The sequence below is a fragment of the Mesorhizobium sp. L2C084A000 genome, from assembly GCF_000502875.1.
Lineage (GTDB): Bacteria > Pseudomonadota > Alphaproteobacteria > Rhizobiales > Rhizobiaceae > Mesorhizobium.
The window spans coordinates 506,492-563,098 of sequence record NZ_AYWX01000009.1; the positions used below are offsets into that span (position 1 = coordinate 506,492).

Annotated in this window: 51 protein-coding genes, 1 tRNA gene, 5 pseudogenes and 2 riboswitches (2 of these 59 only partly in view); of the genes and pseudogenes, 17 read left to right on the top strand and 40 right to left on the bottom strand. The window is 63.2% G+C overall.

The features are described 5' to 3' along the window. On the top strand, positions 1 to 81 hold the end of the coding sequence (locus X735_RS145800) for an FAD-dependent oxidoreductase (protein WP_023812348.1). Its footprint begins 2,370 nt before the window's first position; the window shows 81 of its 2,451 coding nt (coding positions 2,371–2,451); its start codon lies beyond the left edge, outside the window; the stop codon is at positions 79 to 81. 101 nt (positions 82 to 182) lie between these two features. Here X735_RS145800 and X735_RS145795 read toward each other — a convergent pair whose 3' ends face one another. The 7 genes from X735_RS145795 to X735_RS145765 all read right to left on the bottom strand — a co-directional run bounded on the left by X735_RS145795 (position 183) and on the right by X735_RS145765 (position 6,945). Further along, entirely contained in the window at positions 183 to 770 is a 588-nt protein-coding gene (locus X735_RS145795; protein ID WP_023812349.1) for an NAD(P)H-dependent oxidoreductase, read from the bottom strand. Next, a complete protein-coding gene (locus X735_RS145790) occupies positions 770 to 1,351 on the bottom strand; it encodes an NAD(P)H-dependent oxidoreductase (protein ID WP_023812350.1) in 582 nt (193 codons plus the stop codon). Before X735_RS145790 ends, X735_RS145795 begins: the two co-directional genes overlap by 1 nt. 205 nt (positions 1,352 to 1,556) lie before the next feature. Further along, on the bottom strand, positions 1,557 to 2,960 hold the full coding sequence (locus tag X735_RS145785; RefSeq protein ID WP_031213523.1) for an FAD-binding oxidoreductase: 1,404 nt from the start codon (positions 2,958 to 2,960) through the stop codon (positions 1,557 to 1,559). Beyond that, positions 2,960 to 4,258, bottom strand: a complete 1,299-nt coding sequence (locus X735_RS145780) for a cytosine deaminase (RefSeq protein ID WP_023812352.1) — start codon at positions 4,256 to 4,258, stop codon at positions 2,960 to 2,962. The genes X735_RS145785 and X735_RS145780 overlap by 1 nt, the downstream gene beginning before the upstream one ends. A gap of 4 nt (positions 4,259 to 4,262) precedes the next feature. Further along, positions 4,263 to 5,114, bottom strand: coding sequence for an ABC transporter permease (locus tag X735_RS145775; RefSeq protein WP_023812353.1), 852 nt, complete (start codon positions 5,112 to 5,114; stop codon positions 4,263 to 4,265). Further along, entirely contained in the window at positions 5,101 to 5,928 is an 828-nt protein-coding gene (locus tag X735_RS145770) for an ABC transporter ATP-binding protein (RefSeq protein WP_023812354.1), read from the bottom strand. The genes X735_RS145775 and X735_RS145770 overlap by 14 nt, the downstream gene beginning before the upstream one ends. Positions 5,929 to 5,940: 12 nt before the next feature. After that, the gene (locus X735_RS145765) at positions 5,941 to 6,945 is read right to left on the bottom strand and encodes an ABC transporter substrate-binding protein (protein ID WP_023812355.1); all 1,005 of its coding nucleotides are present in this window, start codon (positions 6,943 to 6,945) and stop codon (positions 5,941 to 5,943) included. Positions 6,946 to 7,210: 265 nt separating this feature from the next. Here X735_RS145765 and X735_RS145760 point away from each other — a divergent pair, with 265 nt between their 5' ends. The 4 genes and pseudogenes from X735_RS145760 to X735_RS1000000167770 form a co-directional block, all read left to right on the top strand. After that, on the top strand, positions 7,211 to 7,594 hold the full coding sequence (locus tag X735_RS145760) for a RidA family protein (RefSeq protein ID WP_023812356.1): 384 nt from the start codon (positions 7,211 to 7,213) through the stop codon (positions 7,592 to 7,594). Between the two features lie 54 nt (positions 7,595 to 7,648). Then, positions 7,649 to 8,452 (top strand): creatininase family protein, encoded by an 804-nt coding sequence (locus X735_RS145755; protein ID WP_023812357.1) that lies wholly within the window; start codon positions 7,649 to 7,651, stop codon positions 8,450 to 8,452. Positions 8,453 to 8,620: 168 nt separating this feature from the next. Further along, the gene (locus tag X735_RS145750) at positions 8,621 to 8,875 is read left to right on the top strand and encodes a type II toxin-antitoxin system ParD family antitoxin (protein ID WP_023812358.1); all 255 of its coding nucleotides are present in this window, start codon (positions 8,621 to 8,623) and stop codon (positions 8,873 to 8,875) included. Next, positions 8,875 to 9,159: pseudogene (locus X735_RS1000000167770) on the top strand (type II toxin-antitoxin system RelE/ParE family toxin); the annotation flags it as partial. The gene X735_RS145750 and the pseudogene X735_RS1000000167770, both read left to right, overlap by 1 nt. Positions 9,160 to 9,193: 34 nt before the next feature. On the opposite strand, the gene X735_RS145740 reads toward X735_RS1000000167770, so the two are convergent. Both X735_RS145740 and cobD read right to left on the bottom strand, forming a co-directional pair. After that, on the bottom strand, positions 9,194 to 9,703 hold the full coding sequence (locus X735_RS145740) for a tyrosine phosphatase family protein (protein WP_023812360.1): 510 nt from the start codon (positions 9,701 to 9,703) through the stop codon (positions 9,194 to 9,196). Next, positions 9,700 to 10,749, bottom strand: a complete 1,050-nt coding sequence (gene cobD / locus X735_RS145735; protein ID WP_023812361.1) for a threonine-phosphate decarboxylase CobD — start codon at positions 10,747 to 10,749, stop codon at positions 9,700 to 9,702. The genes X735_RS145740 and cobD overlap by 4 nt, the downstream gene beginning before the upstream one ends. Here cobD and cbiB point away from each other — a divergent pair. Then, positions 10,748 to 11,716: an adenosylcobinamide-phosphate synthase CbiB gene (gene cbiB, locus X735_RS145730; RefSeq protein WP_023812362.1), complete on the top strand. Its 969-nt coding sequence runs from the start codon at positions 10,748 to 10,750 to the stop codon at positions 11,714 to 11,716. The two genes, cobD and cbiB, sit on opposite strands and share 2 nt — an antisense overlap. 271 nt (positions 11,717 to 11,987) lie before the next feature. Here cbiB and cobO read toward each other — a convergent pair whose 3' ends face one another. From cobO to X735_RS01000000166050, 5 genes and pseudogenes are all read right to left on the bottom strand, one after another. Continuing rightward, positions 11,988 to 12,602, bottom strand: coding sequence for a cob(I)yrinic acid a,c-diamide adenosyltransferase (gene cobO, locus X735_RS145725; RefSeq protein ID WP_023812363.1), 615 nt, complete (start codon positions 12,600 to 12,602; stop codon positions 11,988 to 11,990). A 1-nt stretch (position 12,603) separates the two neighbouring features. Next, positions 12,604 to 13,119 (bottom strand): bifunctional adenosylcobinamide kinase/adenosylcobinamide-phosphate guanylyltransferase, encoded by a 516-nt coding sequence (gene cobU / locus X735_RS145720; protein ID WP_023812364.1) that lies wholly within the window; start codon positions 13,117 to 13,119, stop codon positions 12,604 to 12,606. Next, positions 13,112 to 13,906, bottom strand: coding sequence for a CbtA family protein (locus X735_RS145715; RefSeq protein WP_023812365.1), 795 nt, complete (start codon positions 13,904 to 13,906; stop codon positions 13,112 to 13,114). The genes cobU and X735_RS145715 overlap by 8 nt, the downstream gene beginning before the upstream one ends. Positions 13,907 to 13,921: 15 nt before the next feature. Then, positions 13,922 to 14,101: a CbtB domain-containing protein gene (locus X735_RS145710; RefSeq protein WP_013531117.1), complete on the bottom strand. Its 180-nt coding sequence runs from the start codon at positions 14,099 to 14,101 to the stop codon at positions 13,922 to 13,924. A gap of 35 nt (positions 14,102 to 14,136) precedes the next feature. Continuing rightward, positions 14,137 to 14,334, bottom strand: a riboswitch (cobalamin riboswitch). Positions 14,335 to 14,399: 65 nt separating this feature from the next. Beyond that, positions 14,400 to 15,597 (bottom strand): annotated as a pseudogene (locus X735_RS01000000166050) (MFS transporter). A 223-nt stretch (positions 15,598 to 15,820) separates the two neighbouring features. On the opposite strand from X735_RS01000000166050, the gene X735_RS145705 reads away from it, so the two are divergent. After that, positions 15,821 to 16,819: a DUF1624 domain-containing protein gene (locus X735_RS145705; RefSeq protein WP_023812366.1), complete on the top strand. Its 999-nt coding sequence runs from the start codon at positions 15,821 to 15,823 to the stop codon at positions 16,817 to 16,819. Next, positions 16,816 to 17,292: an isoprenylcysteine carboxylmethyltransferase family protein gene (locus X735_RS145700; protein WP_023812367.1), complete on the top strand. Its 477-nt coding sequence runs from the start codon at positions 16,816 to 16,818 to the stop codon at positions 17,290 to 17,292. The genes X735_RS145705 and X735_RS145700 overlap by 4 nt, the downstream gene beginning before the upstream one ends. Positions 17,293 to 17,556: 264 nt before the next feature. Here the strand turns inward: X735_RS145700 and X735_RS145695 are convergent. The 3 genes and pseudogenes from X735_RS145695 to X735_RS145685 form a co-directional block, all read right to left on the bottom strand. Then, positions 17,557 to 17,835 (bottom strand): annotated as a pseudogene (locus X735_RS145695) (MerR family DNA-binding transcriptional regulator); the annotation flags it as partial. 157 nt (positions 17,836 to 17,992) lie between these two features. Further along, positions 17,993 to 19,411 (bottom strand): magnesium transporter, encoded by a 1,419-nt coding sequence (mgtE, locus tag X735_RS145690; protein ID WP_023812369.1) that lies wholly within the window; start codon positions 19,409 to 19,411, stop codon positions 17,993 to 17,995. Positions 19,412 to 19,602: 191 nt separating this feature from the next. Next, positions 19,603 to 19,687: transfer RNA gene (locus tag X735_RS145685), tRNA-Leu, on the bottom strand. Between the two features lie 235 nt (positions 19,688 to 19,922). On the opposite strand from X735_RS145685, the gene lipB reads away from it, so the two are divergent. Next, on the top strand, positions 19,923 to 20,666 hold the full coding sequence (gene lipB, locus X735_RS145680; RefSeq protein WP_023812370.1) for a lipoyl(octanoyl) transferase LipB: 744 nt from the start codon (positions 19,923 to 19,925) through the stop codon (positions 20,664 to 20,666). A gap of 21 nt (positions 20,667 to 20,687) precedes the next feature. On the opposite strand, the gene X735_RS145675 is transcribed toward lipB, so the two are convergent. The 23 genes and pseudogenes from X735_RS145675 to X735_RS145575 all read right to left on the bottom strand — a co-directional run bounded on the left by X735_RS145675 (position 20,688) and on the right by X735_RS145575 (position 45,980). After that, a complete protein-coding gene (locus X735_RS145675; protein ID WP_023812371.1) occupies positions 20,688 to 21,938 on the bottom strand; it encodes a site-2 protease family protein in 1,251 nt (416 codons plus the stop codon). Positions 21,939 to 22,538: 600 nt separating this feature from the next. Continuing rightward, a complete protein-coding gene (locus X735_RS145670; RefSeq protein ID WP_196815336.1) occupies positions 22,539 to 23,267 on the bottom strand; it encodes an ABC transporter ATP-binding protein in 729 nt (242 codons plus the stop codon). Then, complete coding sequence (locus tag X735_RS145665) at positions 23,219 to 24,505, bottom strand: lipoprotein-releasing ABC transporter permease subunit (RefSeq protein ID WP_023812373.1); 1,287 nt, start codon at positions 24,503 to 24,505, stop codon at positions 23,219 to 23,221. The genes X735_RS145670 and X735_RS145665 overlap by 49 nt, the downstream gene beginning before the upstream one ends. Then, a complete protein-coding gene (proS, locus tag X735_RS145660) occupies positions 24,502 to 25,830 on the bottom strand; it encodes a proline--tRNA ligase (protein WP_023812374.1) in 1,329 nt (442 codons plus the stop codon). Before proS ends, X735_RS145665 begins: the two co-directional genes overlap by 4 nt. Positions 25,831 to 26,483: 653 nt before the next feature. Next, positions 26,484 to 26,768, bottom strand: a complete 285-nt coding sequence (locus X735_RS145655; RefSeq protein WP_023812375.1) for a DUF1467 family protein — start codon at positions 26,766 to 26,768, stop codon at positions 26,484 to 26,486. Next, positions 26,765 to 27,169 (bottom strand): methylmalonyl-CoA epimerase, encoded by a 405-nt coding sequence (gene mce / locus X735_RS145650; RefSeq protein WP_023812376.1) that lies wholly within the window; start codon positions 27,167 to 27,169, stop codon positions 26,765 to 26,767. Before mce ends, X735_RS145655 begins: the two co-directional genes overlap by 4 nt. A gap of 109 nt (positions 27,170 to 27,278) precedes the next feature. Continuing rightward, on the bottom strand, positions 27,279 to 28,949 hold the full coding sequence (locus X735_RS145645) for a ribonuclease J (protein WP_023812377.1): 1,671 nt from the start codon (positions 28,947 to 28,949) through the stop codon (positions 27,279 to 27,281). Positions 28,950 to 29,067: 118 nt separating this feature from the next. Further along, positions 29,068 to 29,889 (bottom strand): biotin--[acetyl-CoA-carboxylase] ligase, encoded by an 822-nt coding sequence (locus tag X735_RS145640; protein WP_023812378.1) that lies wholly within the window; start codon positions 29,887 to 29,889, stop codon positions 29,068 to 29,070. A gap of 5 nt (positions 29,890 to 29,894) precedes the next feature. Then, positions 29,895 to 31,407, bottom strand: a pseudogene (gene nuoN / locus X735_RS01000000166055) (NADH-quinone oxidoreductase subunit NuoN). Positions 31,408 to 31,425: 18 nt separating this feature from the next. After that, positions 31,426 to 32,931, bottom strand: a complete 1,506-nt coding sequence (locus X735_RS145635; protein WP_023812379.1) for an NADH-quinone oxidoreductase subunit M — start codon at positions 32,929 to 32,931, stop codon at positions 31,426 to 31,428. Then, positions 32,931 to 34,904, bottom strand: a complete 1,974-nt coding sequence (gene nuoL / locus X735_RS145630; protein WP_023812380.1) for an NADH-quinone oxidoreductase subunit L — start codon at positions 34,902 to 34,904, stop codon at positions 32,931 to 32,933. Before nuoL ends, X735_RS145635 begins: the two co-directional genes overlap by 1 nt. Positions 34,905 to 34,914: 10 nt before the next feature. Beyond that, the gene (gene nuoK, locus X735_RS145625; RefSeq protein ID WP_010910101.1) at positions 34,915 to 35,223 is read right to left on the bottom strand and encodes an NADH-quinone oxidoreductase subunit NuoK; all 309 of its coding nucleotides are present in this window, start codon (positions 35,221 to 35,223) and stop codon (positions 34,915 to 34,917) included. A gap of 1 nt (position 35,224) precedes the next feature. Then, the gene (locus tag X735_RS145620; RefSeq protein WP_023812381.1) at positions 35,225 to 35,845 is read right to left on the bottom strand and encodes an NADH-quinone oxidoreductase subunit J; all 621 of its coding nucleotides are present in this window, start codon (positions 35,843 to 35,845) and stop codon (positions 35,225 to 35,227) included. A 240-nt stretch (positions 35,846 to 36,085) separates the two neighbouring features. After that, positions 36,086 to 36,577, bottom strand: coding sequence for an NADH-quinone oxidoreductase subunit NuoI (gene nuoI, locus X735_RS145615; RefSeq protein WP_023812382.1), 492 nt, complete (start codon positions 36,575 to 36,577; stop codon positions 36,086 to 36,088). After that, a complete protein-coding gene (gene nuoH / locus X735_RS145610) occupies positions 36,577 to 37,620 on the bottom strand; it encodes an NADH-quinone oxidoreductase subunit NuoH (RefSeq protein WP_023812383.1) in 1,044 nt (347 codons plus the stop codon). The genes nuoI and nuoH overlap by 1 nt, the downstream gene beginning before the upstream one ends. A gap of 2 nt (positions 37,621 to 37,622) precedes the next feature. Further along, positions 37,623 to 39,814: pseudogene (nuoG, locus tag X735_RS0134535) on the bottom strand (NADH-quinone oxidoreductase subunit NuoG). Positions 39,815 to 39,887: 73 nt separating this feature from the next. Beyond that, complete coding sequence (locus X735_RS145605) at positions 39,888 to 40,577, bottom strand: NADH-ubiquinone dehydrogenase subunit (protein ID WP_023812384.1); 690 nt, start codon at positions 40,575 to 40,577, stop codon at positions 39,888 to 39,890. A gap of 71 nt (positions 40,578 to 40,648) precedes the next feature. Then, positions 40,649 to 41,953: an NADH-quinone oxidoreductase subunit NuoF gene (nuoF, locus tag X735_RS145600; protein ID WP_023812385.1), complete on the bottom strand. Its 1,305-nt coding sequence runs from the start codon at positions 41,951 to 41,953 to the stop codon at positions 40,649 to 40,651. Between the two features lie 10 nt (positions 41,954 to 41,963). Beyond that, on the bottom strand, positions 41,964 to 43,244 hold the full coding sequence (locus X735_RS145595; protein WP_023812386.1) for an NADH-quinone oxidoreductase subunit E: 1,281 nt from the start codon (positions 43,242 to 43,244) through the stop codon (positions 41,964 to 41,966). Further along, positions 43,245 to 44,435: an NADH-quinone oxidoreductase subunit D gene (locus tag X735_RS145590; protein WP_023812387.1), complete on the bottom strand. Its 1,191-nt coding sequence runs from the start codon at positions 44,433 to 44,435 to the stop codon at positions 43,245 to 43,247. It abuts the gene before it with no gap. Next, on the bottom strand, positions 44,436 to 45,038 hold the full coding sequence (locus tag X735_RS145585) for an NADH-quinone oxidoreductase subunit C (RefSeq protein ID WP_023812388.1): 603 nt from the start codon (positions 45,036 to 45,038) through the stop codon (positions 44,436 to 44,438). A gap of 4 nt (positions 45,039 to 45,042) precedes the next feature. Next, complete coding sequence (locus X735_RS145580) at positions 45,043 to 45,624, bottom strand: NADH-quinone oxidoreductase subunit B (RefSeq protein WP_013531090.1); 582 nt, start codon at positions 45,622 to 45,624, stop codon at positions 45,043 to 45,045. Beyond that, positions 45,615 to 45,980 carry an NADH-quinone oxidoreductase subunit A gene (locus X735_RS145575; protein ID WP_010910112.1) on the bottom strand — a complete coding sequence of 122 codons (366 nt, stop codon included), beginning with the start codon at positions 45,978 to 45,980 and terminating at the stop codon, positions 45,615 to 45,617. Before X735_RS145575 ends, X735_RS145580 begins: the two co-directional genes overlap by 10 nt. A gap of 331 nt (positions 45,981 to 46,311) precedes the next feature. On the opposite strand from X735_RS145575, the gene X735_RS145570 reads away from it, so the two are divergent. The 8 genes from X735_RS145570 to X735_RS145535 form a co-directional block, all read left to right on the top strand. Next, a complete protein-coding gene (locus X735_RS145570) occupies positions 46,312 to 47,520 on the top strand; it encodes a winged helix-turn-helix domain-containing protein (protein ID WP_023812389.1) in 1,209 nt (402 codons plus the stop codon). Positions 47,521 to 47,571: 51 nt separating this feature from the next. Further along, complete coding sequence (locus tag X735_RS145565) at positions 47,572 to 48,249, top strand: DUF6348 family protein (RefSeq protein ID WP_023812390.1); 678 nt, start codon at positions 47,572 to 47,574, stop codon at positions 48,247 to 48,249. Between the two features lie 370 nt (positions 48,250 to 48,619). After that, positions 48,620 to 48,825: riboswitch (cobalamin riboswitch) on the top strand. Between the two features lie 37 nt (positions 48,826 to 48,862). Then, the gene (locus tag X735_RS145560; protein ID WP_023812392.1) at positions 48,863 to 49,291 is read left to right on the top strand and encodes a DUF1636 family protein; all 429 of its coding nucleotides are present in this window, start codon (positions 48,863 to 48,865) and stop codon (positions 49,289 to 49,291) included. 2 nt (positions 49,292 to 49,293) lie between these two features. Further along, positions 49,294 to 50,331: a cobalamin biosynthesis protein CobW gene (gene cobW, locus X735_RS145555; protein ID WP_023812393.1), complete on the top strand. Its 1,038-nt coding sequence runs from the start codon at positions 49,294 to 49,296 to the stop codon at positions 50,329 to 50,331. 18 nt (positions 50,332 to 50,349) lie between these two features. Continuing rightward, positions 50,350 to 54,072: a cobaltochelatase subunit CobN gene (locus X735_RS145550; RefSeq protein ID WP_023812394.1), complete on the top strand. Its 3,723-nt coding sequence runs from the start codon at positions 50,350 to 50,352 to the stop codon at positions 54,070 to 54,072. Further along, the gene (gene cobG / locus X735_RS145545; RefSeq protein ID WP_023812395.1) at positions 54,069 to 55,583 is read left to right on the top strand and encodes a precorrin-3B synthase; all 1,515 of its coding nucleotides are present in this window, start codon (positions 54,069 to 54,071) and stop codon (positions 55,581 to 55,583) included. The genes X735_RS145550 and cobG overlap by 4 nt, the downstream gene beginning before the upstream one ends. Before the next feature lie 2 nt (positions 55,584 to 55,585). Then, positions 55,586 to 56,218 carry a precorrin-8X methylmutase gene (locus tag X735_RS145540; RefSeq protein WP_023812396.1) on the top strand — a complete coding sequence of 211 codons (633 nt, stop codon included), beginning with the start codon at positions 55,586 to 55,588 and terminating at the stop codon, positions 56,216 to 56,218. Further along, positions 56,215 to 56,607, top strand: the 5' portion of a protein-coding gene (locus X735_RS145535) for a precorrin-2 C(20)-methyltransferase (RefSeq protein WP_023812397.1). 366 nt of this gene lie beyond the right edge of the window; only the first 393 of its 759 coding nucleotides appear in the window; it begins with the start codon at positions 56,215 to 56,217; its stop codon lies beyond the right edge, outside the window. The genes X735_RS145540 and X735_RS145535 overlap by 4 nt, the downstream gene beginning before the upstream one ends.

Sequence of the window (56,607 nt, forward strand, 5' to 3'; positions counted from 1 at the left end):
GAGATCGCCGGCGAGCGCTTTGCGGCGGAAGCCTCGCTGAAGCCGATGTATGATCCGAAGGCCGAGCGGGTGAAGATGTAGCGCCTCTTACCCTCCCCCTTGTGGGGAGGGTCGGCTCGCGGTCGGAGCAGAGCGGAGATTGCGGGACGGGGTGGGGATAGCGCCCTACGAGACCCCGCTTCTCAAAACCGCTCCAGCTTTGCCCGCACCTTCGCCAGAAACGCCGCCCTTGTTGCCGGCGTCGAGGCATCCATCAAATAGTGCGCCAGGAAAAACGTCCGGCAGCGCGTCGCGCACAGCGCCCGCATGCCGCGCAGCAGGGTCTTGCGTCCCGGCTGGCCGACGACGACGCTCCACCAGGTCGGGGCGCCGCAGGTGGTGATGACACCGACCTTGGTCACATGCGTCATCAGCGACTTGATCCGCCCCTTGCCGGCCGGCAGCTTGAAGGCGACGTCCGTCGCCCACACCCGGTCGAGCCAGCCCTTCAGCATCGCCGGCAGTCCGTACCACCAGGTCGGATATACAAACAGGATCGCTTCGGCCCAGTTGAGCAGCTCGAAATGCGGCTTCAGCGCCGGGTCCTGCGGCGCCTGGTCATTGTAGGAGCGTCGCTCGTCGCAACCCATCACCGGGTCGAATTTATCGGCGTAGAGGTCGAGCAGCCGCACCTCCCAGCCTCGTCGCATCAGCACCTCGACGGCGCTGTCGCGAATGGCCGCACAGAAGCTGTCGGGCACCGGATGGCAGTAGACCACCAGCGCACGCATCAGAAGGCATCCATGCTGGCCGCGACCTTGGCAATGAATTTCCGCCGTGTGTCATCGGTCGAGAGATTCATCGCGTAGTGCGCGAGGTAGGTCACCGGCGCGCCCGGTTTGACGGTGGCGCGCAGCATGCGCTTGATCAGTTTGCGCGGCGGATCGCCCATCAGCATGGCGCGGAACCGGCTGCCGCCATAAGTGGTCACCGCCGCAACCTTGCGTATGTTGTGCAGCGACGGCTGCGCCATGCCGTCGACCAGCTTGAACGACACGCCGGGAAGGAAGACGCGATCGAAAAAGCCTTTCAGTATCGCTGGAAAGCCATAGTTCCAGACTGGATAGGAAAGCACCAGCGCATCGGCTCGCAGCAGGCGTTCGACATAAGGTGCGGCAGCGTCAGCGGCGCCGCGCGGATTGTGGTAGTCCAGCCTTTCCTGCCGCGTCATCCGCGGATCGAAATCCTCCGCGTAGAGGTCGCAGTCATCGACCGTATGGCCCGCCGCCGTCAACCGCTCTACGATCATGCGGTGCAGGCCGGCATTGAAGCTGGTCTCGACCGGATGGGCGTAAAGGACGAGGATGTTCACAGGGGAATATCCCCTAGGTCAGTGCGAGGCACCCCCCTCTGCCCTGCCGGGCATCTCCCCCGCAAGGGGGGAGATCGGACTGCCGTATCGCTTTCGCTAACTGTCGACGCCGCAGAATGGTCGCGACTCAAAGGCTGCCAATCTCCCCCCTTGCGGGGGAGATGTCCGGCAGGACAGAGGGGGGTACTCAAGCGCAAACCTCTCCTCATCCCACTCTCTGCAGCCCCTTGAACAAAAAAGTCCGACCCGAACGGTAGTCGTAGTCCGGGTTCTCCCAGGCGATCATCTTGCCGGGGTTGAGCAGGCCTTGCGGATCGGTCTCGCGCTTGAAGGCGAGCTGCACCGCGTCGGTCTGCTTCATGCCGCCCTCTTCCAGCGTGTAGCGATGCGGGTTGAAGATCGGGCAGCCATTCTCCTCATGCAGGCGCACGATCTCGTCGAGCCGAGCCTCGCTGGTGAACTTGACCAGCGGCAGGCCGAAGCAGGTGATGTTGCCGTCCAGCCGCACGAATTCCAGATGCGAGAAAACCTCGCCCGGAAACATCTTGTCCATCTTTTCGACCAACGCGAGCTGGTTGGGAAAGGGATAGAGCGACTGCAGATAGGTAATCGAAGGATCGACGCGCAGCGCCCTCAGCGTCGTGTGGTTCCAGGCCAGCTCATAGGCCGGCGGCAGCCCCTTCTTTTCGTCCAGCGTTGCGGTTGCGGCATTGTAGATCACCTCGCCACCGGCCCGGCCGGTGAAGGCCAGTAAAGCGTCCAGCCCATGCCGCGCCACCATGACGACGCAGATGCTCTGCCCCTGCTGCAGGAATTTCTGGTGCCGCTTGAAATAAAGCTGTGGCACGGGTGCCGCTATCGGCGTGATCAGCTTGGTCAGGATACCGTCCTGGCACGCCAGTGCATTTCCATAGCGGGCCGCATCCATGAAAGCGTCGAAGCCGACGATGACGTCGATCCATTCATAAGCCGCGGTCAGCGGCATCTCGACCTCCGATATGATGCCGTTGGTGCCGTAGGCATGGGTCACCTTGTGCAGATCCTCGCCGGTGAGTTCGAGCGCTTTCGGCTCGGCCTCCATGGTCACCACGCGCAGCCGGAGCACATTGCCGAAATCACGCAGGCCACCGAAATTGATCGAGCCGACGCCGCCCGAACCGCCGGCGATGAAGCCGCCGATCGAAGCGGTGTTGTAGGTAGAGGGCGATAGCCGGAGTTCCTGCCCGGAATGCGCTCGCGTTGCCTTGTCGATATCGGCCAGAATGGCCCCCGGTCCGGTCACGACGCGACCCGGGGCGATCGACTTGATCTCGTTCATCTCGGCAAGGTTGAGCACGACGCCGCCGGAGAGCGGCATCGCCTGGCCGTAATTGCCGGTGCCGCTGCCGCGCGGTGTCACCGGCACGCCATGGCGATGACAGGCGGCAAGCACGCGGATCAGTTCGGCCTCGTTCTTCGGCGTCACGATCAGATCGCCGGTGACATGGTCCAGTTGCTGCTTCAGCACCGGGCTGTACCAGTAGAAGTCACGGCTCTTCTGCTGGACGATGGCCGGATTGTCGTCGACCTTGAGCCCGTCAAGATCGCGTTTGAGCGCCGAAACGTCCATCATTCCACCATCAGTTCGTCGAGTTCGGCATAGTCGGGCAATTGCCGGTCGATCGCCTTGCCGCCGCGCACCACGATGCGATCCGATTCGGGCCGCGAGAGCAATTCCGTCCAGCTTCGGCCTTTGAACAGGACAAAATCGGCATCGCCGCCGGCGGCAAGCGTGCCGAAGCCATCAAGCCGCATCACCTTGGCCGGCGTCGCGGTGACCGCTTGCGGCCAGTCGGCGACCGGATGGTCCAAATGCAGGATGCGCGTCGCCATGCGGTAAACCTCCAGCATGTCGAGATCGCCATAGGCATAAAATGGGTCACGCGTATTGTCGGATGCGACGGCAACCGCAATGCCCCTCGCCTTCATTTCGTGCAGCAGCGTCACACCACGCCAGCGCGGCGTGGTGCCGTCGCCGCGCCGATCCTGCAAATAGAGATTGCACATCGGCAATGAAACGACGGCTAGCCCTGCCTTCGCCACCTTGTCCAGCGTGTCGAGCACGTCGAGGTCCGGCTGGCGCGCAAGCGAGCAGCAATGGCCGACGAGGATCTTTCCTTCGAAACCGTTCCAAAGAGCGGCCTCGGCGATCTTCTTCAGCGATATGGCGGAGATGTCATCGGTCTCGTCGGCATGGAAATCGAGATCGAGGCCATGCTTGATCGCTTGCGCGAAGACATGGTCGAGCAGTTCTTCGAGGTCCGGCACCATATAGGTGACGACACCGAGCACGCCCTTTGCCGCGGCAACCCTCTTTGCCAGCCTGTCGAACCACTTTTTGTCGCGTACGCCTTCGATGCCGAGCAAACAGGCGCCCTGCAACTCGATGCGGCCGCGCCATGCCTCGCGCATCGTCTCGAACACCGGCCAGGAGATTTCTTCCTGCGGCGCGACACTGTCGAGATGCGTGCGCATTGCCCTGGTGCCATGGGCGTAGGCTGAGCGCAGCGAGAAATCCATCCGTTTCGCAACGTCCTCGGCGCTCCAGCGTGCCACACGATCGGCGCCGGCGGCATTCAGCGCGCCCAAGAACGTGCCGTCGGGATTGGGCTTTCGCGGCCAGATATGGCCCTTGTCGATATGCGTGTGGCAGTCGACGAAGCATGGCAGCACGATGCGGCCGCCAAGATCGACGGCATCAGCAGGCGCTGCACGACCGTGGGCGGCAATGCCTGCGATTTTGCCGTCCGCGATAGTGACGTCGGCAAGCGCAAAGCCATCCCTGTCGAGAGCAGCGCCAAGGCCTGGGGTCAGGGATGCGTGAAGCCTGACATTGGCGAGCCGGTATGAACCTGTGTTCGGAATCAAGGGCCTAGCGCTCCTGCTTCAGTGCGCTTTCGTGCCAGCGCCGCAAAATGAGATGCGAAATCAGCGACAGCACGAGGAAGATCAAAATGCCGGTCAGCGAGATCAGGAACAGCGCCGCGAACAGCCGCGGCGCGTTGAGCCGGTAACCGGCCTCGATGATGCGCGAGGCAAGGCCAGAGGACTGGCCGGTGGTGCCGGCGACGAATTCGGCCACCACGGCGCCGATCAGCGACAGGCCGCCGGCGATCTTCAATCCGCCGAGGAAATAGGGCATCGCCGCCGGCAGCCTGAGATAGCGCAACTGCTGCCAACGCGTCGCGCCGTTGAGCTTGAACATATCGCGCAGATTGCGGTCGACGGAGTTGAGGCCAAGCGTGGTATTGGACAGGATCGGAAAGAAGGCGACGATCCAGGCGCACAGCAGAAGCTTGGTCGTCTGGTCGTTCACATAGATGTTGATCAGCGGGAAAATCGCCACGATCGGCGTCACCTGCAACACGATGGCGAAGGGGAAGAATGACATCTCGACCCATTTCGACTGCGCGAACAGCACCGCCAGCCCGACCCCGCCGATGACGGCCAGAGCCAGGCTGAGGAAGGTGATGCGCAAGGTGACCAGCAGCGAGGAAAACAGCAGGCCGGCATCGTTGTAGAGTGTCCACAGCACCACGCCGGGACGCGGCAGGATGTATTGCGGGATCGCGTTCCACACGCAGATGCGATCCCACAGCCAGATCGCCAGGATCATGATCGCCAGCGGCAGCACCCAGCGGCCGATCCGTTCGAACCGCTCCTGGCGCACGCGGCGTGCTTCCTCGGGGTCGAGTTTGAGCACACGCTCGTCAATGGCCGTCATGATGCGCGCCTGCTGTTGAATTGATGGCCTTGACCAGCACATCGGAGGCCTGACGGCACAGTGCCGCGTAGTCGGGCGAGGTGCGAAACGCCTCGTCGCGCGGATAGGTGGCCTCGATGGCGAGTTCGTCGAACACCCTGCCCGGCCGCGCCGCCATGACGACGACGCGGTTGGAGAGGAACACGCTTTCAAAGACGCTGTGGGTGACGAAAACGACGGTGAAGCGTTCGTCCTGCCACAGTTCCAGGAGATCGTTGTTGAGCTTGAAGCGGGTGATCTCGTCGAGTGCCGCGAACGGTTCGTCCATCAGCAGCACGCGCGGTTTGGTCACCATGGCCCGCGCGATCGAGACGCGCATCTTCATGCCGCCGGACAGTTCGCGCGGCACCGCGTCTTCGAAACCGGTCAGGTGCACCCGCGCCAGCATCTCCGTGATCGCCGGTGTCGCCTTGGCGCGCGAAATGCCTTTCAGCCGAAGCGGCAGCCAGACATTGTCGAAAACATTGGCCCAGGGCAGCAGCGTCGGCTCCTGGAAGACGAAGCCGATGTTCGAACGGTCAAGCGAGCCGCCGCCGCGCCAGTCGAGCACGCCGGAGGTCGGCGTCGACAGGCCGGCGATCAGCCGCAGCGCCGTCGACTTGCCGCACCCCGACGGCCCAAGCAGGCTGAGGAAATCGCCTTCCCGGATGGTCAGGTCGACGTCGCTGAGCGCCGTCACGCCGTTGGAAAATACCTTGCCGACGCCGCGCAGCGCCAGAAGCGTCGGGGCCGTACCCGACACAGCCGGCGCTGGCGCCACTTTTTCCCTTATCATGCCGGGACCGGCCTATTTCTTCAGCTCGAGCCCGACGCCCTTGTTGATGAAGGTCAGCGTGTAGGCCTTCTTGATGTCGATGCCGGCTGGCGTGACCTTGGCCTTGACCATCTTGTCGTAGAAACTCTTGATCCGCTCGTCGGTCATGGCGCCGATGCCGAGCTTTTCGGTGTCGCCGGAATCGGCCAGGCCGAACTTCTTCATCTGCTCGATCGAGAACGCGATCTGCTCGTCGCTCATGTCGGGATTGTCTTTCTTGATCAAGTCGTTGGCGGCCTTGTTGTTGCCGTAGAGATATTTGTACCAGCCCTTGGCGGAGCCATCGACGAAGCACTGGACCACCTCCGGCTTCTTGTCGATCGTGTCCTGCATCACCTCGATCGTCGTCGAGTAGGTATCCCAGCCATAGTCGGCGAGCAGGAACTGGTTCGGCACGAAGCCGCCTTCCTTCTTGACCGCGAACGGCTCGGAGGTGACGTAGCCCTGCTGGATCGACTTCTTGTTGGCGAGGAAGGGAGCGGTGTTGTAGGTGTAGGGCGCGCGCTTGGAGGCATCGAAGCCGAGTTCGATGACCATCCACTGGAAGAAGGTCTGCACGCCCTCGTCACCCAATATGTACTGGTCGGCGTTCTTCAGGTCCTCCCATTTGTCGAGCCCTTCGCCGGGATGGGACATCATGACCTGCGGGTCCTTCTGGAAATCCGCCGCCACCACCCGCATCGGAATGCCTTGCTGCACGGCATCGAAAGCCGACAGCAGATTGCCGCCCATGTAGAAATCGATCTTGCCGGCCAGCAGCATCGGCCGGCCGCTGACCTGCGGACCGCCCTGCATAATGGTGACGTCGAGGCCGCAGGCGGCATAGGTGCCGTCCGCCACGGACTGGTAATATCCGCCATGCTCCGGCTCGGCCAACCAGTTGGTGCCGAAGGTGACTTTCTCATTCGCAGCAGCACCCAGCGTGCTGGCTGCAAGCAGGGCCACAATCGCCACCGAGATCTTCTGTTTTCCGTACATCGACACCACCCTCTGTTTGCTCCGGCGCGCCACGCGCCAGGCTCGACACCAAAGATTCAAGAAGCAAGACACATGCCACCGGCGTCTGGCGCCGGGGCCGCCCGCTTGAAAGACGTTGCCATGCCAAGCGCGGACGGGTCATGCTGTACGGAAGGCATCGTGCCTATTTTTTGAACGGCTGTCCATAATCGCCCGGGCAACATGCACCGCCATCTTGAAGGTGTAGTGGGTCCGGCTTTAGGCTGACGGCATCCAGGAGATTGCCATGTTCAGATTCCTCACCCCGAAGTCGATCAAGCCGCCCTTTGCCCGCTACAGCCACGGCGTCGAGGTGCCGGCTGGCAAGCGGCTGGTGCTGTGCTCGGGTCAGGTCGCCATCACCGCGGACGACCAGATTCCCGAAGACGCCGGCGCGCAGGCCGAACTCTGCTTTCAAAACATCGCGGCGATTCTCGGCGAAGCCGGCCTGGGTCTGAGGGATATCGTGCGCATCAACACCTATGTCACCGATCGCGCGCATCTGCGGCCCTATATGGATGTCCGCGACCGGCTGTTTTCCAGCCCCGCGCCGGCCTCGACGCTGATGATCGTTTCCGGCTTTGCCCGCCCCGAATTCAAGGTCGAGGTCGAGGCCATCGCGGCCGGGTGATCGACAGACCGCGCTTGCCGCGCTAGGTCTGCCGGACCATTGAAGAGGCATGACATGACCGTACCCAAAAGACGTGTGTGGTGGGGCGACTACCGGACCACCGAATACGCCTCGATCGATCCGGAGGCGACGATCGCCGTGCTGCCGGTGGCGGCGATCGAGCAGCATGGGCCACATCTGCCGGTCTCTACCGACACTTCGATCATGAACGGCATGCTCGACACGGTTATTTCGCGCCTGCCCGACGATCTCGACATCCGCATCCTGCCGGTCCAGGCAGTGGGCAAGTCGAACGAACATCTGCACGCGCCGGGCACCCTCACTCTGCCGGCAACCACGCTGATAGAAGCCTGGACCGAGCTTGGCCTGTCGATCGCGCGCGCCGGGGTGCGCAAGCTGATCGTGGTCAATTCGCATGGCGGCAACGAAGAGATCATGGGCATTGTCACGCGCGAACTGCGCGTGCGTGAAAAGATGCTGGCGGTAAAGACCAGCTGGCAACGCTTCGGCCGCCCGTCCGGCATGTACACCGAGCTCGAGGACCGCCACGGCATCCATGGCGGCGATGTCGAGACCTCGCTGATGCTGCATTTCCGGCCGGACCTCGTCGACATGGCCAAGGCCGACAATTTCGTTTCCAATGTCGCCAAGGCCGAGAAGGAATTCTCGCTGCTGCGCCACACCGGCACCCACGCCTTCGCCTGGATAGCTGGCGATCTCAACCCGAACGGCGTCGTCGGCGATGCCAGCATCGCGACGGCGGAGAAAGGCCGGCTGACGGCAGAATATCAGGCCGACGGCTTCATCAGCCTGCTGCGGGATGTCCGCAAGGCGAAGCTCGCGGACTGGTTGACGTAGCCTCCAAACCAGTGGTCTGGCATCGAAAGGCAAACGCTGTCCTCTTGAACAAACCAGGCGACGGAGGGCGGATCAGACGATCACGCTTTTGCACAGAGAGATTTCCGCACAAGAGATTTTGACAAACTTTGCCAAATGGGCCATACTGGACGGGATATGGAGGCCAGTATGGCAACGATGAACGTATCATTGCCCGATCCGATGAAAGATTGGGTTGAGGCGCAAACCGAAACGGGCCGCTACGCCAACGCGAGCGATTATGTGCGCGATTTGATCCGTCGGGATCAGGAGCGCAACGACAAGATTGCCGCCATGCAGCGCTTTGTCGATGATGGCTTGAAGAGTGGCATCGGCAATCGATCCAGGGACGCGCTTTTCACGGAGGCGGTTAAACGCGCTGAAAAGCCATCCGGCAATAGGTAGTGGGATTTCGCCTTTCTTTAGCCGCGGAAGAGGACATCGTCGGTATTGCCGAGCAAGGGGTGCGCCTGTTCGGCGCTGTGCAGGCCAGACAGTATCATGACGAGTTGTTCACGATCTTTGACCTGATCGCTGCCAGTCCCCGAATAGCGCGAGAGCGGCTTGAATTGAGGCCACCGATGCGTATCCATCCCTTCAAAGCCCATCTTGTCGTCTACCGGATCGAAGCCGACGACGACGTGTTCATTGTCCGGGTACGCCACGGGCATGAAGATTGGGCGAATGAAGGCCACTCGATAATCGAACAACGACATGGGGCAGCTAGCTGTCGATCCTCAGCGCAAAGGGCGTGCCTTCAAAGGCATCCGCACCGCGCCCGATCGATTCGATTGCCTCGATCATGCGGCCGTTGCGATCAAGCAGCGCATCGGCCACCGCAATCAGCCGCGGATTGGGTGTCGCCGATGGCGACAGCGTCCGCAATGTCTGAGCCAGTTCGGCCTCATCGCGTTTCGGCGCCAATGCCGCCGCAATGATGTAGGCGGAGGCGGTCGAGCGGCTGATGCCGGCATAGCAATGCACGAGCATCGGCCTTGCCCGGTCCCAGCGGCGCGCGAAATCGAGCAGGTTACGGACATGCTCCTCGCCCGGCATGGTCATGCCGTCCTGCGCCGCCGCGATGTCATGCATGACCAGATGCAGATGGTTTTCTCGGGCGATCGACGCCGGACGGACCACCTCCGTTCCGGCGGCAAGCAGCGACAGCATGCGGTCGGCGCCGGTCCTGGCCACCGTTTCCTCGATCTTTGCCAGCGAACAGACATGGATCATTGTTCCGAACCCTTCGATTGATCCTCGCGCCGCGACGCCCATTCGGCAAGAGCGGTCTCGAGCCGCTGCCATTCCTCCTCACTTCCCGGCAGGCCGGCGCGCAGAACGTCAGGCCGATCGGCAAAATGGCGAAGCAGGATGCCGCGCTCGCCGAGCGCGGCAAACAAATCGGCGGCATTGGTCAAACTGAGGAAACGATACAATGTGGTGCCGCCCGCTACGGGTACGCCGAAGCGGGCCAACAGCGCGTCGAGCCGCGCCGATGCGCCGGCAAGAGATGATCGCATCGCGTCCTGCCAGTCGATGTCGGCAAGCGCGCGGATGCCGTATTCCAGCGCCGGGCCGGCGACGGCCCATGGCCCGAATTGCGTCTCAAGCCGTTCGACCGTCGCTACATCGGAAAGTGCAAACCCGAGCCGCAGCCCGGCCAGGCCGAAGAACTTGCCGAACGAACGCAGGACGACGATACCGCCCTGGCCGACATCGCCGCAGAGGCTATGCTCGCGCGGCCCAACATCCATGAACGCCTCGTCGACAACCAGCAGCCCGCCCTTGGCGCGCAATCCGGCAGCCAGAGCCAGCAACCGGTCGCGCTCGATGACACGTCCATCCGGATTGTTCGGATTGACGATGATGGCAAGGTCGGCGTCCGCCAGGTCAGCGAAATCGCCGACCTCGGTCACCGCGTGCCCGGCGATCACTGCTGCGCGGGCATGTTCGGCGTAGGTCGGACCCAGCACCAGCGCCCTTCCGGGGGTAATCAGCGAGGCGACGCGCGGCAACAGGATCTGCGTGCCCGGTGCCGCCACGATGTTGGCTGGCGACGGCGCCCCATAGGCACTGGCAGCGATCTCTGTCAGCTCACGCGTGCGCGCGGCTTCCGGCAACCGCGACAGCGAGGTGGCGGGCAGGTCGAAAAGCGGGTAGGAGTGCGGATTGATACCGGTCGAGAGGTCGACGAATGGCAGCAGGGCGTTGGGAAAAAGCCCCCTCGCGCGGCCAAGACTTCCACCATGGTCCACAACCGCCCCATTAAGAAGCTTCATGTCAGTCCTGATCGCTTTCCTGTCATTGGCCGTCGAATTCGCCCTCGGTTACCCCGATTGGCTGTTTCGCGCCATCGGCCATCCGGTGACGTGGTTCGGCAGGCTGATATCCTTTCTCGACCACAGGCTCAACCGCGCCACTGATCCCGACGCGCTGCGTCGCAAGCGTGGTGTCCAGGCGCTGCTGGTCATCGTGCTGGTGCCGGCGATAATTGGCCTGGGCGTGCAGATCCTGTTCTGGTTTGTTCCCATGGGCCTCGTCATCACGGCCCTTCTGGCAACGTCGCTTCTGTCGCAAAAGAGCCTCTATGAGCATGTCGAGGCGGTGGCTGACGCGCTCGACACCGGCGGCCTGGCTTTGGGCCGCGTTGCCGTTTCGCGGATCGTCGGCCGCGACCCTGAAACGCTCGACAGGGCCGGCGTCTGCCGCGCGGCGATCGAGAGCCTGGCCGAGAATTTCTCTGACGGCATCGTCGCCCCCGCCTTCTGGACCGGCGTCGGCGGCCTGGCCGGCGGCGCCGCCTACAAGGCCGCCAACACCGCCGATTCGATGATCGGCCACCGCACCCCGCGCCACGAGGCGTTCGGCTGGGCAGCGGCGCGCTTCGACGACTGGATCAATCTGCCGGCGTCGCGGCTGACGGCGCTGCTGATCGTGCTGGCGGCGTTCCTCGTCAAAGGCGCTGATGCGAAAAATGCCTGGCATGCGGTATTGCGCGACGCGAAAAAACATCGCTCACCCAATGCCGGCTGGCCGGAAGCGGCGATGGCCGGCGCGCTCGGCCTGTCGCTCGCCGGGCCGCGCAGCTACGGCGGCGTACTGGTCGACGACGTCTTCATGGGCGAAGGTGGGCGGCGCGAAGCCGACAGCCTCGACATCAGGCAGGCGCTGAAACTCTATCGCGTTGCCGACTATCTGCTGATCGCCCTGTTCGGGTTGGTTTCGGTCGTTGTCATCGTGACGTGATCTCACGCTCCCCCTTGTGGGCAGGGCTATCGCATATGGAATTCCTGAGATGTCTGCCCGGCACGGACCCCCACCCCTAGCCCCTCCCCACAAGGGCGAGGGAGACTTCCGCTGGCGCCGACCCAAGCGAATCGCCTGTCTTTTCGGCGCCAAAGAAGAATTAAAGGCACGCGGCAGCGTTCCCTCCCCCTTGTGGGGAGGGTTAGGGTGGGGGTCCCTCTTCGCAAGAATCCATATGCGATAGCCCTGCCTTCAAAGGGGGTAAGAAGCCTCAGAACTCGATCCCCTGCTGGGCCTTCACGCCCGCGGAAAAATGGTGCTTGGTCACGCCCATTTCGGTGACGAGGTCGGCCGCCTCGATCAGCGCCGGCTTGGCATTGCGGCCGGTGACGACGACATGCAGGTCCTCGCGTCGCGCCTTCAGCGCCGCAACCACTTTGTCGAGGTCGAGATAGTCGTAGCGCAGCGCAATGTTCAGTTCGTCGAGCACCAGCAGGCTGATCGACGGATCGGCCATCAGTTCGAGCACCTTGACCCACGCGGCTTCGGCGGCTGCGATGTCGCGCTTCAGGTCCTGCGTCTCCCAGGTGAACCCCTCGCCCATCGCGTGCCAGACGACGCGGTCGCCGAAGGCGGCGAAAGCATCCTTCTCGCCGGTGTGCCACTTGCCCTTGATGAACTGGACGACGCCGACGCGCTTGCCGTAGCCGAGCATGCGCAGCGCCAGGCCGAAGGCAGCTGTGGTCTTTCCCTTGCCCGGTCCGGTGTTGACGATGAGCAAGCCCTTCTCGACCGTCTTGCTCGCCACCTCGGCATCCTGCACCGCCTTGCGCTTGGCCATCTTGGCGCGGTGGCGTTCTTCGCCCTTATCGTCGATGTCGGTCATGTCATTTCACCTTGAGCGGCAGCCCCGCCACCATCAGCAGCACCGTATTGGCGACAGCGGCGACCTGCTGGTTGAGCCGGCCGGCGGCATCGCGAAAGCGGCGCGCCAGTGCATTGTCCGGCACGATACCCTGGCCGACTTCATTAGACACCACGAACCATGGCCCGCGCGGCCGCGACAGCACGTCCGCCAACCGACGGCATTCAAGCTCGAGATCGTGATCGGCCAGCATATGATTGGTCAGCCACAGCGTCAGGCAGTCGACAAGCACAGGCTGGCTGTCGGGCAAGGCCCCGAGCGCGCCGGCGAGATCGAGCGGTGCGTCGATGGTCGTCCAGCCTTCGCCACGCCGCGATCGGTGCAACGCGATGCGTTCATGCATCTCGTCATCCCAGGCTTGCGCCGTGGCGACATAGGTCCAGGGCGGCGGCAAGGCGGTCGCCAAAATTTCGGCGTGCGCGCTCTTGCCGGAGCGCGCGCCGCCGATGAGGAAGGTCAGTGTCTTGCGATCAGGCAAAGCTGTCGCGCAGGCTGGTCGCGGTGCCGGTGAAGCGGCCACGCACCACACCGACGACCGCGCCGAGCACCAGCCAGAACACCAGATTGGTCACGGTCACCGCCACCACGAACTGGTGATGCAGCCCTTCCGGAATCGCCGTCCCGTAACTGTCGGGCTGCGGTGCACCGACAACATGCGGTGCGACGATCAAAAGGACGGCAAGGATCGCCAGCGGCAGCGACTTGCGGAACGCGATCAGGCCGAGACCGGCAGTGGTTGCCGCCACCGTTGCCCACCACCAAATCTGCCGCTGGGTGAGATCGGCGGCCGGCATGGCCGGCAGTTCCGGCGGCAGGCCGAGGCCCGGCGCCAGCGTGAACACGGCAAAGCCGGCAAGGCCCCAGAACACGCCCTGGCGCCAGCCACCGATGCCGCCGGCGAATTCGGAGACCGCGACCAGGATCAAGGCGAAGCCGATGCCGGTGACGATATTGGCAAGCACGCTGAAGGCGAAACGCTCGAAACCCTCTGCCGGCGCCCAACCTTCGTCTGCCGGAGCGGCTTCCGCCGCAGCCGGGGCAGCAGAGCTCATCGCATCTCCCGCCGGAGCAGTTGTGCTCATGGCATTGCTATCCGTTGCGGCCGGAGCGCCATGGTCATGGTGATGCCCGCCGCCCGCCTGTTCGTAAACTTCCGCCTTCAGGATCAGCGGCACGGTGGCATAGGCCTGCAGGCAGGCGAGGACGACGCCGGCCACGAGCCCTGCGATCGCCGCGATGAACACGACGTTGCGAAACAGATTCATGATGTCAGCCCCTCGTCAGTGGCAGGGAAACGCCATCGAATGGCGATAGTCGTGAGCCGCATTATGGACGGCATCGATATGCGAGAAGCCGACAAAGCCCATCACGAAAATGCCGAGCAGCGCGGCAAGCGCGAGCTGCATGAAGCGCGACTGCGAGGAGACGGAGGCGCCGAGGGAGACGGAAGCGGTAGTCATGTCTTGTCCTTTCGCCCTCCACCCGAGGGCATCGAAGTCAGTTTCCTGTCGCCGGCAGGTCTCCTGGCTCACGGATCAGCGTCCTTCCCCACCTTCCCGAAGAAAAAATCCTCAGTGGTTTATGGAGAGGACTACCGCACACAGTTGCGGGGGCAGCCACGGCATTGGGCGAAATTCGCCCTCACCGCATTCCCTCTTGGCTCCAAAATGGAACCGGCGACACCGGTGACTATAGGCAGAATCCTCGCTTCCGGCAAACCAAATTCCGCCGGTGACCATTGCGAATGCGCCATGAAGGTCAAAGTGATTTCGGCAGATAGCGCCACGTCACAAAGCCGCAGACCGCCGCCAGCAGGCCGAGCGTGACGAACACCGAGCCCAGGCCGAAGAAGGCCAGCGCCACCGAATAGACCAGCGGCGGCGTCAACTCGGAAAAGTCGATAGGTGCGGTAGACCGCTGCCATCTGAGATCTTTCATAGGAGCGCACCGAGCGCATGAAGGCGGTCGAGCCGAGGGCGTCGAGCGCAATGGTGAAGAAGGCACCACAGAGCAGGAAGGCGCCGGTAAGCAACGGCACGGTTTCGCCGACGAAGCCCGCCGCCAGCAGCGCGGCTGACATGGCGAAATAGGCAAATGTCATGGTTCCGCGGCCACCAAAGCGCTTTCCTGCCTTGCCCCAGAAAATCGCCATGAACAACAGCGCGTTGCCGGCCGAAACCAGCAGGCCACCGGCCAGCTTGCCCTCGCCCGTGATGACCATGAACAGCGGCCCATAGACGAAGAACGTCGTCCAGAAGCAGGAGCGGCCGAAGGCAATCAGCCAGGCCAGTCTGAGCCTGGGCTGCGCGACGAAACGGCCGATATTGGCGAGCGGATTGACAGGGCGCGTCTTGCCCGGACGGATGGACTGGTTGTCGCCGAGGCGGTAGGTCCAGAACAGCGCCAGCAGGGCAAACGCGAACACCGCGACCGCACCATGCGCGGCATAGATGCCGAAGCGCGTGTAGAGGAAGATGCCGAGCGTCGGCCCACCGGTCCAGGCCAGCATCGACCACGCCATGCGCAGCGATTCGGCCTGCATGAAGTCGGTCTTGCGGATGTGGTCCATGATGTAGAGGTTGAGCGTGATCGACAGCGCGCTGGCGCCCATCACCCGGCACAGCATGCCGGCCAGTTGCCCGGCGAGCGTGTCGGTGATGAAGAACAGCGAGCCGACGGCCAGCAGGCAGGCGCCTGATGTGTAGACCCAGCGGCGGGCAAAACGGCGGATCAGCATCGGCATGAACAATGTCACCGACAGGCCGAGCATCGCCACGACTGTGTAGAGCATCGACACGATCTGCTCGTTGTGCAGTATCTCGTAGGCCTGGATCGGGATGACGCTCGACACCGTGGCGCGGGCGAAGGATTCAACCGCATAGAGCGACGCGAAGGTGCGCGCGTCCGCGGCCTTGAGAGCCGGCAGCCAGATCGGATGGCGCACATGGGTGGACATTGCTTTCCCCGAAGCAGATTCACCGGGTGAAATCTGACGTGGCGACCCCAGTGCCAATAAGAGGAAACCGACGTGCATCCGGCAAAAGCGAAGCCGGCCAAAGGCTTCCCGGCACTGGCCCAATGCCGCGGCCGATCCGGCGTTATCGGCAGGATTGCCGGTCTTCTTTTGTGCGGGGCAACCGTGATAGTCCTCCAGCGGGGCTGAATCAGAATGCGAGACCATGAGCATCCAAACGCCGACCGCACCCGTTCAGGATCGACCAAAGCGCATCGTCGCCATCGACATCGTGCGCGGCACCGCGCTGATCGCCATGGCAAGCTACCATTTCACCTGGGACCTGGAGTTCTTCGGCTATACCGATCCCGGCCTGACCGCCTTCGGCTGGTGGAAGATCTACGCGCGCGGCATCGCTTCGACCTTCCTGTTCCTGGTCGGCGTCAGCCTGTATCTCGCCCATGGCCGACAAATCCGCTGGAACGGCTTCTGGAAGCGGTTCGCCATGGTCGCCGGAGCCGCGATCGCGATATCGGTCGTCACCCGTATCGCCACGCCGGATGGATTCATCTTCTTCGGCATTTTGCACGAGATCGCGCTGGCCAGCCTGCTCGGCCTCGCCTTTCTGCGGCTGCCGGCACTGCTGACGCTTGTCGTCGCCGCGCTCGTCATTGCGGCGCCTGTCTATCTGCGCCTCGAGGCGTTCGATCACCCATGGCTGTGGTGGGTAGGCCTGTCGGCGAACAATCCACGCTCCAACGACTACGTTCCGTTGTTTCCATGGTTCGGCGCCGTGCTTGCGGGCATCGCGGTGACGAAACTCGCCGCCGGTTCAGGCGTGCTTACCCGGCTTGCCGAATTGGCGCCCGGTCGCTGGGCCAACCCGCTGGTCTTTATCGGCCGGCACAGCCTGGCGTTCTACCTGATCCACCAGCCATTGCTGATCGGCTGCGTCTGGCTGTTCTCGCAGATCATGCCGGCGCAGGTCGAAACCCCGCAGGTGAATTTCCTCAAAACCTGCCAGCTGTCCTGCGAGCAGTCGCGCGACACCGAGTTCTGTACGAGCTACTGTGTCTGCATGCTCGATACGCTCGAGGGCGAGGCGACGCTTGATCGGCTCTACAACAACGACCAGACTGCGGAATGGAAGACGCATCTGTCCGATCTCGCCGGCATGTGTACCGCCAAGACGGACAGCAAGTTGATGGAGGAAGGGGTCAAATGACCGAGAACCAGCCGAAGCCGGGGCTCATACCGTGGCCGCCGCTGATCTACACCGCCGCCATCGCCATCAGCATCGCGCTGGGCCTGCTCTATCCCCTGCCCTGGATCGGTGACCTCCTGGGCGACATTCTTTTCGCCGCCGGCTGGGTGGTGCTGCTTGCCGTTGCAGCGCTCTGGGTCACCGCGATCCGCACCATGGTCCGCGCCAAGACCACGCTGAACCCGAACGCTGTGCCCGATCACCTGGTCACCACGGGTCCCTTCGGCATCACCCGCAATCCGATGTATCTGGCCAACACCCTGCTGTTGATCGGCGTCGCCTTTGTCTCGGGCATCGTGTGGTTCCTGCCGCTCGCCTTCATCGCCGCCTATGCCACGCAAAAAATGGCGATCGAAGGCGAGGAAAAGATGCTGGCGGCAAAATTCGGCAAGAAATACCGCGACTACGCGAAACGCGTGCGCCGCTGGATTTGAGCTGGCGCTCCGGTTTCCATCGCGGAGAGGTTTTGACAGGTGCACACTTCGGCGATTAGCCTAAGTCTTGCGAACTTCGTCATCCTAGGGCGAAGCAGGAGCGCAGCTCCGTCGCGGAGACCCTAGGATCCATGCCGTGACCTCGGTCTAGGAGTGCAGCGGAGCAAAGTTCTGCGCCGTCGCGGTGCATTGCAGAAGGAATAGACGTTTCCGCTCATTCCGAACGCTAACGCGCGATAGAATCCAGTCCGCTCAGGNATCCTCGCGCTTTTCCTCGATGCGCTTGATCATCAGGTTGAGCTGGCCGACTTCGCCGGGCGGCTCCCTGTACATCTGGATGATTTCGCGGATTTCGTTGATCGAGAAACCAAGCCTCTTGCCGCGCATGATCTGACGGATGAGGTGGCGGTCGGAGGGGCGAAACAGCCGCGTGCGGCCACGCCGCACCGGCTGCACCAGCCCTTCGTCCTCGTAAAAGCGCAGCGTCCGCGTCGACACATCGAACTCACGGGTCAACTCGGTGATCGAATAATATTCTCGCATTGCCACTCCCGCACGCCGAAACCAAGGGGCGATCGCCATGCCGGCGTCACCCTTATGTCCCGAACCAAAACCCATGCCATGCCGGAATCGACATGGCGCCCCGCGCAAGCCTCGCACGGCATTTACGTAAAAGTCAATTAAGCCAAAAGGCGTGCCTTCAGGGCACACCGAACCACCACGTGGCAATGCCGAGAAATGCAAAGAAACCGACGACGTCGGTAACCGTGGTGACGAAGACCGCCGAAGCGACCGCCGGATCGATCTTGAAACGATCGAGCAGCAGCGGAATCAGGATGCCGGCCAGGGCGGCCACGAACATGTTGATGATCATCGCCGCCGCGATGATGCCGCCCAGATTGGGGTCACGGAACCAGGCTGCCGCAACGATGCCGATCAGGATGGCGAAGACGATGCCGTTGATGAAGCCGACACCCATCTCGCGGCGAATGATGCGGCCGGCATTGTAGATGTCGAGATCCCTGGTCGCCAACGCCCGCACGGTGACGGTCATGGTTTGCGAGCCGGCATTGCCGCCCATGCCGGCGACGATCGGCATCAGCACCGCCAGTGCGACGATATGTTCGATCGTGCGGTCGAACAGGCTGATCACCGACGCCGCCAGGAACGCGGTCAGAAGGTTGATCAGCAACCACGGAACGCGTGATCGCGAGGTCGAAAAGATGCTGTCGGAAAGCTCTTCGTCGCCGACGCCGCCCATGCGCATCAAATCTTCCTCGGCCTCCTGCTGGATGACGTCGACGACATCGTCGATGGTCAGAACGCCAACCAGCCGTTCGTTCTCGTCGACGACTGCGGCCGACAAAAGATCGTACTGCTCGAATTCCCGCGCCGCCTCTTCCTGGTCCATGGTGGCCGGAATGGCGTGCCGCGTCTCGTGCATCACTTCCTCGACCTTGACCGAACGCTTGGTGCGCAGGATCTGGTCGAGGTCGATGGCGCCGAGCAGCTTGAAGCTCGGATCGATGACGAAGATCTGGCTGAAGCGCTCGGGCAGGTTGTTGTCTTCGCGCATGTAGTCGATGGTCTGGCCGATCGTCCAGAACGGCGGAACCGCGACGAACTCGGTCTGCATGCGGCGGCCGGCCGTCTCTTCGGGATAATCAAGCGAGCGGCGCAGCCTGATCCGCTCGGTGAACGGCAGTTGCGACAGGATCTCGTCCTGGTCTTCCTGGTCGAGATCCTCAAGAATGTAGACGGCGTCGTCTGAATCGAGCTCCTGCACCGCCTGCGCGATCTGCGCATTGGGCAGATTGTCGACGATCTCCATACGGATCGCCTCGTCGACCTCCGTCAGCGAGGAGAAGTCGAAATCGGCGCCCAGGAGTTCGACCAGCGCGCGGCGCTGTTCGGGATGCAGCGCCTCGAGCAGGTCGCCGAGTTCCGACTGGTGCAGGTCGTCGACTTCATGCTTGAGGGTCAGCGTGTCGCGGTCGGCGATCGCCGCGCCAATCCGCGCAAGGAAGGACGAAAGCACGGCGCCGTCCTCGCCATAGATATCGGCGTGGTTGTCCTCGGCGGCCCTGGCGCCGGTCGTCCGTTCGTGCTCGCCTTCCACCAGCGCCTCCCGCCACAAGAATCCCGGAAAAGGTGCAAATCAGGTCTAGAGCATCGGACCCAAAAGGGGAAACCGGTTTTGGGAGAATCCGATGCTCAGAAAGAAAGTGGCGTAAAGTGCGGGAATATCAAACGAAATGCGCCCGGCCCGCAGCGGGCGAGACCGGTACAAATCGGACTCTGGGAAGAGAATGGTGCGGTCGAGAAGACTCGAACTTCCACGGGTTGCCCCACAGCGACCTCAACGCTGCGCGTCTACCAATTCCGCCACGACCGCACGTGGTAGAGCCGGAACCGACCGGCTCGCGGCGTGTAGCAAATCGTTTCCGGCGAAACAAGTGCACGGCAAGCAATAATGTCAGGCGATTGGCATAATGCTCCACAGGGCTCGAATGCAGCCCCGGAACTGGACGTTTGCGCCTAATGTCGCCATATGGAAGGCAGGTTGATGTCACCCAAAGGTGCGGCGCGGTTTTGGGACGCGACATGCATAAGCGAAAAGACGATACGCCATGCCCGAACGCAGCCAGATCGCCACGTCGTTCCTGCCGCTCCCCGGTTCAGCACCGGTCGAATGGCTGATCGAGCCCGGCCTTACCGCCTATCCCGAAGCACTTGCCTTCATGGAGGCGCGCGCCGAGGCGATCCGCAGCGGGGCCGCCGGCGAGATGGTCTGGCTGGTCGAACACCCGCCGCTCTACACGGCCGGCACCAGCGCCCGCGGCGAGGATCTGATCGACGCCGACCGCTTCCCGGTGTTTTCGGCGGGACGCGGCGGCGAATACACCTATCATGGGCCGGGCCAGCGGGTCGCCTATGTCATGCTTGATCTGAAGCGGCGGCGCGAGGACGTCCGCGCCTTCGTCGCGGCGCTCGAACAGTGGATCATCGGCACGCTCGCCGCCTTCAATGTGCATGGCGAACGCCGCGAGGACCGGGTCGGCGTCTGGGTCGTGCGGCCGAATCGCCCTGCCCTGCCGGACGGCTCGCCGGCGGAGGACAAGATCGCGGCCATAGGCATTCGGCTGCGGCGCTGGGTGAGTTTTCACGGCATCGCCATCAATGTCGAGCCCGATCTCGACCATTTCAGCGGCATCGTGCCTTGCGGCGTGCAGGACCACGGCGTCACCAGCCTCGTCGACCTCGGCCTTCCCCTGACCATGGCCGATCTTGACCTGGCGCTGAAATCCGCCTTCGAGGATGTGTTCGGTCCCGCCACGGTCTTGTCTGTCGAAGCCGAGCGCAAGGCTGGTTGATTTCTGCTGATCCGGTACGGCTCAAATTAGCTGAGCGGAGGCCCACAAGACGCCGTATCCATGAATGTCGAATACCGCCAGCAACGCTGCCGCCATGGCGAAGCGGTCGATGGTGCGGATCGGCTTCAGCTCGTGACGCGGCTTTATTCCGCTGCTCATCGTCAGCAGGCTGAGGATCGAAAACACCGCTCCCGTCGCGAGCAGGAAGTTGGAGGAAAAGCCGGCCTGCCAACCCACGGCCAGGAAAGCCGAGAGCAGGAAGAAGGAAGCCAGCGCCAGCGCGACCGGCCCCGGACAGATCTGGCGCAGCACCTGACCGCCGTCGAATTTCCACACCGGCACCAGATTGGCGATGTTGAACAGTGCGGCAAAGCCGGCCAGGGTCGCCAGCAGGGCCGCCGCCAGCCGGTGACCTTCCGCGCCGGCAAAGGTGCTGGCAGCGATCACAACCGGCACCAGGAATGCGGAGAAGCCGGCGCCCATCAGCGCCACGAAGGCCACCTCGAAACGGCTGTCATAGGGCCGCCCGCCAATGGCGATGCCGCCGAGCAGCGGAATGAATATCATCCGTGCCCGGTTGTGGCCCATAAGCCGAAACGCCGCCATATGGCCAAGCTCATGCAGGGCGACCACCGATGTGAGGATCGCGGCCAGTGCCAGGCCGCCGAAGTGAAGGCCGAAGAATGGCCACAGGATCAGCGCCGAAAGCCCGGCGAAACCGACCTGGCTCAACGGATGCTCGAACCAACCGCCCTTGCGATACTCCCCGGTCCGCGCCCAGCGCTGCAGCTTGGAGAGTTCGCGGCACAGGGCGAAATAGCGGAACACCAGGAAGGCGACGCCGCGATAGCGATCGGTCTGGCTGAGCGTCACCCGCGTGCTGGTGCCTTCGGAAACGAGTTCGGCGGTTTCGGAAAAGTCCTTCCAGAACGAAGCATCGAGCGCGGTGTCCTCAATGACACGCATCGAGAAGCTGATACCTTCGACGACGTCCTCAAACCGCGACTTGCGTTCGATCGGCTTGCCGTCGCGACCTTCCCACGACAGCGTGATGCGGGCCACGCCCTCGCCGTCCGGCGCCTCGGCGGAAAGGATCTCACCGGACCAGCCGGCATCGCTGCCGAGCGGCCACAGCGCCTGCCAGAGGCGCTGACGATCCATTGCCACCAGACGGGTCAGCCGGACCGTGCGCAAACCAAGCGGCACGGTCATCAACAAAAAGATCAGCCCGAGATTGCTGGCCACCAGAATGGCCGTGACGATGGGCGACACCTGGACGTTGCTCCCTGTCTTGCCGGCGCACCCTAACGCCGCGACGGCAAGAAAAGCTTAACGGCGGAACGGCCTTCGACCGTGCAGGAACAGCGACGGCGAACGCCGCCAAATCACATGGCTCCGATCCAGATCGCCATGGAAACAAGGAACGTGCTCATGCAAACCAGTGAGATGACATCCTGAACCAGATCGGTCATAACTCTCTCCTGTTGTTGATATGTTCGCATTTTGTTCTAGTTTTGTCTCAAAGTCAACGGGCACGATCCGCCCGCATCCGGATTTTTGCGGCGATCAGATCGGCAGGGTTAAGAAAAGGTTGATGGGCGTCGGACGGTGCTACGTGGTGAGATCGCAGCCTTTGCGATTAGCCAATACACCCATTGCTTCGTCATCCTAGGGCGGAGCAAGGAGCGGAGCGACGCGCACAGACCCTAGGATCCATGCCGTGACCTTGGGGCGATGCTACGGTGCAGAATTATCGCTCTGATAAAGGTCGCATATCCTCGACCCCTGCATTTGTCTCGAAAGTAACGGCATGGATCCTAGGGTCTACGCTCCGCTCCGCGGAGCTCCGCCCTAGGATGACGACATCGGAGACTAAAGCGGCACCACTTTGCCGTCGGCCAGGGTGACGCGCCGGTCCATGCGCGATGCCAGTTCGTGATTGTGGGTGGCGATCAGCGCTGCGAGGCCCGATTGCTTGACCAGTGCCGCCAGCGCCTCGAACACATAAGACGCGGTGACCGGATCGAGATTGCCGGTCGGCTCGTCCGCCAGCAGCACCAGCGGCGCATTGGCAACCGCGCGGGCAATGGCGACGCGCTGCTGCTCGCCGCCGGAGAGTTCGGACGGCCGGTGCGACGCGCGCTTGCCGATCTGCATGTAATCGAGCAGCTGCGCCGCGCGCTCGGCCGCGTCCTTGCGGCTCAGCCCTTTGATGAGCTGCGGCATCATGATGTTTTCCAGCGCCGAGAATTCCGGCAGCAGGTGATGGAACTGGTAGACGAAGCCGACATCGTTGCGGCGGATCGCCGTGCGCTCGTCGTCGGAGAGCCGTCCGCAGGCACGGCCGGCGAGGATGACGTCACCCGCGTCGGGCCGCTCCAGCAGGCCAGCGGTGTGCAGCAGCGTCGACTTGCCGGTGCCCGACGGCGCCACCAGTGCCACCATCTCGCCGCGCTTCAGCGCGAAATCAGCGCCATTGAGAATGGTGAGCTTGCGCGGCCCCTGGACATAGTGCCGCTCGACGCTCTTCAGCTCGATAATGACCTCGGCCACTACTCGTACCTCAAGGCTTCGACCGGATCGAGACGCGCGGCCCGCCATGCCGGGAACACCGTTGCCAGGAAGGACAGGCCGAGCGCCATCAGGACGACATAGGTCGTCTCGCGCGGATCCATCTTCGCCGGCAACTGGCTGAGGAAATAGAGCTCCGGATTGAACAGCACCTTGCCGGTCATCCATGAGAAGAACTGGCGGATGGATTCGATGTTGGTGCAGATCAGCACGCCGAGCAGCACACCGGCAAGCGTGCCGGTCACGCCGATCGCCGCGCCCGTCATCAGGAAGATACGCAGGATGGCGCCGCGCGACGCTCCCATGGTGCGCAGGATGGCGATGTCGTGGCCCTTGTCCTTCACCAGCATGATCAGGCCGGAGATGATGTTCAGCGCCGCCACCAGCACGATCAGCGTCAGGATCATGAACATGACGTTGCGCTCGACCTGCAGCGCGGAGAAGAAGGTCTCGTTGCGCTGGCGCCAGTCGACCATGTCGATCGGCCGCTGCGCCGCCGCCTCCACCTTCGGTTTCAGCGCATCGACATCGTCGGGATTGTCGACATAGATCTCGATCGTCTGCGCCCGCCCGTCCATGTTGAAATAAAGCTGCGCTTCCGAGAACGGCATGTAGACGATGGACGTGTCATATTCGGACATGCCGACTTCGAAGATCGCCGCGATCTTGTAGCCCTTCATGCGCGGCGTGGTGCCGATCGGCGTCACGTCGCCGTCGGGCGAAATCAAGGTGATGGTATCGCCAAGCGTCAGGCCGAGATTCTCGGCCATGCGCTTGCCGATGGCAACGCCGTCGCCGGAGTCGAAATCGGCGATCGAGCCCTGCTTGATGTTGCCGGCAACGATGGCGATCTTGCTCAGATCCTCACCGCGGATGCCGCGCACCAGCGCTCCGGTTCCGCCGCCGACATTGCCTTGCGCAAGCACCTGGCCATCGATCAGCGGGATCGCGTATTTGACGCCTGCTACACCGTTGATGCGGCTGGCGACCTGCGCATAGTCCTCCAGCGGCGAATCGAGCGGCTGCACGATCAGGTGGCCGTTGACGCCGAGGATGCGCGTCAAAAGCTCCGCCCTGAAACCGTTCATCACCGCCATGACCACGATCAGCGTGGCGACGCCCAGCATGATGCCGAGGAAGGAGATCGAGGCGATCACCGAGATCACCGTCTCCTTGCGCCGCGAACGCAGATAGCGCCAGGCGACCATGCGCTCGAAGATGGAAAAGGGTCCGGCGCCGACCGATCTTGCCGCCACCGCCTCGCTCATGCGGCGGCACCGAAGCGCTTTTTCGCGTCTGCGGTGGGCAGCGTCTCGCGCTCGCCGGTCTTGCGATTCTTGATCTCGATCTCGCCGGCGGCGACACCGCGCGGGCCGACGATCACTTGCCAGGGCAGGCCGATCAGGTCGGCGGTGGCGAACTTGCCGCCGGGCCTCTGGTCGGTGTCGTCATAGAGCACGTCCTTGCCGGCGGCGACGAAAGCGGCATGCAGCTCGTCGCAGACGCGGTCGCACTCGGCGTCGCCCGCTTTCATGTTGATCAGCCCGATGTCGAACGGCGCCACCGCCTCCGGCCAGATGATGCCGTTGTCGTCATGGCTGGCTTCGATGATCGCCGCGACCAGCCGCGACGGACCGATGCCGTAGGAGCCTCCGGAGACGAAATGATCCTTGCCGTCGGGCCCAGTCACCTTGGCGCCCAGGGGCTTCGAATATTTGTCGCCGAAATGGAAGATGTGGCCGACCTCGATGCCGCGCGCCGAAACCTTGTCGCTCTCGCCGATCTTCTCCCACGCCGCCTCGTCATGCATCTCGTCGGTGGCCGCGTAGGGTGTCGTCCAAGTCTTCACGATATCGCCGATCTCGGCGGCATTGGCGAAGTCGGTCTTCTCTCCGGGCACATCGAGCGAAAGATAGTCGCGGTGGCAATAGACCTGGCTCTCGCCGGTGTCGGCCAGGATGATGAATTCATGGCTGAGATCGCCGCCGATCGGCCCGGTGTCGGCCCGCATCGGTATTGCCTGCAGCCCCATGCGCGTAAAAGTCCGGAGATAGGACACGAACATCCTGTTGTAGGCCGTCCTGGCGCCCTCGAAGTCGAGGTCGAAAGAATAGGCGTCCTTCATCAGGAACTCGCGCGAACGCATGACGCCGAAGCGCGGCCGCACTTCGTCGCGGAACTTCCACTGGATGTGGTAGAGATTGAGCGGCAGGTCCTTGTAGGACTTCACATAGGCGCGGACGATCTCGGTGACCACTTCCTCATTGGTCGGGCCGTAGAGCATGTCGCGGTCCTGCCGGTCCTTGATGCGCAGCATCTCCTTGCCGTAGTCGTCATAGCGGCCGCTTTCGCGCCACAGATCGGCCGACTGGATGGTCGGCATCAGGATTTCCAGCGCACCGGCGCGATTCTGCTCCTCGCGAATAATGCGGCAGACCTTGTCCAGCACTCGCTTGCCGAGTGGCAGCCACGAGAAACTGCCCTGCCCCTGCTGGCGGATCATGCCGGCGCGCAGCATCAGCCGGTGCGAGACGATCTCGGCCTCGCGCGGATTTTCTTTGAGGATAGGCAGGAAATAGCGCGACAAACGCATGGACTGGTCCGTGAGTGAGGATGGCCGCGTCAGAATCGGCGCGACTTTGGCTTGCTTGACCCGGCTTCATAGCCATTTCAAGGCGGAATGGGAACCCGGACGCTTCGGCCCGAAAGCGGCAATCGATTTTCAAAAAGCACGGGATAGCCGGGATCAGAAGCGTCGCACCGTCCTTCGCCCGCCTAGAAGACCCACGGCGCTGCAAGGCCTCCCGGTCACCGCGCGCGTCTTGATGATCGTTCGCCAAGCAACGCCTGCCACACTATTGTGCAGTGCAGCACGAGAATGCCCGTTTCAAGGCAAAATTCTTCGTGACATTTTCATTCGCCTTAGGCTAATGTACCTCGATAACCGAGAGGGTAGAAAAAAATCTGCTCTCCTACGCGGTCAAAGTCTTGGGAGGATGCGATCTAGGCGCGGTTACTCGCTGCCGCCGGAAACCGGAAACAGATCGGACGCGTTTAAATTGCAAGGCCTCGTGCCTTGCATTTTTTTTGTGCAATCATCTGCTTAGCGCAATGCGTTGCCAAACCACCTTACCTAGCGTCAGCGCTCGTCCGGCCGCAAAACGGCACGGCATTCCTGTCTGGAACCAAGCTGTTCCGACGGATGAAAACGTCTTTGCCGGACAAATCTTCTTGGGCCGGGATCGGCTATTTGGCTGGGGTTTGGCTGAATTCCGGCACGATGTGCGGGATGTCGTTGAGGCTGTATCCCAGCCCATGCGTCAGGCCATAGAAAATGCCCATCAGGATCGCGGTGGCGATGGTGGTGCGGATCACGGCGCGCAGCATGTGAGGTCCGCGCGGCGCGCTCGGAACCGTGCCAAGCGTCACGTCACGATCGTCGTCCTGCGTCCTCACGCTGAACGGCAGCACAGCGAACAGCACCACCCACCAGGTCGCGAAAAACAGGGCGGTGAACGAAACCCAGCTCATGATTGCTCCAGTTCGATCAGCGTTCCGAAGAAATCCTTCGGATGCAGGAACAGCACCGGCTTGCCGTGCGCGCCGATCTTCGGATTGCCGTCGCCCAGCACGCGGGCGCCGGCGGCCTTGAGCTGATCGCGCGCGGCCAGGATGTCATCGACCTCGTAGCAAAGATGGTGCATGCCGCCGGAGGGGTTCTTCTCCAGGAAGGCGGCGATCGGCGACTCTTCGCCCAAAGGCTCCAGAAGTTCGATCTGGGTGTTGCCGACATTGACGAACACCACCGTCACCCCATGCTCCGGCAGCGCCTGCGGCGCGGTCACTTCGGCACCCAGCGTGTTGCGATAAGCGGCGACGGCGGCCGCCAGATCCGGCACGGCAAGCGCGACATGGTTGAGACGTCCGAGCATTGGCACTCCCAGGTAAGGGAGTAGGGGAATAAGGGAGTAGGGGAAGACAGATATATCAGCTGCTTGCTCTTCCTATTCCCCTATTCCCCTATTCCCCTACTCCCTTTCGTCACCTTGTGACGAATACAGTCACCAGCGGCTTCTTGCCCCAGGCTTCGTTGGCGGCGCCGCGCACGGCGCGCCGCACTGCTTCCTGCACCAGGTCGAGGTCTTTTCGGCGCTGACGGGGGATCGAGTCCACCGCGCCGATTGCCGCATCGATCATCAGATCTTCCAGCGACTCGCCACGGCCATCGGCCTCTGCGACACCGATGGCGACCAGGTCGGGATCGCCGGCAAGCTCATATTTGTCGTCGAGCACGACATTGACCGCGACATGGCCGGCAAAGGACAGCTTGCGCCGGTCACGGATGCCCATCGCCTGATCGGTGCCGATCAGTCTGCCATCCTTGTAGATACGGCCGAACGGCACCTGATCCATGATGGTGGCTGGGCCGGGAGCAAGCCTGAGCATGTCGCCGTCGCGCACCTGCGCCACCTGGCCGATGCCCGATGTCGACATCAGCGAGCCCTGCGCCACCAGATGTGCCGCCTCGCCATGCACGGGAACGCCGATCTGCGGGCGCACCCATTCATACATCTTGCGCAATTCGCTGCGCCGCGGATGGCCGGAGACATGCACCAGTGCATCGCCGTCCTCTATGATCTTGACGCCGAGGTCGATGAGACGATTCTTGATCTCGAGGATCGCCTTCTCGTTGCCGGGAATGGTACGCGAGGAAAACACCACCGTGTCGCCTGCCGTCAGTGACACCGACTTCATCTCTTCGCGCGACAGCTTGGCCAGTGCGGCCAACGGCTCGCCCTGGCTGCCGGTGCAGATGATGACCAGGTTTTCGCGCGGGATGAAACCAAAATCCTCCTCGGCGATGAACTCCGGCAGACCGTCCATGTAGCCGAGTTCGCCGGCCACATCGATGACCCGCTTCAGCGAACGGCCAAGCACCAGGCACTGGCGTCCGGCATCGCGCGCCGCCTTGGCAATGGAGACGATGCGTCCGACATTGGAGGAAAACGTGGTGACGGCGACACGGCCCTTGGCCGCCTGGATGACGCCCTTGAGGCCCTCGCCCACAGCCACTTCCGAAGGCGACTCACCTTCGCGCAGCGCATTGGTCGAATCGCAGATCAGCGCCAGAACGCCCTTGTCGCCATAAGCCCGGAAACGCGCCTCGTCGGTCTTCGGCCCGATGGTCGGTTCCGGATCGATCTTCCAGTCACCGGTATGGATGACAGTGCCGACCGGCGAGGTGATCGCCAGCGACATCGGCTCGGGAATCGAGTGCGCGACAGGAATGGCTTCGATCTCGAACGGGCCGACGGTGAATTTTTCGCCCGCCCGGTAGATCGTCACCGGTATTTTCGGCGCGCCCTGCTCGCCTTGCCGCTTGGCTTCCAGCAGGCCGGCGCTGAACGGCGTCATCCAGACCGGTGCCTTCAGCTTCGGCCATGTGTCGAGCAGCGCGCCGTAATGGTCTTCATGCGCGTGCGTGATGATGATGCCACGCAGATTGGCGAGGTTCTCCTCGATGAAGCGCGTGTCGGGCAGCACAAGGTCGACGCCCGGCAGGCTGGCATCAGGGAAGGTCACCCCGACATCGATGACGATCCATTCGCGCGCATTGGGCGGCCCGTAGCCGTAAAGAGCGAAGTTCATGCCGATCTCGCCGACGCCGCCGAGCGGCACGAAGACGAGTTCGGCGGTTTCCGCTTTCGCCATGATTTTTCCCTTCCTGGCCCTCAGGCCAAGCCCAAAAAGCAATTCCGGGAAAAGTGTGTAACGGTTTTCCCACCGGAGTTGCGCAAAAACAAACAGTTAGAACCGTTCATGAACGGCCCTATGCCCTGGCCGAAGCGACCGCGCCGAAATGCACATCGCCGGCGGCGATCGTCCGAACCGAACCTTCATCGTCGCGGATCACGAAACGGCAGTCCTCGTCAATGGTCTCGAACACCCCACGCACCACATTACCGTCAATTCTGACAGCAACCTCGCCGCCGAGCCCCGCAGCACGATCAAGCCACCGACGCCTGACGGCGGCAAGTCCGCGCCCCTCATCCCACAACCGGGCATTCTCGCTCCAGGCATCCGACAGCGCCAGGAACAGTGTTTCCGCATCGCATGCCGCACCCAGCGCGCTGAGTGATGTTGCGGGATAGGGCAAATCCTCGGGGTATGCCACCACATTGACGCCGATTCCGACCGCCACCGCGAAACGGCCGCCTTCCAGAATTGCCGATTCCAGCAGGATGCCGGCCAGCTTGGCGCCGGAGGCAAGCACGTCGTTCGGCCATTTCAGCTCGAAACGGTTTTTCCCTTCGCTGCCACCGTCGAGGCCGATGGCGATCCGGCCCTTCGGCACCACGGCATCGAGTGCATCGGCCAGCGCCAGTCCGGCGACGAAGCCCAGCGTCGCGGCAAGGCGAAGCTCTGCCTTGGTGATGACCAGTAGCGTCGCCGCGAGGTTGCCTTCTGGCGTCGCCCAGACGCGGCCGCGCCGGCCACGCCCACTTTCCTGTTTCTTGGAAACGACCCACAATTTGCCGGGGTCGCCTGCCCTTGCGTGGTCCAGTGCCAGCGCATTGGTGGAGCCTACGCTCTCATGCGCCTCGAGCCGGAACCCATCCGACGCCGAGGTTGGAGCCAGCCGAAATGCCATGCCGACTAGAAAAACGTCTTGGCGGCGGCTTCGGCATAGGTGCCGATCGGCCCGCCGATCAGCACGTAGAACAGCACGAAGGCGCCGGAGACGCCGAGCACGACACGCAATTCCGTCGCCATCGGCACGAAGCCGCCGACCGGTTCGTCGAACCACATGATCTTGATGATGCGCAAATAGTAATAGGCGCCCACCACCGAGGCCAGCACGCCGATGATCGCCAACGCATAGAGATTGGCGTTGATGGCGGCGAGGAAGACGTACCATTTCCCCCAGAAGCCGGCGAGCGGCGGGATGCCGGCCAGCGAGAACATCAGGATGGTCAGGATCGTCGCCATGATCGGATTGGTCGACGACAGGCCGGCCAGCTCGCTGATCTGCTCGACATTGCCTTCCTTGCGCCGCATGGCGAGGATGAAGGCGAAGGTGCCGAGCGTCATCACCAGATAGATCAGCATGTAGATGGCAACGCCGCGCACGCCGGCCTGGCTGTTGGCGGCAAGGCCGACCAGCGCATAGCCCATATGGCCGATCGAGGAATAGNACGCCGCGCACGCCGGCCTGGCTGTTGGCGGCAAGGCCGACCAGCGCATAGCCCATATGGCCGATCGAGGAATAGGCCATCAGCCGTTTGATGTTGGTCTGGCCGATGGCGGCGAAAGCACCAAGCGCCATCGAGGCGATCGAGATGAAGACGATGATCTGCTGCCAGTCGGAGGCGATCGGCTTGAACGCACCCATGGTGACGCGCACCATCAGCGCCATCGCCGCCATCTTCGGTGCTGCCGCCAAAAAGGCCGTCACCGGTGTCGGCGCGCCCTCATAGACATCTGGCGTCCACATGTGGAACGGCACCGCCGAGATCTTGAAGGCAAGGCCGGCCAGCACGAAGACGAGGCCGAAAACGAGACCGAGCTGGCGCTCGCCGCTGCCGAGCGCAGAAGCGATCTCCTGGAAGCCGGTGTTGCCGGTGTAGCCGTAGACCAGGCTGATGCCATAGAGCAGCATGCCCGACGACAGCGCGCCGAGGACGAAATATTTGAGGCCAGCCTCAGTCGAACGCAGATTGTCGCGGTTGATCGCGCACAGCACGTAGATCGCCAGCGACTGCAGCTCGAGGCCGAGATAGAGGCCGATCATGCCATTGGCGGAGATCATCAGCATCATGCCGAGCGTGCAGAGCAGGATCAGCACCGGATATTCGAACTTGTCGAAGCGTTCAGCCTTGGCGAAGCGCATCGACATCACCAGCGTCACCGCCGAACCGATCAGCGCCAGCACCTTCATGAAGCGGCCGAAGGAATCCTGGATGAAGGCATTGCCGTAAGCGCTGCCCTGCCCGGTCCGGAAGATCAGCCAGGCGCCCGCGATCGCCAGAACGGCAACCGCAAGGCCGGTTACCGTGTTGGCCGTGTTGGCGCGCGAATAGGCTCCGACCATCAGCAGCGCCAGCGCGCCGACGGCAAGGATCAGCTCTGGCGTCGAGAGCGACAGGCTGGAGAGAAGGTCCGGCGTCATGGTTCGCAAAACCTCTGGTCAGTTCGCCGCCGCGGTCTGCGCGGCGCCGATGGATGCAGTGACATTGGTGACGAGCGACTTGACCGATTCGGCCGTCGCGTCGAAGACCGGGGCGGGATAGACGCCGAAGAAGATGACCAGCACGACCAGCGGGTAGATGATCACCTTCTCGCGCGGCGACAGATCGAGCAGGCCCTTCAGGCTCTCCTTGGTCAGTGCGCCGAAGATCACCCGGCGGTAGAGCCAGAGCGCGTAGGCGGCCGACAGGATGACGCCGGTGGCGGCGAAGAACGCCACCCAGGTGTTGACCCGGAACACGCCCAGCATGGTCAGGAACTCGCCGACGAAGCCGCTGGTACCGGGCAGGCCGACATTGGCCATGGTGAAGATCAGGAACACCGTGGCGTATTTCGGCATGTTGTTGACCAGGCCGCCATAGGCGGCGATCTCACGTGTGTGCATGCGGTCGTAGATGACGCCGACGCACAGGAACAGCGCGCCGGAGACGAGGCCGTGGCTGAGCATCTGGAAAATCGCGCCCTGCACGCCTTCCTGGTTCATGGCGAAGATGCCCATGGTGACGAAGCCCATATGAGCAACCGACGAATAGGCGATCAGCTTCTTCATGTCTTCCTGCATCAGCGCCACCAGCGAGGTGTAGATGATGGCGACGACGGACAGCGCGAAGACCAGCGGCGCGAACATTTCCGACGCCAGCGGGAACATCGGCAAGGAGAATCGCAGGAAGCCATACCCCCCCATCTTCAACAGGATGCCGGCCAGGATGACGGAGCCCGCCGTCGGCGCCTCGACGTGCGCATCGGGCAGCCAGGTGTGCACCGGCCACATTGGCATCTTCACCGCGAAGGAGGCGAAGAAGGCAAGCCATAGCCAGGTCTGCATGTTGGCCGGGAAGTTGTGGGTCAGCAGCGTCGGGATGTCGGTTGTGCCGGACTGGAAGAACATCGCCATGATGGCGAGCAGCATCAGCACCGAGCCGGCGAGCGTGTAGAGGAAGAACTTGAACGAGGCGTAGACGCGCCGCTTGCCGCCCCAGACGCCGATGATGATGAACATCGGGATCAGGCCGGCTTCGAAGAAGACGTAGAACAGCACGATGTCCAGCGCGCAGAACACGCCGATCATCAGCGTTTCGAGCAGCAGGAAGGCAATCATGTAGGCCTTCACGCGCTTCTCGATCGATTCCCACGACGCCAGGATGCACAGCGGCATCAGGAACGTCGTCAGGATGACGAACAGCATCGAGATGCCGTCGACGCCCATATGGTAGGAAATGCCGGAGTCGAGCCACGCGACCTTCTCGACGAACTGGAAGCCGGACTGCGAATTGTCGAATCCGGTCCAGATGAACAGCGAGATGATGAACGTGAACGTCGTCGTCAACAGCGCGATGGAGCGGATGTTGCGGCGTGCATTTTCGCTGTCGTCATTGATGAACAGGATAAGCAGCACACCAACCAGCGGCAGGAAGGTGACCAGCGAGAGGATTGGCCAGGCGGTCATCAGAGCATCATCCAGGTGACGAGTGCGGCAACGCCGATCAGCATGGCGAAGGCGTAGTGGTAGAGATAGCCGGTCTGCAGCTTGACGACGCGGTCGGTGACATCGACGACGCGCGCCGAAATGCCATCCGGGCCGAGGCCGTCGATGATGGTGCCGTCGCCGGTCTTCCACAGGAAATGGCCGAGGCGCTTGGCGGGCCGCACGAACAGGAAGTCGTAGAGCTCGTCGAAATACCACTTGTTGAGCAGGAAGGCGTACAGCCCGCGATGCTGCGCGGCGAGGTTGACCGGCATTTCCGGCGAGCGGATGTAGAATTTCCAGGCCAGCGCGAAGCCGATCAGCATGGCGATGAAGGGCGACAGTTCGACCCACAGCGGCAATTCGTGGATGTCGTGCAGGATGTGGTTGTCAGGCAGCGTGAACAGCGATGCCTTCCAGAACTCGGCATAGCCCTCGCCGATGAAGGCGCGGTGGAAGATGATGCCGGCAAACAGTGCGCCAGCGGCCAGGATGAACAGCGGCACCAGCATCACAGGCGGCGATTCATGGACGTGGTGCATCACTTCATGGCTCGCCCGCGGCTTGCCGTGGAAGGTCATGAAGATCAGCCGCCAGGAGTAGAAGGAGGTGAAGCAAGCGGCGACGACCAGAGCCACGAAGGCCATGCCGGCAACCGAATTGTGGCCGGCAAAGGCGCTCTCGATGATGGCGTCCTTGGAGAAGAAGCCGGCGGTGCCGATGACCGTCACCGGAATGCCGACGCCGGTCAGCGCCAGCGTGCCGATCACCATCATCCAGTAGGTGGTCGGGATCAGTTTCCTGAGGCCGCCCATCTTGCGCATGTCCTGCTCGTCGGACACGGCATGGATGACCGAGCCCGAGCCGAGGAACAGCAGCGCCTTGAAGAAGGCATGCGTGAACAGGTGGAAGATCGCCGCGCCATAGGCGCCGACGCCGAGCGCCACGAACATGTAGCCGAGCTGCGAGCAGGTCGAGTAGGCGATGACGCGCTTGATGTCGTTCTGGACGAGACCGACGGTGGCCGCGAAGAAGGCCGTGAAGGCACCGATGAAGGTCACGACAGTCAGCGCCGAATGCGAGAGTTCGAACAGCGGCGACAGCCGTGCCAGCATGAACACGCCGGCCGTCACCATGGTGGCGGCATGGATCAGCGCGGAAACCGGTGTCGGGCCTTCCATGGCATCCGGCAGCCAGGTGTGCAGCGGCACTTGCGCCGACTTGCCCATGGCGCCCATGAACAGCAGCAGGCAGACGATCGTCATGGCCGCCTGCTTGTCCAGCGCATAGCCGAGGAAGGTCAGCACGGCGGCGCCGTGCGGGGCGCCTTCGGCCGGAATGAACGTTGCCGCATTGGCGAAGATCGTGCCCAGATTGACCGAGCCGAACAGCACGAACACGCCGAAGATGCCGAGTGCGAAGCCGAAATCGCCGACGCGGTTGACGACAAAGGCCTTGATTGCCGCGGCATTGGCCGACGGCTTCTTGTACCAGAAGCCGATCAGCAGGTAGGACGCCAGCCCCACGCCTTCCCAGCCAAAGAACATCTGCACGAGGTTGTCCGCCGTCACCAGCATCAGCATGGCGAAGGTGAACAGCGACAGATAGGCGAAGAAGCGCGGCCGGTTCGGATCGTGGTGCATGTAGCCGATCGAATAGATGTGGACCAGCGCCGAGACGGTGTTGACCACCACCAGCATGACCACCGTCAGCGTGTCGATCCGCAGTGCCCAGGACGCTTCCAGTCCGCCCGACTGTATCCAGCGCAGCACCGGCACGGTGAACACCTCGCCATGGCCGAAACCGACGGTGAAGAAAGCGACCCACGACAGCACGGCCGCGATCACCAGGAAACCGGAGGTGATATATTCGGACGCCTTGGCGCCGAGCGACGTGCCGAACAGGCCGACGATCAGGAAGCCGAGCAGGGGAAGGAAGACGATGGCCTGATACATGGTGGTTCCGTCAACCCTTCATCATGTTCACGTCTTCGACCGCGATCGAGCCGCGGTTGCGGAAGAAGACGACGAGAATGGCAAGTCCGATGGCGGCCTCGGCCGCAGCTACCGTCAGCACGAACAGCGCGAACACCTGGCCGACCAGATCGCCCAGTGCCGCCGAAAAGGCGACGAAATTGATGTTGACCGCCAGCAGGATCAGTTCAACCGACATCAGGATGACGATGACGTTCTTGCGGTTCAGGAAGATGCCGAACACGCCGAGCGTGAACAGAACAGCCGATACGGTCAGATAATGTGCGATGCCGACAACCATCTCAGAGTCCCTCGCCTGTCTTGACCTTGCGGATTTCCATGCCGGTCGCCGGCGTGCGGCCGACCTGGGCCGCGATCGACTGCCGCTTGACGCCTGGCTTATGGCGCAGCGTCAGCACGATGGCGCCAATCATGGCGACCAGCAGGATGAGGCCCGAAATCTGGAAGTAGTAGAGGTAGTCGGTATACAGGATGTCGCCGAGCGCGGCGGTGTTGGTCCGCGTGGCGAGATCCGGAATGGGCTTGGAGACCGTCGAAGCGAGCTGCGGCGCGAAAGTGTAGCCGCCGAGAACGACGATCAGCTCCGCCGCCAGGATCAGCCCGACCAGCGCGCCGATCGGCGCATATTGCAGGGCGCCTTCCTTCATCTCGGCGAAATCGACGTCGAGCATCATGACGACGAACAGAAACAGCACCATCACCGCGCCGACATAGACGACGAGCAGGATCATCGCCAGGAACTCGGCCCCGGTCAGCATGAACAGGCCGGCGGCGTTGAAAAAGGTCAGGATCAGGAACAGCACCGAATGCACGGGGTTGCGCGACGAAATGACCATGAACGCCGACGCCACCGCGACAAAGGCGAAGAGGTAGAAAAAGGCCGCCTCTAGTCCACTCAACATTGGGGATCCCCCGGGTTCCTGTACGAACAGGACGCTCGTCCTGTTTGTTGTCTCTGGCCTGGTTCCGCCTCCGGTTCCAAAGCCGCGTTGTCCTAGCCCATGTTCCGATCGGGTTGAAAGGCCCGATCGAAAGAAACATGGGCCACTCTGTATTCCGGAGCATGATCTGGTCCGAAAAAGTCCGCAACTTTTCGGGATCATCCTCTGGACGAGGCCCCTGCCCCGTCCATGCGTCAAATATCAGCGGTAGGGCGAGTCCAGCGAGATGTTGCGCGCCAGTTCGCGCTCCCACCGGTCGCCATTCGCCAACAGCTTGTCCTTGTCGTAGTAGAGTTCCTCGCGCGTCTCCGTCGCGAATTCGAAATTCGGCCCCTCGACGATGGCGTCGACCGGGCAGGCTTCCTGGCAGAAGCCGCAATAAATGCACTTCACCATGTCGATGTCGTAGCGAACCGTGCGGCGCGTGCCGTCATTGCGGCGCGGGCCGGCCTCGATGGTGATGGCCTGCGCCGGGCAGATCGCCTCGCACAATTTGCAGGCGATGCAGCGTTCCTCGCCATTGGGATAGCGGCGCAGCGCATGCTCGCCGCGGAAGCGCGGACTGGTCGGCCCCTTCTCGTGCGGATAATTGATCGTCTCTTTCGGCGCGAAGAACTGGCGCATCGACAGGAAGAAAGCGCTGACGAAATCCTGCAGCAGCAGCGATTTGGCGGCTTGGGAAAGAGCGGACATCACGCAAACCCCGTGATCTTGAGGAAGGCCGCGGTGGCGACCACCATGAACAGCGAGATCGGCAGGAACACTTTCCAGCCAAGCCGCATCAATTGGTCGTAGCGGTAGCGCGGCACGAAGGCTTTCACCATGGAGATGCCGAAGAACACGAAGCAGACTTTCAGCACGAACCAGATGACGCCCGGCACCCAGGTGAACGGCGCGAAGTCGAACGGAGGCAGCCAGCCGCCGAGGAACAGGATGGTGGCCAGCGCGCACATCAGCACGATGGCTACATACTCGCCGAGGAAGAACAGCAGGAACGGCGTCGACGAATATTCGACCATGTGGCCGGCGACCAGTTCCGATTCGGCTTCCACCAGATCGAAGGGCGGGCGGTTCGTCTCGGCCAGCGCCGAGATGAAGAAGATGATGAACATCGGGAACAGCGCCAGCCAGTTCCAGTCGAGGAACGTATTGGGCAGGCCAAGCCGCGTACCAATTCCATCATGCTGCGACAGCACGATGTCGGACAGGTTGAGCGAGCCGGCGGTGAGCAGAACAGTGACGATGACGAAGCCGATCGAGACTTCGTAGGACACCATTTGTGCCGCCGAACGCAGCGCGCCGAGGAACGGATATTTCGAGTTGGAGGCCCAGCCGCCCATGATCACGCCGTAGACCTCGAGCGAGGAGATGGCGAAGACATAGAGGATGCCGACATTGACGTTGGCGATCGCCCAGCCCTGATTGACCGGGATGACCGCCCAGGCCGAGATCGCCAGCACGGCCGAGACCAGCGGCGCCAGCAGGAACACGCCCTTGTTGGCGCCGGACGGGATGACCGGCTCCTTGAAGACGAATTTCAGCAGATCGGCGAAGGCTTGCAGCGTGCCCCAGGGGCCGACGACGTTCGGGCCACGGCGCAGTTGCACCGCCGCCCAGATCTTGCGGTCGGCATAGAGGATATAGGCGACGAAAATCAGCAGGATAACGATCAGCACGACCGATTTCAGCAGAATGATCAGCGCCGGCAGCACGTAGAAGGAGAAGAAAGTGTCCATGCTTATTCCGCCGCCTGCTTGAAGCCGCTCTTGGCCAGTGCCGAGCATTCCGCCATCACGGCCGATGCCCGCGCGATCGGGTTGGTCAGGTAGAAATCCGTCACCGGCGACGTAAAGGTGCCCTTGTTCAGCCGCCCGCCGAGCTTCGCCACCCCAGCGATGTCCTCGGCATTGCCGGCCGCGACCTGGTCGATACGGGCCAGATGCGGGTATTCGCCATAGAGCTTGGCGCGCAGTTGCGGCAGCGAATCGAACGGCAGTTTCTTGCCCAGCACATCCGACAGTGCCCGCAGGATCGCCCAGTCCTCGCGAGCCTCGCCCGGCGCGAAGCCGGCGCGGTTGGTCTGCTGCACACGCCCTTCGGTGTTGACATAGGTGGCCGACTTTTCCGTGTAGGCGGCCGCCGGCAGGATGACATTGGCGCGGTGCGCGCCCTGATCGCCATGCGTGCCGATATAGACGACGAAGGCGCCGCCGGTCTTGGCCATGTCGATCTCGTCGGCGCCGAGCAGGAACAGGAGCTCCATTTCGCCCAGCATGCCGGCAACGTTTCTGCCGCCCTCGCCCGGCACGAAGCCGAGATCGAGACCGCCGACGCGCCCGGCCGCATTGTGCAGCACGGCAAAGCCGTTCCAATCCGCGCGGGCAGCGTTGACGGCGGCGGCGAGCTTGGCCGCCTGACCGAGCACGGCCGCGCCATCGGCGCGCGCCAGCGCGCCCTGGCCGACGATGATCAGCGGATGCGTCGCCTTCTTCAGCACCTGGAAGAACTTGCCATTGCCGTCAGCCAAATCCTTCAGCGAATCCGGTCCGGCGCCCAGCTGTTCGTAGTCGTAGCGTGTGTCGCCGACATCGCCGATGACGCCAACCGGCAGATTGCCGGTCCGCCAGCGCTTGCGGATACGGGCGTTGAGCACCGAGGCTTCATAGCGCGGGTTGGCGCCGATGATCAGCACCGCATCGGCCTGCTCGATGCCTTCGATGGTCGGGTTGAAGATGTAGCTCGCACGGCCGAGCGCCGGGTCGAGTGCGGCGCCATCCTGGCGGCAATCCGTATTCTTCGAGCCGAGCGAAGCCATCAGCAGCTTGAGCGCATAGGTTTCCTCGACGGCGGCGAGATCGCCCGCGATAGCGCCGATCTTTTCGGGCGCCGTCTTCGACACCGCGTCCTTGATCGCGGCGAAGGCCTCGGCCCAGCTGGTGGCAACCAGCCTGCCGTCCTTGCGCACATAGGGGCGGTCGAGACGCTGCGTGCGCAGGCCGTCCCAGATGAAGCGGGTCTTGTCGGAGATCCACTCCTCGTTCACCGCCTCGTTGACGCGCGGCAGGATCCGCATCACTTCGCGGCCCCGGCTATCGACGCGGATCGCCGAGCCGACCGCATCCATCACGTCGATGGATTCGGTCTTGGTCAGCTCCCACGGCCGCGCCTGGAAGGCGAATGGCTTCGAGGTCAGCGCGCCGACCGGGCAAAGGTCGATGACATTGCCCTGCAGCTCCGACGTCATCGCCTGTTCGAGATAGGTGGTGATCTCGGCATCCTCACCACGGCCGATCAGGCCCAGTTCGGAAATGCCGGCGACTTCGGTGGTGAAGCGGACGCAGCGCGTGCAGTGGATGCAGCGGTTCATCACCGTCTTCACCAACGGTCCGATGTATTTGTCTTCGACCGCGCGCTTGTTCTCGTGATAGCGCGAGGAATCGACGCCGAACGCCATCGCCTGGTCCTGCAGGTCGCATTCGCCGCCCTGGTCGCAGATCGGGCAATCCAGCGGATGGTTGATCANTTGTTCTCGTGATAGCGCGAGGAATCGACGCCGAACGCCATCGCCTGGTCCTGCAGGTCGCATTCGCCGCCCTGATCGCAGATCGGGCAATCCAGCGGATGGTTGATCAGCAGGAACTCCATCACGCCTTCCCTGGCCTTCTTGACCATCGGCGTGTTGGTGAAGATTTCCGGCGCCTCGCCATTCGGCCCGGGACGCAGATCGCGCACGTTCATGGCGCAGGAGGCCTGGGGCTTGGGCGGCCCGCCCTTCACCTCGATCAGGCACATGCGGCAATTGCCGGCGATCGACAGCCGCTCATGGAAGCAGAAGCGCGGCACTTCCGCGCCAGCGTCTTCAGCCGCCTGCAGCAGCGTGTAGTGGTCGGGTACAGTGATCTCTTTCCCGTCGACCTTGAGCTTTGCCATTCGCCTCAAACCCCTGCGGAGTTCCCGCAATCTCTTTTTCCGGACGCGGTCGAGACCACGTCGGGCACTTCATTCACTTCTTGACGGCGAGCGCCGCCGCTTGGGCTGTCCAATCGTCGCGGCCGATGCGGCCGCCGAGCGACAGATAGTCCTCGACCCAGGCAACCTCTTGCGGCGTCCATGCCGCGATCTGGGCATACGTCCAGATGCCGAGGCCGTTGAGAACCTTTTCCAGCTTCGGCCCGATGCCCGAGATGGCCTTGAGATCCGCCGGTTTGGCCGGCTTCTCCATGGCGTTGGGCTGCCTGAAATCCTCGGGCATCAGCGCATCGCCGGCGCCGCCCGCAGCCGGAGCGGCATTCGCGGCCGGCACGGCAGTGGCGGCTTCCTTGGCGGCAATATCGGTGACCTCCCTGGCGAAGGACTGCGCCTCGGCGATCATGGTTTTCGCCGTCGCCCGCGCCTTGGTGGAGGAAGAGTTCGGATCGTCGAACTGCGCGACGCGCGCCTCGAAATCATCGACGATCGGCTGCAGCAGCCGTTGCGAGGCCTCAGTCGCTCCCGAAAGCGCGCCCAGCCAGACGCCGAAAGCGTGGTTGGCGAGCCCGAGGCCAAGCGCCGACATCGCCGCCGCACCCGCCACGGGATGCACGAAAAGGTTGACGGCGCTGGCCATCTCCTTCGGCATCATCCTGGTCAAGTCCTGGTTCATCTTCTCGATCTGGTCCAAATTGGGCATCAGCGGGTTCGAATACGGCGCCATAGAGTTCTCCTGGTCTTTTCTTCGTTCGCCCCGCCCTTCGCTGCGGACTTTCATCCGCATAAAACGTTATTCTATTCCGCCGCCACCATCACAGGCTCCGCCCGGTGCGCATTGCGCGAAAACTCGTCGATGCGCCGCTCCACCTCGCCGCGGAAATGCCGCATCAGGCCCTGGATCGGCCATGCCGCCGCGTCGCCCAGCGCGCAGATCGTATGCCCTTCGATCTGCTTGGTGACGTCGAGCAGCATATCGATCTCGCGCTTCTGCGCCTCGCCGCGCACCAGCCGTTCCATCACCCGCCACATCCAGCCGGTGCCTTCGCGGCATGGCGTGCACTGGCCGCAGCTCTCGTGCTTGTAGAAGTAGGAAAGCCGCGCAATCGCCTTCACGACATCGGTCGACTTGTCCATGACGATGACAGCCGCGGTCCCAAGGCCGGATTTGAGGTCGCGCAAGGCGTCGAAATCCATCGGCGCGTCGATGATCTGCTCGGCAGGCACCAGCGGCACCGAGGCGCCGCCCGGTATGACCGCCAAAAGATTGTCCCAGCCGCCGCGAATGCCGCCGCAATGCGTCTCGATGAGCTCGCGGAACGGGATCGACATCGCCTCCTCGACCGTGCACGGATTGTTGACGTGGCCGGAGATGCAAAACAGCTTGGTGCCGACATTGTTGGGCCGGCCGAAGGACGAGAACCAGGCCGCACCGCGGCGCAGGATGGTCGGCGCAACCGCGATCGATTCGACATTGTTGACCGTGGTCGGGCAGCCATAGAGACCGACATTGGCCGGGAATGGCGGCTTCAGCCGGGGCTGGCCCTTCTTGCCTTCCAGGCTTTCGAGGAGCGCTGTCTCCTCGCCGCAGATATAGGCGCCGGCGCCGTGGTGCATGTAGATGTCGAAATCGTAACCGGACGTGTTGTTCTTGCCGATCAGTTTGGCCTCGTAGGCTTCCTCGATCGCGCGCTGCAGCGCCTCGCGCTCGCGGATGAACTCGCCGCGCACATAGATGTAGGCGGCAATCGCGCCCATGGCGAAACCGGCAAGCAGCGCGCCCTCGACCAGCGTGTGCGGGTCGTTGCGCAGGATGTCGCGGTCCTTGCAAGTGCCGGGCTCGGATTCGTCGGCATTGATGACCAGATAGCTCGGCCGGCCGTCGCTCTGCTTGGGCATGAACGACCATTTGAGCCCGGTCGGGAAGCCTGCGCCGCCGCGACCGCGCAGGCCCGACGCCTTCATCTCGTTGACGATCCACTCGCGCCCCTTGGCAACGATGCCGGGCGTGTTGTCCCAGGCGCCGCGCGCCATCGCGCCGGCCAGCGACTTGTCGAACAGGCCGTAGATATTGGTGAAGATGCGGTCTTTATCCCCGAGCATTTTTCGTCCCTCAGACCGGCTTCTTGCCGAAGACGCGGATGTATTCGGCCACGCCACCCTTGGCGAGCGCCTTGGCCTGCTTGACCCAGTCGTCGCGATCGATGCGGCCCTGGAAAGAGAGATAGCCATCCACCCACTCGCGTTCGGCCTTCTTCCACGACGCGACCTGCGCGAAGGTAAAAATGCCCAGCGTATGCAGGATGCCCTCGATCTTGGGGCCGACGCCGGAGATCAGCTTCAGGTCATCGACCTGTACCGGTTTATCGATGCCGGCCGGACGGTTCTTGTCCTCGAGCGACGGTTTGGCCGGCTTGGCTGCCGGTACCTTGACCTCCGGCGCCTTGAAGGCGGATGCCGGCTCGGCCTTGGTTATTGGACCGTTGCGCTGCTTGGAAACCTGCTCGACCTTGGAGTCTGCCTTGTTGGCATTGGCGGCCGAATGCAGTGGGGCGGCAACGCTCGCCGCCTTTTCAACCGTCGGCGCGACCTTGGTTTTTGAAGGCGTCTTCAATGCCGGGCTGGTTTCAGGGGCGTCGGTCTTCGGCTTGCTGGTGTTGGACGGCGCGACAGGGGCCGCAGCCGGTGCCGGCACGGGCCCTGCGATGATCGCGTCGGGCGCCGCCCTGGCAGCCCTGGCCGCTTCCCTGGCTTCCCTTTCACGGGTCGACTTGAGGATCGCCTTTTCGCTCTTCAGCGTGGTGAGGCCGGAGGCCGGCTCCGAGCCGGTACGGCCGTTCTGCGGCCCCGGTTCCACCGAAGCACCCTTGCCGGCGTCATAGAGATCGATGATTTCAGCCAGGCGTTCCGGCGTCAGATCCTCGAACGTGTCCTTGAAGATCATGACCATCGGCGCGTTGACGCAGGCGCCAAGGCATTCGACCTCTTCCCAGGACAAGGTGCCTTTGTCGTTGGCGTGGAACTGGTCGTGATGGATCCTGGAGCGGCAGACATCCATCAGCGCTTCCGAACCGCGCAGCATGCAGGGCGTGGTGCCGCAGACCTGGATATGCGCACGCGTGCCGACCGGATTCAGCTGGTACTGCGTGTAGAAGGTCGCGACCTCGAGCCCGCGGATACGCGGCATGCCGAGCATGTCGGAGATCGTCTCGATCGCCGCCTTCGTCACCCAGCCTTCCTGCTCCTGCGCTATCATCAGCAAGGGAATGATGGCCGACTGTTCGCGACCCTTCGGATATTTCTTGATCCATTGCTTCGCCGCGGCCGCATTCGCCCGGTTGAAGGCGAAGGAGGCTGGCTGGACGCTGGCTTCTGCGAGACGGCGGACTGACATTTAGCGATCGACCTCACCAAACACGATGTCGAGGGAACCGAGAACGGCGGTGACGTCGGCCAGCATGTGGCCGCGGCAGAGGAAATCCATCGCCTGCAGATGCGCGAAACCCGGCGCGCGCAGCTTGCAGCGGTAGGGCTTGTTGGAGCCGTCGGAAACCAGATAGACGCCGAATTCGCCCTTCGGCGCTTCGACGGCGGCATAGACCTCGCCGGCGGGTACGCGATAACCCTCGGTGTAGAGCTTGAAGTGATGGATCAGCGCTTCCATCGAGCGCTTCATCGCCTGGCGCTTGGGCGGCACCACCTTGCCGTCGAGGTTCGACACCGGGCCGGTGCTTTCCTTGCCGAGCAGGAGATCGACGCACTGGCGCATGATCTTCGCCGACTGGCGCATTTCTTCCATGCGCACGAGGTAGCGGTCAAAGCAGTCGCCGTTCTTGCCGATCGGAATGTCGAAATCCATTTCCGAATAGCATTCATAGGGTTGCGACTTGCGCAGGTCCCAGGGTGCACCCGAGCCGCGCACCATCACACCCGAAAAACCCCAGGCCCAGGCATCGGCCAGCGAGACGATGCCGATATCGACATTGCGCTGCTTGAAGATGCGGTTGCCGGTCAGCAGCTGATCGAGGTCGTCGATCGACTTCAGGAACGGGTCGATCCACTTGCCGATGTCCTCGACCAGCTTCTGCGGCAGGTCCTGATGGACGCCGCCGGGACGGAAATAGGCGGCATGCATGCGCGAACCGGAGGCGCGCTCATAGAACACCATCAGCTTTTCGCGCTCGACGAAGCCCCACAGCGGCGGCGTCAGCGCGCCGACGTCCATAGCCTGCGTCGTCACATTGAGGATGTGCGACATGATGCGGCCGATTTCGCAATAGAGCACGCGGATCAGCTGCCCGCGCTTCGGCACTTCGATGCCGAGCAGGCGCTCGGCGGCGAGCGCGAAGGCGTGCTCTTGGTTCATCGGCGCGCAATAGTCGAGCCGATCGAGATAAGGGATCGCCTGCAAATAGGTTTTGGCTTCGATCAGCTTTTCGGTACCGCGATGCAAGAGCCCGATATGCGGATCGACGCGATCGACGACTTCGCCGTCCAGCTCCAGCACAAGGCGCAAAACGCCGTGCGCCGCAGGGTGTTGCGGGCCGAAATTGATGTTGAAGTTGCGGACCGAGGTTTCAGCCATTTACTGCTTTGCCTTCTCGTCACCCGGCAGCACGTAATCCGTACCTTCCCACGGGGACAAAAAATCGAAATTGCGGAATTCCTGCTTGAGCTCGACCGGCTCATAGATGACGCGCTTGGCCTCGTCGTCGTAACGCACCTCGACGAATCCGGTCAGCGGGAAATCCTTGCGCAGCGGATGGCCTTCGAAACCGTAGTCGGTCAGCAGGCGGCGCAGATCCGGGTGGCCGGAGAACAGCACGCCGTAGAGATCGTAGGTCTCGCGCTCGAACCAGTCGGCACCGGGAAACACGCCGGTGATCGACGGCACCATCGTCTCCTCGTCGGCCAGAACCTTGACGCGGACGCGCACATTCTGCTTCGGCGACAGGAGATGATAGACGACGTCGAAGCGCTTGGCCCGCGACGGATAGTCGGCGCCGCATACATCGATGATCGAGATGAACTGGCAGCGCGCATCGTCGCGCAGGAAGGTCATGACCTCGACCAGGTCGCGCGGCTCTACATGAACGGTAAGCTCGCCATAGGCAATCGCCGCTTCGTTCACGCGGCCGATCAGCTTCTCGCCGAGATAGGTCGACAGTTCGCTCAGGGATGCGGTCATGGATTTACCGTTCGATCGTGCCGGTGCGGCGGATCTTCTTCTGCAGCAGAAGAATGCCGTAGAGCAGCGCTTCGGCGCTCGGCGGACAGCCGGGCACATAGATGTCGACCGGCACGATGCGGTCGCAGCCGCGCACCACCGAATAGGAATAGTGGTAGTAGCCACCGCCATTGGCGCAGGAGCCCATCGAGATGACGTAGCGCGGTTCCGGCATCTGGTCGTAGACCTTGCGCAGCGCCGGCGCCATCTTGTTGGTCAGCGTGCCGGCGACGATCATGATGTCGGACTGGCGCGGGGACGCGCGCGGCGCGACGCCGAACCGCTCCGAATCATAGCGCGGCATCGAGGTGTGGATCATCTCGACCGCGCAGCAAGCGAGGCCGAACGTCATGAACATCAGCGACCCGCTGCGCGCCCAGGTGATGAGCGCCTCGGTCGAAGTGACCAAAAAGCCCTTGTCGGCCAACTCATTGTTGATCTCGAGGAAGAAGGGATCGTCCTCCCCCACCGGCCTGCCGGTGTTGGGGTCGATAATACCCTTGGGCTTCGGCGCGACGAGGGTGCCTGAACTGTCGTTCAATCCCATTCCAGCGCTCCTTTTTTCCATTCATAGGCAAAGCCGATGGTCAGCACCGCCAAAAACACCATCATCGACCAGAAACCGAGCATGCCGATCTTCGAAAACGACACCGCCCACGGAAACAGGAAGGCCACTTCCAGGTCGAAGATGATGAACAGGATCGACACCAGGTAGAAACGGATGTCGAACTTCATGCGCGCGTCGTCGAACGAGTTGAAACCGCACTCATAGGCGGAAAGCTTTTCGGGATCTGGATTGCGGTAGGCCACCAGGAAGGGCGCGGCCAGCAGCGCCAGGCCGACAACCAGCGCCACGCCTATGAACAGGACGATGGGCAGGTATGAGCTCAAGAGTGCGTTCATGCTCGGCTTTCCGTTGGCGCCAATCCACTTTGATTACAGCACCGGACCCTAATGCGGAAGCGTGACAGTTTAACCGCTGAACCGTTTTAAGGGCCTATGCTGCAACGCGGCGAGGGTTAGCGCAGCACTTCCAGCGAAGCAAGTCAAACCTTGTTCAAAACACCGACCTGGACGGCATATCGCGGCAAACTGGTCCGATCCGCTCCTGTTTGATTTCCTGCGCCTATTACTCCACTTTTCTCTCCTGACATGGATGCCGCCAAAACCCTGCTAGCATGGGTTGGAATCAGCCTTTCGACCCTCGGTCAAAACACTTCAAAGTGATGCCTGCATGAAGGAAAAGATCTCGCTCCCCACGGCCCGTCGCATCGCGCTTGCCGCCCAGGGGTTCCTCGATCCCCGCCCGACCGGTACGCCCGACCGCCGGCATTTTGCCCGCACCCTCTCCCGCACCGGCCTGCTGCAGATCGATTCCGTCAGCGCCGTGGTGCGCGCTCATTATATGCCGCTCTATTCGCGCCTTGGCCCCTACCCGTTCTCGCTGCTCGACAACGCGGCCGTGACGCGCAAGCGCACTGTTTTCGAATACTGGGCGCACGAGGCCTCCTTCCTGCCGGTCGAGACATACCCGCTGATGCGCTGGCGCATGCAGCGCGCCGAGCGCGGCGAGGAAATGTATCTGGGGCTCGCCAAATGGGGCCGCGAGCACGCCGGCTACATCGAAGAGATCTACCGCCAGGTCGCCGAGCGCGGCCCGATCGCCGCTTCCGCGCTGGAGGGCCAGAAAGGCTCGGGCGGCTGGTGGGGCTGGAGCCATGCCAAGCACGCCTTCGAATGGCTGTTCTGGGCCGGCCGCATCACCACGGCGCACCGTCGCGGGTTCGAGCGTTTTTATGACCTGCCCGAGCGCGTGCTGCCGCAGGCGGTCCTCGACCTGCCGGTGCCCACGCCCGAGGACGCGCACCGCGAATTGCTGCGCATTTCCGCCCGCGCCCACGGCGTGGGCACTTCAGGCGATTTGCGCGATTATTTCCGCCTGTCGCCGGCCGATATGAAAGGCCGATTGGAGGAACTGGTTGAAACGGGCGAGTTGCTGCCGGTGCGTGTCGAAGGCTGGGACAAGCCCGCCTATCTTCACAAAGACGCCCGCCTGCCGCGCAAAGTCGAGGCCCGCGCCCTGCTGGCGCCGTTCGATCCGGTCGTCTTCGAGCGGTCGCGCACCGAGCGGCTGTTCGATTTCCACTACCGCATCGAGATCTACACGCCGGCCGACAAGCGGCAATATGGCTATTATGTCCTGCCGTTCCTGCTCGGCGACAGGATCGTGGCACGCGTCGACCTCAAGGCCGACCGTCCGGCCAGCATACTGCGCGTCCATGCGGCCTATGCGGAGCCCGGTGCACCGCCTGAAACCGCTGCAGAGCTGTTCGAGGAATTGAAGCAGATGCAGGGCTGGCTCGGACTCGAACGCATCGAAGTGACGCCTGCCGGGGATTTGGGTCCGGCGCTGCTGAGCGTGATCAGCGACGGGCGCTCTTGACATCAGCCGTCGGCTGCAGCCGTTTGAGGGAGTTTTGTCGGCCTAGGTTCAATGATGGCATCGCAAGAGGTTCTCGACCTGATTCACGAAGCGTTGATTGCGCATGGGATCAGCGCCATCCGTGGACAGAACGATGTCAGGATTGAACTGGAAGACCTGCGCTTTGAAGCCCAAGTTTTCGACAAGGAGCCGTCAGGCTCGGGTCGCAGGCTTGTTCTCGAAATCTACGTCTTCTCACCGTTGCTAGGCACTCAGCCGGTCATCGAATCTTTTGTTGGACTGGGCGACACGCGTGAACAGGCGATTTTCCAAGCATTCGGAAAATTCCTGATCGGTGTATTTCATGTGCTGATCGAGGGCCTTGCGGAGCATGTTTGCGAGAACATGCAAGCCGAGATTGCATTCTGGCAACGGAATGATGCTGGCTGGAAGATCTACGGTGGACCTGTGATCACACAGGCTGCAGTGGAATGCACTCTCAACCGGACATATCCAGCGTTTTATGCCCGCTTGGAAAAACTGTTCACGGCTAAGGTTCGCCCTGGCAGTCATTTCATCCGGATATTCCTGGCGAGCTATGGCGGAGCACTGGTCGGCAACGAAATTCTCCTGGACAACGAAACTTGGCCGGAAGGTCAAGAGCTCCTCGTTGATCAGGACTGGCACCACGGCGACGGGTACCAGGCGCTGCGTCAGGTCATCCTTGCGTTGCCGGGAGATAACAATTGAGCCAACGTACACAGGCTAGCGGATAAACAATGGATATCAAGCCAGGCTGACCCAAGAGGTGCAGGAGTGCCTCGATAGGATTTCGTCCTTTTCATGGGACGTACATGCGCAGGCAATCCGAAAACGCTACCCTAGACCTGCTGGAGACACATTTGGCTTCAAAGTTGATGGCATTTACTTCGATGTGGGTGACAGCGCCGGATGGCTGGACCGGCAAGATGGAGATATCCTTCTGACGGCTTTCGTTACAGCTTTTCCTGATCCCAACAACGAAGATGGCATTCGCGAAGAGCGGTCAGTGGTAGTGAAGCGTCCCCGCCCCTGATTTCAGATTGCCCCTGCGTTGCGTTGACACCGCTGCCCGCAAAAGCCTAAATCCGGTTCAGATGGTCCCTTGCCCGCAACGGCAAGGGCTAAGAGGGAATGCGGTGCGGGGCAAAATCCCAAATCCGCGGCTGTCCCCGCAACTGTAAGCGAAGAGCCAAGGCCGAAAGCCACTGGGGAGTTCCCGGGAAGGCGGCTACCCAAGGCGATGACCCGCGAGCCAGGAGACCTGCCGTCTGCGACTTTAGAATCCGATCGCCCGGCGGGTTTCCGGGCAAGGAGCCCGATCTTGGACCACGACAGCAGTTTTTCGGCTGGCACAGCGGATATCTCGTCCGGCCATGATGATGCCTTGGCCGGCGTCACCATCATCGTCTGCGCCTCCTGCCGCGATGAGACCGGCGCCGACGCCCATCCCCGCGCCGGCGAATTGCTGGCGGACGACACGCGCCGCGCCGCATCTGGCGACGATATTCGCATCCGCAGCGTCGAATGCCTCGGCAATTGCAAGCGGCGCCTCAGCGCCGCCATCCTGCGCGACGGCTGCTGGAGCTATGTCTTCGGCGACCTGACCACGACCAGCGGCGCCGACCTCATCACGGGTGCCAAGCTCTTCGCCACCTCGAAGGACGGCCTGATTCCATGGCGCGGCCGCCCCGATAGCCTGAAGCGTGGCCTCGTTGCCCGCATCCCTCCCCTCGACCTGTTGAAGGACTGATCATGACTGCTTCCGTCTCGCGCGTTCCCTGCACCGTCGTCACCGGCTTCCTCGGCGCCGGCAAGACGACGCTGGTCCGCCATCTCCTGGAAAACGCCGGCGGCAAACGCATTGCCATCATCGTCAACGAATTCGGCGACATCGGCATCGACGGCGAGATTTTGAAGGGCTGCGGCATCGACACCTGCCCGGAGGAAAACATCGTCGAACTGGCCAATGGCTGCATCTGCTGCACCGTCGCCGACGATTTCGTGCCGGCGCTTGACAAGATCCTGTCGCTGACGCCGAGGGTCGACCATATCCTGATCGAAACCTCGGGCCTGGCGCTGCCCAAGCCGCTGGTCCAGGCCTTCCAGTGGCCGAGCGTGAAGAGCCGCGTCACAGTCGATGGCGTCATCGCCGTGGTCGACGGCCCGGCGCTGGCCGAAGGCCGCGTCGCCAACGACATGGACGCCTTGCAGGCGCAGCGCGCCGGGGACGAGACGCTCGACCATGACGATCCGGTGGAAGAAGTGTTCGAGGATCAGATCGCCTGCGCCGACCTGATCATCCTGTCGAAGAGCGACCTGATGGACGCCGCCGGCACCGCCCGCGCCAACGCCATCATCAACGAACATTCCGCCCGCGCGGTGAAGATCGTGCCGACGTCGCATGGCAAGGTCGATCCCTCCGTGCTACTCGGGCTCGGTCTCGCCGTCGAGGACGACATCGAAAACCGCAAGTCCCACCATGACGGCGCATTCGACCATGAGCATGACGACTTCGACACCTTCATCGTCGACATTGCCTCGATCGCCAATCCGGACGAGTTGGCAAAGCGCGTCGCCACCGTCGCCGAAGAAGAGAACGTGCTGCGCGTAAAAGGCTTCGTCGAGGTCGGCGGCAAGCCCATGCGGCTCTTGCTGCAGGCCGTCGGGCCGCGCGTCAATCATTACTATGACCGCGCCTGGACCGCGCAGGACGACCGCCGCTCGCGTCTCGTCGTCATCGGCCTGAAGGGGCTGAACCGCCCGGCGATCGAGCGTATACTCGCCGGCTGATCTCGGACACGGGTTGCGATGCACATCCTCACCACGACATCCGCCTCGCTCGACGACCTCGCCGAGCCGGTCGATCTGCGGCAGGCGCCGGCGGATATCGTGGCCCTGTCCTTCACCGACAGCGACCTCGCCGGACTGGCGGCAGCCTGGAAGGCCGATGCCGGCCGCCTGCCCTCGATGCGGCTGGCTGCCCTGCGTGACCTGCGCCATCCCATGTCCGTCGACCTCTGGGTCGACAGCGTCGCCCGTCACGCCAAGGTCATCCTCGTGCGCATCCTCGGCGGCTACGACTGGTGGCGCTACGGCTGCGACCAGCTTGCCTCGACCGCCCGCGCACACGGCATAAAGCTGGCGCTGCTGCCCGGCGAATGCCGCGACGAGGATCTGCGCCTGATCGAAGCCTCGACGCTGCCGCGCGAGGAGCTCGATGGCCTGCTCGACTATTTCCGCGAGGGCGGCCCGGCGAATATGAGCGCGCTGGTGCGGAGGCTGGCGCGACTGGCGGGACAGGATGCGGCTTTTGCAGAGCCGGTTCCAGTGCCGAAAGCCGGGTTTTATGAGCCAGGACTTGGGGTCGTTGGTGATCCTTCACACCCCCCTCTGTCCTGCCGGACATCTCCCCCGCAAGGGGGGAGATCGGACTTCATCAAAGCCGGCTCTTTTCCCGTTTCATTAGAAGCTGACGCGTCCGCAACCTCGACAATTGGCGAAATCTCCAATGACAGCGCAATCTCCCCCCTTGCGGGGGAGATGTCCGGCAGGACAGAGGGGGGTGTGAAGGAACTCGACGCTGACAACGTCAACGCTCCTATCATCCCCATCCTGTTCTATCGCTCGATGCTATTGGCCGCCGATGTCGCGCCCATCGATGCGCTTTTCGAAGCGCTCCGCCAGCGCGGCATCAAGCCGGTTCCCATCTTCGTCTCCAGCCTCAAGGACCCCGCATCCCTGGCCTTCGTGGAAACAGCACTCGCCTCGCTGAAACCCGCCGCCATCATCACCGCGACCGCTTTCGCGTCCGGCGCCGAACCCGGCAATGAGACCCTGTTCGACCGCGCCGGCATGCCGGTCTTCCAGGTCATCGTCGCCACCACCCGCCACGATGTCTGGGAGACCAACCAGCGCGGCCTGGCGCCCGCCGACCTTGCCATGCATGTCGTGCTGCCCGAACTCGACGGCCGCATCCTGGCCGGCGCCATTTCCTTTAAGGGTGAGAGCGAGACCGATCCAGCACTTGGCCACCGCGCCTTTGCCAACCGGCCGGAACCGGATCGTGTGGCGCAAGTGGCTGACCGCGTCGCGGCCTTTATCAAGTTGCAAGAGACGCCCCGCGCCGAGCGCAAGCTAGCCATCCTGATCCCGGATTATCCGAGCGCGCCCGGCCGCACCGGCTACGCCGTGGGTTTGGATGTCCCGTCCAGCGTGCTGGCCATGCTGCAGGACCTCAGCGAACAGGGCTATGTCGTTGAGGGGATTCCGCAAACGCCGCGTGAGTTGCTGGCGCGACTGGGCCAGGGCGGGCATGGCTTGGCCTTGAGGGATTATGTGGAGTTCTCGAAGGCACTGCCGTCTGCAGCAATTGCTGCCGTAGATGCAGCTTGGAAGGCTGAATATGAGATAGGTTTGTGCGAGGCACCCCCCTCTGTCCTGCCGGACATCTCCCCCGCAAGGAGGGAGATCGGCAGTTCCGCCATCGGCGCTCATTCTGCGACGTTCGTAGCTGGCGAAAGCGGCAATGAGAGCTCAATCTCCCCCCTTGCGGGGGAGATGTCCGGCAGGACAGAGGGGGGTGCTCAAGCGCCAACCGCCGCCCACTTCCCCTTCCGCGCCGCCACCTTCGGCAACATCACCGTAGCCCTCGCCCCAGACCGCGGCCGCTCCGTCGACCGCCGCGCCGACTACCACGACCCGACGCTGCCGCCGCGCCATGCGCTGATCGCCTTCGGCCTGTGGCTGCGCAAGTCGCTCGGCGTCCACGCGCTTGTCCATGTCGGCGCGCATGGCACGCTGGAGTGGCTGCCGGGCAAGACCGTTGCGCTTTCGGAGAACTGCTTTCCCGAGATCGTCACCGGCGCCTTGCCCGTCATCTATCCCTTCATCGTCTCCAACCCAGGCGAAGCGGCGCAGGCCAAGCGCCGCATCGCCGCCGTCACCCTTGGCCATCTGCCGCCGCCGCTGACCGGCGCCGGGCTCGACGAAAACCAACACAAGCTCGAGCGGCTGGTCGATGAATATGCCCAGGCCGACGGACTCGACCGTCGCCGCCGCGACCGGTTGGCAGAGCTGATCGTCGACACCGCGCAAAAGACCGGTCTCGCCTCCGAAGCCGGCGTCGCCACGACCGACGCACCCGACGAAGCGTTGCGCCGCATCGACGCCTGGCTCTGTGACCTCAAGGATTTTGCCATCAAGGACGGGCTGCATATCTACGGCCGCGCTCCGGAGGATGAGCCCGACGCCATGCGGCGACAAAGTGCTGAAGCCGAGAAAGCGGCGCTGCTCGCGGCGCTCGATGGCCGCCACGTCAAGGCCGGCCCGGCCGGCGCGCCCGCGCGGGGTCGCTCGGACGTTCTGCCCACCGGCCGCAACCTGTTCACCTCGGACCCGCGCACCATACCGACGCCGACCGCCTACGATCTGGGCAAGGCAGCGGCGGAGGAAGTCGTGCGCGGCTACATGCAGTCGCATGGCGACTGGCCGCGCTCGCTGGTCATCGATCTCTGGGGCTCGGCATCGCTGCGCACCGGCGGCGAGGAGATCGCGCAAGGCCTGGCGCTGATGGGCTGCCGACCGCAATGGGATTCGGCGACCGGCCGCATCACCGGCATCGAGGTGCTACCGCCGGCCGCGCTCGGCCGCCCGCGCGTCGATGTCACCTGGCGCATATCCGGCCTTTTTCGCGACATGTTCCCGACCCAGATCGCGCTGATCGATGCCGCCGCCAACGCGGTAGCCGCCCGCGACGAGGACGATACGGAAAACCCGCTCGCGGCCAAAACCCGTGCCGATGGCAAGCTCAGCCCGCGCATCTTCGGCACCTCGCCCGGCACCTATGGCGCCGGCGTCGAGGATATCTTGTCCTCCGGCAACTGGGCCGCGCGCGAAGAAATCGGCCGCGCCTATCTCGACGCCACCTCGCACGCCTATGGCGGCGCAGAAGGAGAAGGCATCTCGGCGCCCGGCGCCTTCGAAGGCCGCATCGCCGAAGCCGATCTTCTCGTCCACACCGGCGACGACCCCGCCCGCGACATCCTCGAGGGCTCCGCCGACGTCGCCTTCATCGGCGGCTTTTCGGCCGCCTTGGCAACGCTCGGCAGGAATGCCGACGTCATCGTGCTCGACACCACGGACCCGCAAAAGCCGAAGCCGCGCTCGGTCAGCGAAGCCGTATCGCGGGTGGTGCGCGCCCGCGCCGTCAATCCTCGCTTCATAACGGGACAAATGCGCCACGGCCCGCGTGGCGCCTCCGAATTTGCCGAAACCGTCGACCGGCTGGTCGGCTTCGCCGAAACCACGCATGCCATATCGGGCACGCTGATCGAGGCGGTTCATGACGCCTATCTCGGCGATCCACTGGTCCGCGCCTTCATCCTGCGCGAGAACCCCGCCGCTGCCAAAGTCATCGCCGAGCGCTTCCTGTCGGCGCGACGGCGTGGCCTCTGGCATCCCCTGCGCAATTCCATCGACGACGACTTGACGGCCATGATTGCCGAGGCCGAGGCGCTTGGGGTGGCGGCATGAACGCCTTCTCGCGCCGCGGCGCCTGCCCGGCTTTGTCGGCGCCAATGCAAACCGGCGACGGGCTTTTGGTGCGGCTCAACCCGGTCGCTGGAGGCCCATCTTCTGGAGGATTGTCGCCGAAGCTTTTGATCGGGTTAGCCGAATCCGCCTTGCGGCACGGTAACGGCATCATGGAAGTCACCGCGCGCGGCAGTTTACAGATACGTGGGCTGACGGGGGAAAGCGCGGCGCTGCTGGGGACGGAGGTCGATGCGCTTGATATCGCGGTGCGCACCGGCGTGCCGGTCGAGACCGGGCCGCTGGCCGGCATCGACCCGCAAGAGATTGCCGATCCCCGGCCGCTGGCGGAGCGGATCAGGGCGGCAATTGAAGAGGCTGGGCTGACGCAACGGCTCGGGCCGAAGGTTTCGGTGATTGTCGATGGTGGCGGGCAGCTTGGGTTGGATGCGGTCACGGCCGATGTGAGGCTGAAGGCGGTGCGGGCCAGCGCTGGCGTGCTGTGGGCTGTGTCTGTTTCAGGTGACGGCCAAAGCGCGAGGCCGCTTGCGACGGTCGATGACGATGTAGCGCGCGATATTGCCGTTGCGGTGCTCAGGATGATTGCCGAGAAGAGTCGGGAGGCCCATGCGAGGGATTTGACGGAGCGCCAATTGGTCTCTCTCGCAGGTTGGCACTCCGTCACACCCCCCTCTGTCCTGCCGGACATCTCCCCCGCAAGGGGGGAGATTGAGCCGTCATCGGCGCTTTCGCCAATTGCCGACGTCACGCCCACCGCCGAGGTGGCAGGACGAGTGCCGGCGCTGGAACTGCCGATCTCCCCCCTTGCGGGGGAGATGTCCGGCAGGACAGAGGGGGGTGTGCAGGATCGCCGACCCATCGGTCTTTTCCCTTTGAGCGGCCACGCCATGGCCCTCGGCATCGCCCTCCCCTACGGCAGCATGCCGGCCGACAAACTCATCGCCCTCGCTCAACACGCCCTCACCTTCGGCACGTCAGAGATCCGCCTAGCCCCAGGCCGCGTCTTGCTTTTCCTAGGTCAGCCACCGGCCGCCAACTCATCGCTCCAACACACCGCCGCCACCCTCGGCTTCGTCATCTCCTCCACCGACCCGCGCACGCGCATTGCCGCCTGCCCGGGCACACCAGCCTGCGCCTCCGGCCGCATCGCCACGCGCGACATTGCCGAGACGATTGCCGCTGAAAATGCCGACATCCTCGACTTCACCCTGCACGTTTCCGGCTGCGCCAAGGGTTGCGCCCACCCCGGCTCGGCGGCGCTGACGATTGTCGGCGGCGAAAACGGAGCCGGACTTGTCGTGAACGCGACGGCAAAGGGCCTTCCTGCCGGCTACAGGCCGGGCTATGACGCCGCGCGCGGCATTGGCCGCGTGGCGGCAATGATCCGCAGCGCACGATATCAAGGCGAAACCGCCGCCGCTTGCCTGACAAGGCTCGGGCCGGTGGCAATCGCCGAGGCTTACCGACAGGCCCAAACTGAAAAACGGAAATGAGCATGGCCGCCTACGACTATATCCATGACGGCACGGCGATCTACGAGCGCTCCTTCGCCATCATCCGCGCCGAGGCCGATCTGTCGCGCTTCTCCGAAGCCGAGGCCGATGTCGCCATCCGCATGATCCATGCCTGCGGCCAGGTCGAAGCCGCCAGTCATTTCGTCTTCTCCACCGATTTCGTTGCCGCCGCGCGCACCGCTTTGGCGGCTGGCGCGCCAATCTTCTGCGACGCGGAGATGGTCTCGCACGGTGTCACCCGCGCCCGGCTGCCGGCCGGCAACGAGGTGATCTGCACCTTGCGCGACCCGCGCACGCACGACATCGCCAGGGAGATCGGCAACACCCGTTCGGCCGCCGCGATCGACCTGTGGGGCGACCGCATGGCCGGTTCGGTGGTCGCCATCGGCAACGCGCCGACCGCGCTCTTTTACCTGCTGGAAAAGCTGCGCGACGGCGCGCCGAAACCGGCGGCCATCATCGGCATGCCGGTCGGCTTCGTCGGCGCTGCGGAATCCAAGGACGCGCTGGCCGAGAATTCCTATGGCGTTCCCTACGCCATCGTGCGCGGCCGGCTCGGTGGCAGCGCCATGACCGCCGCCGCGCTCAATTCATTGGCGAGGCCGGGCCTGTGAACGCCTTTCTCAAAGGCCGTCTCATCGGCGTCGGCACCGGTCCCGGCGACCCCGAACTGCTGACGCTAAAAGCCGCGCGCGTCTTGGCGGAAGCCGATGTCGTGGCCTATTTCGCCAAGCGCGGCAACAACAGCAACGCGCGTGCCATTGTCGAAGCGCAGTTCCGGCCCGAAATGACGGAATTGCCGCTGCTCTATCCCGTCACCACCGAAATCGACAAGGACCACGACGATTACCGCTCGCAGATCACGGCCTTCTACGAGGATTCGGCCGAGAAAGTTGCTGAGCATCTCCAGGCAGGCAAGATGGTTGCCGTGCTGTCCGAGGGCGACCCGCTTTTCTACGGCTCCTACATGCATCTGCATGTGCGCCTCGCCCATCGTTTTCCG

What these genes read in the sequence shown, in the direction of transcription:
- X735_RS145795 (WP_023812349.1), bottom strand. Translation starts at nt 770, where the DNA reads ATGCGTGCGCTGGTGGTCTACTGCCATCCGGTGCCCGACAGCTTCTGT.
- X735_RS145785 (WP_031213523.1), bottom strand. Translation starts at nt 2,960, where the DNA reads ATGGACGTTTCGGCGCTCAAACGCGATCTTGACGGGCTCAAGGTCGAC.
- X735_RS145775 (WP_023812353.1), bottom strand. Translation starts at nt 5,114, where the DNA reads ATGACGGCCATTGACGAGCGTGTGCTCAAACTCGACCCCGAGGAAGCA.
- X735_RS145770 (WP_023812354.1), bottom strand. Translation starts at nt 5,928, where the DNA reads ATGATAAGGGAAAAAGTGGCGCCAGCGCCGGCTGTGTCGGGTACGGCC.
- X735_RS145765 (WP_023812355.1), bottom strand. Translation starts at nt 6,945, where the DNA reads ATGTACGGAAAACAGAAGATCTCGGTGGCGATTGTGGCCCTGCTTGCA.
- X735_RS145760 (WP_023812356.1), top strand. Translation starts at nt 7,211, where the DNA reads ATGTTCAGATTCCTCACCCCGAAGTCGATCAAGCCGCCCTTTGCCCGC.
- X735_RS145755 (WP_023812357.1), top strand. Translation starts at nt 7,649, where the DNA reads ATGACCGTACCCAAAAGACGTGTGTGGTGGGGCGACTACCGGACCACC.
- X735_RS145750 (WP_023812358.1), top strand. Translation starts at nt 8,621, where the DNA reads ATGGCAACGATGAACGTATCATTGCCCGATCCGATGAAAGATTGGGTT.
- X735_RS145740 (WP_023812360.1), bottom strand. Translation starts at nt 9,703, where the DNA reads ATGATCCATGTCTGTTCGCTGGCAAAGATCGAGGAAACGGTGGCCAGG.
- cbiB (WP_023812362.1), top strand. Translation starts at nt 10,748, where the DNA reads ATGTCAGTCCTGATCGCTTTCCTGTCATTGGCCGTCGAATTCGCCCTC.
- cobD (WP_023812361.1), bottom strand. Translation starts at nt 10,749, where the DNA reads ATGAAGCTTCTTAATGGGGCGGTTGTGGACCATGGTGGAAGTCTTGGC.
- cobO (WP_023812363.1), bottom strand. Translation starts at nt 12,602, where the DNA reads ATGACCGACATCGACGATAAGGGCGAAGAACGCCACCGCGCCAAGATG.
- X735_RS145715 (WP_023812365.1), bottom strand. Translation starts at nt 13,906, where the DNA reads ATGAATCTGTTTCGCAACGTCGTGTTCATCGCGGCGATCGCAGGGCTC.
- X735_RS145710 (WP_013531117.1), bottom strand. Translation starts at nt 14,101, where the DNA reads ATGACTACCGCTTCCGTCTCCCTCGGCGCCTCCGTCTCCTCGCAGTCG.
- X735_RS145705 (WP_023812366.1), top strand. Translation starts at nt 15,821, where the DNA reads ATGAGCATCCAAACGCCGACCGCACCCGTTCAGGATCGACCAAAGCGC.
- X735_RS145700 (WP_023812367.1), top strand. Translation starts at nt 16,816, where the DNA reads ATGACCGAGAACCAGCCGAAGCCGGGGCTCATACCGTGGCCGCCGCTG.
- lipB (WP_023812370.1), top strand. Translation starts at nt 19,923, where the DNA reads ATGCCCGAACGCAGCCAGATCGCCACGTCGTTCCTGCCGCTCCCCGGT.
- X735_RS145670 (WP_196815336.1), bottom strand. Translation starts at nt 23,267, where the DNA reads ATGGCGGGCCGCGCGTCTCGATCCGGTCGAAGCCTTGAGGTACGAGTA.
- X735_RS145665 (WP_023812373.1), bottom strand. Translation starts at nt 24,505, where the DNA reads ATGAGCGAGGCGGTGGCGGCAAGATCGGTCGGCGCCGGACCCTTTTCC.
- proS (WP_023812374.1), bottom strand. Translation starts at nt 25,830, where the DNA reads ATGCGTTTGTCGCGCTATTTCCTGCCTATCCTCAAAGAAAATCCGCGC.
- X735_RS145655 (WP_023812375.1), bottom strand. Translation starts at nt 26,768, where the DNA reads ATGAGCTGGGTTTCGTTCACCGCCCTGTTTTTCGCGACCTGGTGGGTG.
- mce (WP_023812376.1), bottom strand. Translation starts at nt 27,169, where the DNA reads ATGCTCGGACGTCTCAACCATGTCGCGCTTGCCGTGCCGGATCTGGCG.
- X735_RS145645 (WP_023812377.1), bottom strand. Translation starts at nt 28,949, where the DNA reads ATGGCGAAAGCGGAAACCGCCGAACTCGTCTTCGTGCCGCTCGGCGGC.
- X735_RS145640 (WP_023812378.1), bottom strand. Translation starts at nt 29,889, where the DNA reads ATGGCATTTCGGCTGGCTCCAACCTCGGCGTCGGATGGGTTCCGGCTC.
- X735_RS145635 (WP_023812379.1), bottom strand. Translation starts at nt 32,931, where the DNA reads ATGACCGCCTGGCCAATCCTCTCGCTGGTCACCTTCCTGCCGCTGGTT.
- nuoL (WP_023812380.1), bottom strand. Translation starts at nt 34,904, where the DNA reads ATGTATCAGGCCATCGTCTTCCTTCCCCTGCTCGGCTTCCTGATCGTC.
- nuoK (WP_010910101.1), bottom strand. Translation starts at nt 35,223, where the DNA reads ATGGTTGTCGGCATCGCACATTATCTGACCGTATCGGCTGTTCTGTTC.
- X735_RS145620 (WP_023812381.1), bottom strand. Translation starts at nt 35,845, where the DNA reads ATGTTGAGTGGACTAGAGGCGGCCTTTTTCTACCTCTTCGCCTTTGTC.
- nuoI (WP_023812382.1), bottom strand. Translation starts at nt 36,577, where the DNA reads ATGTCCGCTCTTTCCCAAGCCGCCAAATCGCTGCTGCTGCAGGATTTC.
- nuoH (WP_023812383.1), bottom strand. Translation starts at nt 37,620, where the DNA reads ATGGACACTTTCTTCTCCTTCTACGTGCTGCCGGCGCTGATCATTCTG.
- X735_RS145605 (WP_023812384.1), bottom strand. Translation starts at nt 40,577, where the DNA reads ATGGCGCCGTATTCGAACCCGCTGATGCCCAATTTGGACCAGATCGAG.
- nuoF (WP_023812385.1), bottom strand. Translation starts at nt 41,953, where the DNA reads ATGCTCGGGGATAAAGACCGCATCTTCACCAATATCTACGGCCTGTTC.
- X735_RS145595 (WP_023812386.1), bottom strand. Translation starts at nt 43,244, where the DNA reads ATGTCAGTCCGCCGTCTCGCAGAAGCCAGCGTCCAGCCAGCCTCCTTC.
- X735_RS145590 (WP_023812387.1), bottom strand. Translation starts at nt 44,435, where the DNA reads ATGGCTGAAACCTCGGTCCGCAACTTCAACATCAATTTCGGCCCGCAA.
- X735_RS145585 (WP_023812388.1), bottom strand. Translation starts at nt 45,038, where the DNA reads ATGACCGCATCCCTGAGCGAACTGTCGACCTATCTCGGCGAGAAGCTG.
- X735_RS145580 (WP_013531090.1), bottom strand. Translation starts at nt 45,624, where the DNA reads ATGGGATTGAACGACAGTTCAGGCACCCTCGTCGCGCCGAAGCCCAAG.
- X735_RS145575 (WP_010910112.1), bottom strand. Translation starts at nt 45,980, where the DNA reads ATGAACGCACTCTTGAGCTCATACCTGCCCATCGTCCTGTTCATAGGC.
- X735_RS145570 (WP_023812389.1), top strand. Translation starts at nt 46,312, where the DNA reads ATGAAGGAAAAGATCTCGCTCCCCACGGCCCGTCGCATCGCGCTTGCC.
- X735_RS145565 (WP_023812390.1), top strand. Translation starts at nt 47,572, where the DNA reads ATGATGGCATCGCAAGAGGTTCTCGACCTGATTCACGAAGCGTTGATT.
- cobW (WP_023812393.1), top strand. Translation starts at nt 49,294, where the DNA reads ATGACTGCTTCCGTCTCGCGCGTTCCCTGCACCGTCGTCACCGGCTTC.
- X735_RS145550 (WP_023812394.1), top strand. Translation starts at nt 50,350, where the DNA reads ATGCACATCCTCACCACGACATCCGCCTCGCTCGACGACCTCGCCGAG.
- cobG (WP_023812395.1), top strand. Translation starts at nt 54,069, where the DNA reads ATGAACGCCTTCTCGCGCCGCGGCGCCTGCCCGGCTTTGTCGGCGCCA.
- X735_RS145540 (WP_023812396.1), top strand. Translation starts at nt 55,586, where the DNA reads ATGGCCGCCTACGACTATATCCATGACGGCACGGCGATCTACGAGCGC.